Source organism: Pseudoalteromonas sp. SM9913 (genome assembly GCF_000184065.1).
In the GTDB taxonomy this organism is placed as follows: Bacteria; Pseudomonadota; Gammaproteobacteria; order Enterobacterales; family Alteromonadaceae; genus Pseudoalteromonas; species Pseudoalteromonas tetraodonis.
In genome coordinates this window covers 1326544-1384214 of the sequence record NC_014803.1, presented here as the reverse complement: position 1 = coordinate 1384214, position 57671 = coordinate 1326544, and the positions used below count along the sequence as shown (strand labels likewise).

The 57671-nt window shown below is 39.3% G+C and carries 53 protein-coding genes (2 of these 53 only partly in view); 12 read left to right on the top strand and 41 right to left on the bottom strand.

Annotation, left to right across the window (positions count from 1 at the left end):
* From PSM_RS06345 to galU, 21 genes are all read right to left on the bottom strand, one after another.
* Positions 1-159 carry the beginning of a GumC family protein gene (locus PSM_RS06345; protein WP_013464726.1) on the bottom strand. 2049 nt of this gene lie to the left of the window's left edge, so 159 of the gene's 2208 nt are visible here — the first part of the coding sequence; the start codon lies at positions 157-159; its stop codon lies off the left edge, out of view.
* A gap of 25 nt (positions 160-184) precedes the next feature.
* Positions 185-706 carry a polysaccharide biosynthesis/export family protein gene (locus PSM_RS06340; protein WP_013464725.1) on the bottom strand — a complete coding sequence of 174 codons (522 nt, stop codon included), beginning with the start codon at positions 704-706 and terminating at the stop codon, positions 185-187.
* Entirely contained in the window at positions 703-1917 is a 1215-nt protein-coding gene (locus tag PSM_RS06335; RefSeq protein WP_041695687.1) for an outer membrane beta-barrel protein, read from the bottom strand. Before PSM_RS06335 ends, PSM_RS06340 begins: the two co-directional genes overlap by 4 nt.
* A complete protein-coding gene (locus PSM_RS06330; RefSeq protein WP_013464723.1) occupies positions 1901-3304 on the bottom strand; it encodes an undecaprenyl-phosphate glucose phosphotransferase in 1404 nt (467 codons plus the stop codon). The genes PSM_RS06335 and PSM_RS06330 overlap by 17 nt, the downstream gene beginning before the upstream one ends.
* A 188-nt stretch (positions 3305-3492) precedes the next feature.
* Positions 3493-3891 (bottom strand): hypothetical protein, encoded by a 399-nt coding sequence (locus PSM_RS06325; RefSeq protein WP_041695855.1) that lies wholly within the window; start codon positions 3889-3891, stop codon positions 3493-3495.
* Positions 3892-4001: 110 nt separating this feature from the next.
* A complete protein-coding gene (locus tag PSM_RS06320) occupies positions 4002-6215 on the bottom strand; it encodes a choice-of-anchor A family protein (protein ID WP_013464721.1) in 2214 nt (737 codons plus the stop codon).
* A gap of 395 nt (positions 6216-6610) precedes the next feature.
* Entirely contained in the window at positions 6611-7342 is a 732-nt protein-coding gene (locus PSM_RS06315; RefSeq protein ID WP_013464720.1) for a WecB/TagA/CpsF family glycosyltransferase, read from the bottom strand.
* 34 nt (positions 7343-7376) lie between these two features.
* The gene (locus tag PSM_RS18735) at positions 7377-7751 is read right to left on the bottom strand and encodes a hypothetical protein (RefSeq protein WP_236613532.1); all 375 of its coding nucleotides are present in this window, start codon (positions 7749-7751) and stop codon (positions 7377-7379) included.
* A gap of 258 nt (positions 7752-8009) precedes the next feature.
* On the bottom strand, positions 8010-8546 hold the full coding sequence (locus tag PSM_RS18730) for a hypothetical protein (RefSeq protein ID WP_236613531.1): 537 nt from the start codon (positions 8544-8546) through the stop codon (positions 8010-8012).
* Between the two features lie 2 nt (positions 8547-8548).
* Positions 8549-9631: a glycosyltransferase family 4 protein gene (locus PSM_RS06305; RefSeq protein ID WP_013464719.1), complete on the bottom strand. Its 1083-nt coding sequence runs from the start codon at positions 9629-9631 to the stop codon at positions 8549-8551.
* Between the two features lies 1 nt (position 9632).
* Positions 9633-10970, bottom strand: coding sequence for a phenylacetate--CoA ligase family protein (locus PSM_RS06300; RefSeq protein WP_013464718.1), 1338 nt, complete (start codon positions 10968-10970; stop codon positions 9633-9635).
* On the bottom strand, positions 10964-12013 hold the full coding sequence (locus tag PSM_RS06295; RefSeq protein WP_013464717.1) for a hypothetical protein: 1050 nt from the start codon (positions 12011-12013) through the stop codon (positions 10964-10966). The genes PSM_RS06300 and PSM_RS06295 overlap by 7 nt, the downstream gene beginning before the upstream one ends.
* The gene (locus PSM_RS06290; RefSeq protein WP_013464716.1) at positions 12006-12602 is read right to left on the bottom strand and encodes a GNAT family N-acetyltransferase; all 597 of its coding nucleotides are present in this window, start codon (positions 12600-12602) and stop codon (positions 12006-12008) included. The genes PSM_RS06295 and PSM_RS06290 overlap by 8 nt, the downstream gene beginning before the upstream one ends.
* Positions 12599-13693, bottom strand: coding sequence for a hypothetical protein (locus tag PSM_RS06285; protein ID WP_013464715.1), 1095 nt, complete (start codon positions 13691-13693; stop codon positions 12599-12601). Before PSM_RS06285 ends, PSM_RS06290 begins: the two co-directional genes overlap by 4 nt.
* Before the next feature lie 80 nt (positions 13694-13773).
* Positions 13774-14997, bottom strand: a complete 1224-nt coding sequence (locus PSM_RS06280) for a VpsF family polysaccharide biosynthesis protein (RefSeq protein ID WP_013464714.1) — start codon at positions 14995-14997, stop codon at positions 13774-13776.
* On the bottom strand, positions 14994-16406 hold the full coding sequence (locus tag PSM_RS06275; protein ID WP_013464713.1) for a lipopolysaccharide biosynthesis protein: 1413 nt from the start codon (positions 16404-16406) through the stop codon (positions 14994-14996). Before PSM_RS06275 ends, PSM_RS06280 begins: the two co-directional genes overlap by 4 nt.
* Positions 16399-17553 carry a VpsD family glycosyltransferase gene (locus PSM_RS06270; RefSeq protein WP_013464712.1) on the bottom strand — a complete coding sequence of 385 codons (1155 nt, stop codon included), beginning with the start codon at positions 17551-17553 and terminating at the stop codon, positions 16399-16401. The genes PSM_RS06275 and PSM_RS06270 overlap by 8 nt, the downstream gene beginning before the upstream one ends.
* Positions 17546-17920, bottom strand: coding sequence for a serine O-acetyltransferase (locus PSM_RS06265; RefSeq protein ID WP_330217628.1), 375 nt, complete (start codon positions 17918-17920; stop codon positions 17546-17548). Before PSM_RS06265 ends, PSM_RS06270 begins: the two co-directional genes overlap by 8 nt.
* A 179-nt stretch (positions 17921-18099) precedes the next feature.
* Complete coding sequence (wecC, locus tag PSM_RS06260) at positions 18100-19350, bottom strand: UDP-N-acetyl-D-mannosamine dehydrogenase (RefSeq protein ID WP_013464710.1); 1251 nt, start codon at positions 19348-19350, stop codon at positions 18100-18102.
* Positions 19351-19383: 33 nt separating this feature from the next.
* Positions 19384-20517: a non-hydrolyzing UDP-N-acetylglucosamine 2-epimerase gene (gene wecB / locus PSM_RS06255; RefSeq protein WP_013464709.1), complete on the bottom strand. Its 1134-nt coding sequence runs from the start codon at positions 20515-20517 to the stop codon at positions 19384-19386.
* A 39-nt stretch (positions 20518-20556) separates the two neighbouring features.
* On the bottom strand, positions 20557-21453 hold the full coding sequence (galU, locus tag PSM_RS06250; protein ID WP_013464708.1) for a UTP--glucose-1-phosphate uridylyltransferase GalU: 897 nt from the start codon (positions 21451-21453) through the stop codon (positions 20557-20559).
* Between the two features lie 258 nt (positions 21454-21711).
* Between galU and PSM_RS06245 the strand changes: the two genes are divergently transcribed.
* The 4 genes from PSM_RS06245 (at position 21712) to PSM_RS06230 (ending at position 26354) form a co-directional block, all read left to right on the top strand.
* Positions 21712-22410, top strand: coding sequence for a transglutaminase-like cysteine peptidase (locus tag PSM_RS06245; protein ID WP_041695853.1), 699 nt, complete (start codon positions 21712-21714; stop codon positions 22408-22410).
* Complete coding sequence (locus PSM_RS06240; protein ID WP_013464706.1) at positions 22394-24400, top strand: bifunctional diguanylate cyclase/phosphodiesterase; 2007 nt, start codon at positions 22394-22396, stop codon at positions 24398-24400. The genes PSM_RS06245 and PSM_RS06240 overlap by 17 nt, the downstream gene beginning before the upstream one ends.
* A gap of 21 nt (positions 24401-24421) precedes the next feature.
* Positions 24422-24967 carry a hypothetical protein gene (locus PSM_RS06235; protein ID WP_013464705.1) on the top strand — a complete coding sequence of 182 codons (546 nt, stop codon included), beginning with the start codon at positions 24422-24424 and terminating at the stop codon, positions 24965-24967.
* A gap of 64 nt (positions 24968-25031) precedes the next feature.
* Positions 25032-26354: an O-antigen ligase family protein gene (locus PSM_RS06230; RefSeq protein ID WP_174961865.1), complete on the top strand. Its 1323-nt coding sequence runs from the start codon at positions 25032-25034 to the stop codon at positions 26352-26354.
* Positions 26355-27307: 953 nt separating this feature from the next.
* Here PSM_RS06230 and PSM_RS06225 read toward each other — a convergent pair.
* From PSM_RS06225 to yceD, 14 genes are all read right to left on the bottom strand, one after another.
* Positions 27308-29167 carry an alkaline phosphatase D family protein gene (locus PSM_RS06225; RefSeq protein ID WP_013464703.1) on the bottom strand — a complete coding sequence of 620 codons (1860 nt, stop codon included), beginning with the start codon at positions 29165-29167 and terminating at the stop codon, positions 27308-27310.
* Between the two features lie 4 nt (positions 29168-29171).
* Positions 29172-29951, bottom strand: a complete 780-nt coding sequence (locus PSM_RS06220; protein WP_013464702.1) for a TatD family hydrolase — start codon at positions 29949-29951, stop codon at positions 29172-29174.
* 17 nt (positions 29952-29968) lie between these two features.
* Positions 29969-30295: a PilZ domain-containing protein gene (locus tag PSM_RS06215; RefSeq protein ID WP_008109887.1), complete on the bottom strand. Its 327-nt coding sequence runs from the start codon at positions 30293-30295 to the stop codon at positions 29969-29971.
* A 12-nt stretch (positions 30296-30307) separates the two neighbouring features.
* On the bottom strand, positions 30308-31222 hold the full coding sequence (locus tag PSM_RS06210) for a DNA polymerase III subunit (protein WP_013464701.1): 915 nt from the start codon (positions 31220-31222) through the stop codon (positions 30308-30310).
* Position 31223: 1 nt separating this feature from the next.
* Entirely contained in the window at positions 31224-31850 is a 627-nt protein-coding gene (gene tmk, locus PSM_RS06205) for a dTMP kinase (RefSeq protein ID WP_013464700.1), read from the bottom strand.
* Positions 31851-31855: 5 nt separating this feature from the next.
* Positions 31856-32842, bottom strand: a complete 987-nt coding sequence (mltG, locus tag PSM_RS06200; RefSeq protein WP_013464699.1) for an endolytic transglycosylase MltG — start codon at positions 32840-32842, stop codon at positions 31856-31858.
* Positions 32842-33633, bottom strand: a complete 792-nt coding sequence (gene pabC / locus PSM_RS06195) for an aminodeoxychorismate lyase (protein WP_013464698.1) — start codon at positions 33631-33633, stop codon at positions 32842-32844. Before pabC ends, mltG begins: the two co-directional genes overlap by 1 nt.
* Positions 33634-33701: 68 nt before the next feature.
* Positions 33702-34940, bottom strand: a complete 1239-nt coding sequence (gene fabF, locus PSM_RS06190) for a beta-ketoacyl-ACP synthase II (RefSeq protein ID WP_008109876.1) — start codon at positions 34938-34940, stop codon at positions 33702-33704.
* 269 nt (positions 34941-35209) lie between these two features.
* Positions 35210-35446 carry an acyl carrier protein gene (acpP, locus tag PSM_RS06185; RefSeq protein ID WP_008109873.1) on the bottom strand — a complete coding sequence of 79 codons (237 nt, stop codon included), beginning with the start codon at positions 35444-35446 and terminating at the stop codon, positions 35210-35212.
* Between the two features lie 250 nt (positions 35447-35696).
* Positions 35697-36443: a 3-oxoacyl-ACP reductase FabG gene (gene fabG / locus PSM_RS06180; RefSeq protein WP_013464697.1), complete on the bottom strand. Its 747-nt coding sequence runs from the start codon at positions 36441-36443 to the stop codon at positions 35697-35699.
* An 11-nt stretch (positions 36444-36454) separates the two neighbouring features.
* On the bottom strand, positions 36455-37381 hold the full coding sequence (gene fabD / locus PSM_RS06175) for an ACP S-malonyltransferase (RefSeq protein ID WP_013464696.1): 927 nt from the start codon (positions 37379-37381) through the stop codon (positions 36455-36457).
* 53 nt (positions 37382-37434) lie between these two features.
* A complete protein-coding gene (gene plsX, locus PSM_RS06170) occupies positions 37435-38475 on the bottom strand; it encodes a phosphate acyltransferase PlsX (RefSeq protein ID WP_013464695.1) in 1041 nt (346 codons plus the stop codon).
* A 12-nt stretch (positions 38476-38487) separates the two neighbouring features.
* Entirely contained in the window at positions 38488-38658 is a 171-nt protein-coding gene (gene rpmF / locus PSM_RS06165) for a 50S ribosomal protein L32 (protein WP_008109865.1), read from the bottom strand.
* Positions 38659-38667: 9 nt separating this feature from the next.
* Positions 38668-39192: a 23S rRNA accumulation protein YceD gene (gene yceD / locus PSM_RS06160; protein ID WP_013464694.1), complete on the bottom strand. Its 525-nt coding sequence runs from the start codon at positions 39190-39192 to the stop codon at positions 38668-38670.
* Between the two features lie 131 nt (positions 39193-39323).
* Between yceD and PSM_RS06155 the strand changes: the two genes are divergently transcribed.
* On the top strand, positions 39324-39920 hold the full coding sequence (locus PSM_RS06155) for a Maf family protein (protein ID WP_013464693.1): 597 nt from the start codon (positions 39324-39326) through the stop codon (positions 39918-39920).
* Here PSM_RS06155 and PSM_RS06150 read toward each other — a convergent pair.
* Positions 39913-40557 carry an HAD-IA family hydrolase gene (locus PSM_RS06150; protein WP_013464692.1) on the bottom strand — a complete coding sequence of 215 codons (645 nt, stop codon included), beginning with the start codon at positions 40555-40557 and terminating at the stop codon, positions 39913-39915. The genes PSM_RS06155 and PSM_RS06150 overlap by 8 nt on opposite strands.
* Positions 40558-40568: 11 nt before the next feature.
* On the bottom strand, positions 40569-41528 hold the full coding sequence (rluC, locus tag PSM_RS06145) for a 23S rRNA pseudouridine(955/2504/2580) synthase RluC (protein ID WP_013464691.1): 960 nt from the start codon (positions 41526-41528) through the stop codon (positions 40569-40571).
* A 770-nt stretch (positions 41529-42298) separates the two neighbouring features.
* Here rluC and rne point away from each other — a divergent pair.
* Entirely contained in the window at positions 42299-45298 is a 3000-nt protein-coding gene (gene rne / locus PSM_RS06135) for a ribonuclease E (protein ID WP_013464690.1), read from the top strand.
* A gap of 155 nt (positions 45299-45453) precedes the next feature.
* On the opposite strand, the gene PSM_RS18590 is transcribed toward rne, so the two are convergent.
* A protein-coding gene (locus PSM_RS18590) for an IS3 family transposase (RefSeq protein ID WP_236613530.1) occupies positions 45454-46670 on the bottom strand; the annotation gives its coding sequence in 2 pieces (ribosomal slippage) (positions 45454-46400 and positions 46400-46670; 1218 coding nt in all).
* Between the two features lie 549 nt (positions 46671-47219).
* Positions 47220-48236: a nucleoid-associated protein YejK gene (gene yejK / locus PSM_RS06120; RefSeq protein WP_013464688.1), complete on the bottom strand. Its 1017-nt coding sequence runs from the start codon at positions 48234-48236 to the stop codon at positions 47220-47222.
* 63 nt (positions 48237-48299) lie between these two features.
* On the opposite strand from yejK, the gene PSM_RS06115 reads away from it, so the two are divergent.
* The 6 genes from PSM_RS06115 (at position 48300) to PSM_RS06090 (ending at position 54288) form a co-directional block, all read left to right on the top strand.
* Positions 48300-48512 (top strand): DUF1414 domain-containing protein, encoded by a 213-nt coding sequence (locus PSM_RS06115; RefSeq protein ID WP_008109847.1) that lies wholly within the window; start codon positions 48300-48302, stop codon positions 48510-48512.
* A 5-nt stretch (positions 48513-48517) separates the two neighbouring features.
* The gene (locus tag PSM_RS06110; protein ID WP_013464687.1) at positions 48518-50014 is read left to right on the top strand and encodes a DUF3413 domain-containing protein; all 1497 of its coding nucleotides are present in this window, start codon (positions 48518-48520) and stop codon (positions 50012-50014) included.
* 145 nt (positions 50015-50159) lie between these two features.
* On the top strand, positions 50160-50642 hold the full coding sequence (locus PSM_RS06105) for a DUF4124 domain-containing protein (protein WP_013464686.1): 483 nt from the start codon (positions 50160-50162) through the stop codon (positions 50640-50642).
* Positions 50643-50997: 355 nt separating this feature from the next.
* Positions 50998-52716 (top strand): bifunctional isocitrate dehydrogenase kinase/phosphatase, encoded by a 1719-nt coding sequence (gene aceK / locus PSM_RS06100; protein WP_013464685.1) that lies wholly within the window; start codon positions 50998-51000, stop codon positions 52714-52716.
* Positions 52717-52732: 16 nt separating this feature from the next.
* On the top strand, positions 52733-53671 hold the full coding sequence (locus PSM_RS06095) for a LysR family transcriptional regulator (protein WP_013464684.1): 939 nt from the start codon (positions 52733-52735) through the stop codon (positions 53669-53671).
* 173 nt (positions 53672-53844) lie between these two features.
* Positions 53845-54288 (top strand): ferritin-like domain-containing protein, encoded by a 444-nt coding sequence (locus PSM_RS06090; protein WP_013464683.1) that lies wholly within the window; start codon positions 53845-53847, stop codon positions 54286-54288.
* 331 nt (positions 54289-54619) lie between these two features.
* Here the strand turns inward: PSM_RS06090 and PSM_RS06085 are convergent, their stop codons facing one another.
* Together PSM_RS06085 and PSM_RS06080 are read right to left on the bottom strand one after the other, a co-directional pair.
* A complete protein-coding gene (locus tag PSM_RS06085; RefSeq protein ID WP_013464682.1) occupies positions 54620-57652 on the bottom strand; it encodes a TonB-dependent receptor plug domain-containing protein in 3033 nt (1010 codons plus the stop codon).
* Between the two features lie 9 nt (positions 57653-57661).
* Positions 57662-57671 carry the 3' end of a FecR family protein gene (locus PSM_RS06080; protein ID WP_013464681.1) on the bottom strand. It continues 1067 nt past the right edge of the window, so the window shows 10 of its 1077 coding nt (coding positions 1068-1077); its start codon lies beyond the right edge, outside the window; it ends in the stop codon at positions 57662-57664.

Here is a 57671-nt window from a genome sequence, read left to right as displayed (position 1 = left end):
ATATTTTGGCACTAGAGTTAACGCAACCATTATAGTGAGCAAGGTCACTACAATTGCAAAACCTAATATTTTCCATTTACTTTGCTTAATAACATTAAGGTAAGCACCTAAATCAATAACTTCCTCGTTGTTGCTAGGTTTTTCAGAGTGTGTATTCATTTTTTTAATTACTACCTTAAACTGCTTAAAACAAGCGCTGTTCTATTTTTATGGTGTCACCCGCTGCAATTTGGCTGTTTAAACTACCTTTTTGTTGCTGCTGTTTGGTTTGTTCTTTAAAAATAAATATTTTATCAACCGAGGCGCGCTCGGTTAACCCACCGGCTAACGCAATAGCCTGGTTCACCGTCATAGCGGGTTGGTAAGGGTAAGCGCCTGGTTCTTTAACTTCACCATGAATATAAAAAGGTCGGTATTCTATAACTTGCGCATATACATTAGGGTTAACTAAATAGTCCGGCTGTAAGCCTTCGCTTATTGTTTGCTCAACTTGCGAAACACTTAAACCAACTAGTTTCACCTTACCTAAAAATGGGTAGTTAATCTCACCGCTATTACCAAGCAGTGAGGTTACATCTAAATCAGGCTGGCCAAATACTTTAATTTCTATTTTGTCACCCGCACCTAAAATGTAGTTTTGCGAATCGTTCGCAAAACTACAAAAGCTCAGTAATAATATTAAGCCCGTTAAAATTTTAACCTTCATTCATTTCCCTTTAATGCAAATGTAAAGTTAAGGCCAACAATTACGCGGTCAAATTCAATATTAGTTTGGGTAGAATTGCGATCAATAAAATCAACATAGCCTGTTACCATACCAAAATTACTAGCTAAATAATTTAAACCTAGGCGGGCATTTTTTACTTTATCTTTTCGGTTAAAATTACCAGAGTATTGCTGGTCAACGTAATTAGCGCTTACTACCGAGCTTAAGTAGTCGCTCCAATCATGCTGCCATGTTGCACCATAAACACTTTCGCGAATGTAATCGCCTTCTAGTAATGGGTCTTTAGCGGCACGACTAGTAACCAACTGTAGTGATGAATAAGTAAGAGGTTTCCAAACTGCAGCAGCTTCCCAACTTAAACCACTAAAGTTATCGCGCAGGTTTGACTCAAAATCTTTATTTTGGTAACCCACTTTAAATGAGCCAGTAGTAACGGCTGTAGCTTCCCACTCCATACCCAATAATACTTTTACGTCGTCTGAATCACGGGTAATACCGTTTGAATCAATAACGTCGTATTGGTAGTTTTCTTGCTTTACTTCTAAAAAGGCACGCGTACCAGCTTGGGTATTATAATAACCTGTAATACCTAGCATAGGCTTGTCGTAATCACGAAACTGCGATATTGCCGTAAAATTTTGATAATTTTTGTTATAGTAACCTGCTGTAAAAGCAACCTGAGCTTTAGAGCTTTCTGCACCATATTCGTAACGAGCAGTTACGTTTTGTTGCTGATAATTTACAAGCTCATCTAGTGCGCTGCCCTGGCCTTCAGTTAATCCGCCACCACGTTGCTCGTACAACCAATCTGCGTCACCAGTAACATCTAAGCGGTGTTGGCTAGTAAACTCTTTATGTACGCCGGCACCCACATTAACTTGGGTAAAGTTATCGGTAGTGTCTTTATTATGAAACGACGTGCTAGATGCAATATCAAATTTATAACTGTCTGGGCCGTCTTCAATCAATGCATTTAAACTCGGCGCTATATTCCATATTAAACGTGACTGAGTGGCAGACGGCGTCATAAAAAAGTTGTCGTTGCTGCTCACACCTAGTTGCAGCGTAGGTGTAATCTCAGCGCCGTCTTTAGTCATTACACTGCCCGGCTTTAATTCTACTGCTAAAGCTGGTGCTGATAAGCCTAACGCAACGAGTAAAGTGGTAATTGTATTAGTACGCATTTTCACTTTTAAATCCCTTAAAAATTGTCATAAAAATTATTTTTACATCAAACCATAAAGACCAATGTTTAATGTAATGTAAGTCGTATTCAACTCGCTTGGCCATTTTATCTAAAGTATCGGTTTCGCCGCGCCAGCCGTTTATTTGTGCCCAACCGGTAATACCCGGTTTGGTTTTATGCCTAAACATGTAAAACTCTACTTTTTTTCGGTATTCTTCGTTGTGGGCAACCGCATGGGGCCTTGGGCCAACAATCGACATATCACCTTTTAAAACATTTATAAACTGCGGCAGTTCGTCTAGGCTAGTTCGGCGCAAAAAGCCACCTAACGGAGTTATTCGGGCATCGTTTTTAGTTGCCTGAGTCACCACATCGCTGTTTTCGGTCACCGTCATCGAGCGGAACTTCCACACTTTTATTTTGCGGCCATCTAAGCCATAGCGATCTTGCTTAAATATAATAGGCCCTTTAGATGTCAGCTTGATTGCGGCAGCAATAATCAATAATAATGGGGTGATTAAGGTAACAATAATAGCTGAAACAACAATATCTTCTGTTCGCTTTATAAATTCATGAGCACCAATACACGGTGCTTCAAACACGCTTAATGTATCAACATCACCCACGTGCTCAATGCGAGCATGTATTAAGTTTGAGAGTAAAAAATCGGGGACTATATGCACATCAACGGTGGTATCGCCCAACTGCAATAAAATATCAGCTATGCGTTTTTGCGCTTTCATAGGCAGCGCAATATAAAGTATGTCTATTTCGCCATTACGTGCTGCGTCTACCGCATTTTGAATGCGCCCCTCAACGCCCTGCTGTTCAAGTTGTTCAAACAAACGTTCAGGGCTTCTGTCGTCGTAAAAACCTTTAAAGTTAAACCCAAGCTCATCGTGTTTAACTATTTCAGCATGTAAGTATGCGGCCGACTCAGTGGCACCAATAATGGCCACATTGCGTTGCGATAGCCCTAGTTTACGGCGACTACGTTTATACCAATAAACCCCTAAGCGCCAAATGTACAAATAAGCCACACTTAGTAAAAACCAAATAACCACACCAACGCGTGAAAGCGACTCGGTAAACTTAAATACAAAAGACACAACTAATAAAAACGCAAAAGCAATAAGCACACTACCCCATGCACACATTACCATTGTTCTAAATTTCCCTGCACGCCAAGAGCGATAGGTAGAAAACAGCTCAGCGCTGTATAAAAAGCTAAGGGCAACAGTTAATGCAGAGGCAGCATAAATCGGAGTGAGTTTAAAACTGTAGAGTAAGGCTGCGCACTGAAAAGCTAAAAATAACGCAAATATATCAAATAATCGGTAAAAATTGGCATCAGAGGAACCTGAAGGTTTAAAAGTCCTTGGAGATGTCATTTTGCTTAATTCCTTATAGCTAATTCAGTGTGAGTAGCACCTCACAAAATCCACGGGGATAATATAGTATTAGCCAATTTTGTTCAATTACTGATTCCGACAAAAGTACTAAAATTCGTGTTTAAACCTTTTAGCTAACTCTTGCTTGTTATTAAGTATCAAAAAGAATACTCACATTTTATTTAAGTTTAATTAAATAACCCCTTAAACCAACCCCAAACCCCAAACGAATATCCATCAAAAATATCAATTCCCAATGCCGACTTAATCAAATATAAAACCAGCAAGGTAAATAAAATAGTAAACGTGACTACAAAACTTAAAATTATTGCTTGAGTAAACCTTGCTATTTTTTGCTCATTTAAGCTTAATTCACGCCTGTTTCGACCTGCTAAAAAAACATAGTAATAACGGTATTTAAAAAACTTAACTACGCCTCTGCAATCAACAGTATGGTTACCCCACTGCCTAGCGCCAATGGCTATTTTTAAATGCGCTAACTGTTCATCGGTAAAGGTAGATTGAATGTTTTTAGGCATTCGCTCTAATAAACTTCTAATAGCTGGATCTTGCTGTAAGTTCGACAAAAAAACCTCAAATTCAACGTGATTATTAATTGCCAATTATTTTAAACAACTATTTAATAATAAAAAGCCAATTAAAAATTAATTGGCTTTTTATTTGCTAAAAGTACTTTTTATTTAAGCGTACTAGAGCGGTAAGTATTATTATTTAACCAGCTTGGCAACTCTACCGTTGGTACAGTACCATCTTGGTTAATATTAGTTTGATGGTATGAGTGTTGGTTCCAAATGCGAGTTGCATTTTTCCAAGGTTTGCTGTTATCAGCAGCACCATACACAGTGACACCATTGTTAATGCTATATCTAGAATCAGTATTATTTGATACAACAACAAGCTCTGCATTATCGTCGCCCTCTAGGTCAACCACAATTGGGTATTCCCAAAGCGTTCCTGATGAGTTAGCAACTGTCGATAATACTTCACCATTAACACCATTTAACACTCTTACTTTGTAGTGATCTTGTACAATTACTTCATCAATACCATCACCATTAAAGTCATAGGCACTCAAACCTATCTTACCACTCCATTCATCGTCATTAGCTACTGACCATACTAAACCACCTTGATTATTGTACATATCAATTGATTTATATCCTGCATGTGCTATACCCATATCATCTTTACCTAAAAAGTTAGATATTGACTGTGCACCGCTACCGCCGTTTACTGAATTATCTAACTCCCATTTAACATTTCCATTAGCTTCAAGTGCGACTAGCTTGCTCTTGTTAGCTGTAGCTGATGTCGCTGGAATAGACAGAATAACTTCAGGCTGCTGGTCCCCATCAATATCTGCTATTGATGAAAACCAAATTTTGTCCTCACCAACATATCTCCAAAGTTCTGCTCCATACACATCATTAAGCTGACCACTAGATAAAACTTCTTGGACACCATCAGAATTAGAATCAAATATTACTGAAGAAGGAGCCCAATCGAAAGTATAAACTGACCCAGTATCATAGTTATAAACGGCATCACCTAACGAAAACTCTACAGAGCCATCATTATCTAAATCAGCAATCGAGACGTTACCAATCGTTGACCAATTAGAACCGACTTTTGATATCTGTTTTTTAATTACACCTTCATTATCAACGACAGAAATATAATCTTTAAGCCTACTCGAAACAACAATTTCAACCACCCCATCACCATCTAAGTCAGCAACAGCTGGTGAATACCGCGCATCTGCTGCAACGGTACCTGTTGAATAATTCCAAAGCTCAGTTCCATCAACACCATTTAAAGCCCTAACAATACCATTAGATAAATCTTTATCTTTGTAAGATATTATAACCACATCAGCAACGTCATTATTGTTAATAACTCCATCACCATTATCATCGTTTAATTGAGCAACAACTGGAGTAGAAATTACTTGGATGTGTTCAGGCATAAAATCACTTGAGTTCCACTGCCATTTTTGTTGCATTGAAAATGGAGCTATAGGCTCTGCAACTGTAGGCAAATCACCATTGAATTCGCCACCTAACAATGCCATAGAGCCTTTAAAACTTTGGCCAATAATTGGCATTTTAGCCGTGCCGTAAGCGCCTTTAATGTCAGCGTAAGGCGCTAATATTACACCCTGCCAGCGGTTACCTTTAATATCGAGCTTTTGAGCATTAGTAAAGTTAAATACTGTTTTACTTGCATGGTGGCGTAAACGCGCAAAACTCTTACCTTTAACAACTACGTTGTCATCACCTGTAATATTAAAAATTATAGTGGCATCAGCAGGTATACCCCATACTTTAAAAGTATGCGCTTTAGCAAAGTCACGAGCATCTAAATTAAATACTTGTCTATCAGAACTGCCATCACCTTGTAAATAAAGGCCTCCCCATTTACGGTAAACTGTACCTGTTTCATCTAGCTCACTTAATTGCGCACTTAAATCTTTGTAGTATTGTTCTTGTTCATCAAAGTTAAATGGCATTGCCGATTCATCTTGGTTAGAAAGGATTTTAGAGCCCCACTCCATCCCCCAACGAACACTCCAGTGAACATCAGTACCGCCGCCTGCGATCATGCTACCTACATATTGGCGACCATATTTAAAGTCGATGGTAGATTCACTAATTAGGTAATATTCTTCAGGGCTGTATGGGCGAGTGTAACCCACGCTGTAACCTTTAAGGTCTATTTCACCGGCGGCAATTGCGCCGTCAGCACGACCAAAGTTCGATTTAAAATCGTCAAAAACAAATGCTGAAAAATTATTGGCTACGCCTAAGTCTGCAGCCAGTGTTGTAGAGCTGGCTAAAGAAAGTGCGATCACTGCACTTATCTTTTTAAATTTAAGTAATGAGTTAGTCATTTTTTCCCTCGAAAATGAAAAGTGCATTATAGGCACCAAGTTTGAGTCATTTGTTTAATGAAAGTTAATTCATCAAGCGATTGGTGAACATTATATACACAAATAAAATCAAAAGGAACAAAAAACACTACGAAAGTACTAATTTTCAGTACCTAAAAGGACACAAAAACATAATATCAATGAGTTACAGTAATAAAAAATCAAAATTAATTTAAAAAAAACACAAAACACACCTTAAAGAATTGCAACTTGTTAATTTTTTGTGAAAGAACAGAGGTTACATAAGAGTATAAGAGTTACTCTGTTGTAACTCTTATATTATTATATTGTCAGCTTGAAATTTGATGCCTAAAAGTGATTTGCGAGGGAGGGGGGTTTTAGTCAATGTTAAAAAATTAGCTACTAAACTTATTCTTTATTAATAAGTATGCAAACTTTGAATTTGTAACTAAGTAGCGCTTCCACATTCTGCCTGGTTCTTGAATTACCCTATATAGCCACTCTAAACCGGCTTTTTGCATCCACTGTGGTGCTCGCTTTACTTTTCCTGCTACAACATCGAACGTACCGCCAACACCCATTACAAAGTCTACCCCAAGCTTGTCTTGCCATTTATTAATAAAATTTTCTTTTTTTGGGGAGGTAATCGCAACAAATAATAACTTAGCGCCCGATTCGCGTATTTTAGTGACAACGGCCTCTTCATCATCCCAAAAGTAGCCATCGTTATAACCTGCTATGTTTAAATTTGGGTTCTGCGCTTTAACTTTGCTTACTGTTTTGCTAACCACCTCTTCGGTGGCACCGAGCAAAAACACAGGGAAGTCTCGCTTGGCGCTCATTGCTAACAATTCATGAAATAAGTCAACCCCTGCTACACGCTCTGGTACTTCGTGCCCTAAAAAACGCGCACCAAAAACAACGCCCATACCATCAATATTAATTACCTCACACGCTTTAACCGACTCAGCTAAAACAGGGTCTTTTTGCATATTTACTATTTTGGCAACATTAACCACAACATGTTGTAAAAATTGCTTTTGCTCAATTCTGTTTTCAATAAAAGACACCGTCTCTTGCATGGTGGCAATATCCATAGGCGCTTTTAAAAATTCAATACGTTTCATTATTGTGTCCGTTTTAAAGTTGTTCGGTATCTGCTTACTGCGTTATGTCTACTTTTTGGCGATTAAAATAAGCAAACGAATAATATACCCACGCCTGAGTCCAACGTACGTAGTCAACCTTATTGGTAAAGTGCTTATTTTTTTGATAAATAAATCGCTGCTGTTTAGGCATATATAAGGTTTGTATTGCACGGTTTATTACTTTTTCAGCCATCGTAAAGTCATCTGGCGTTTTACCTACTTTTAATAGCGTAAACACAGCCTGCGACACGCTGTGCATATCGAGTGGGTAGCGATTATTATTGTAATATTTTGCGGTGCTATCTTGCTCAAACAAATGCGTTTTATAATAAGTAAGGCCTTTTGCAATTGCCGATTCAAACTCATCAATTTGCAACTCATCACTCAATAAGCGAAGTGCCTCTAGATTATAACCGGTATGAAAGCCATCAATAAACTGATGATGATGGCGAGCACCATATACCCATGAACCATCAAGTCCCTGTTCGCTTACCGACTGCCTTGCTGCATTTAAAGCAAGCTGTTTGTAATGTTGGTTGTTAGTAAGTACCGCAACTTTTGCAACCCATGCAGCGCCCCAAAGGCTAGCATTATGTACACTGAGTCACCCGGTATGTAACCAAAAAACTGCCTACCATCACATTCTTTATATAATGTTTTTTACAATAAAATGTGCACTATCAATTGCAGGATCTGAGTATTTTTTGTCTTTGGTGATTTCACTTAATGCATATAAAGCCTGAGCAACATAAATAGTAGTAATTACGTTTGGCTTACCTTTAGGTACAAAAAAAGCACGAGCATTCCAGTCAAAGTGATAACCCCAACAGCTATGCTGCCAAATAGATTTATCACTTTGCTGGGTCAATAACCAATCAGCTAGCTTTATCGCTTCATCTAAATAAGTTTGCTCATTAGTTGCTTTATAGTCTTCCAATAAACCTAAAATAAATAAACCAATACCCTTTGGGTTTCGCTTTTTGGGCACAGCACATAATGGTCGCAAGTTAATAGCTAAACGTTTATGCAGCTGAATCCAAGCAAGCCCTACAATGCCTTGTTTAAATCGAGGAATTAATTCAAATAGTTTACTATTGAGCCCATCAAATGGATCCTGACCAGCGTATTCATATTTTTGTGCTTGTTTGAGTATTGTATTTGCGCAATAAAAGCTGTCAGTCATAATCAAGCAGCCTCTGCTTTTCTAGTTAAGCTGTCGTATATAGACTGTAGCTGAGGAAGAATTGCTTGTTGGGAAAAATTGTTTTCAAACTTTATCTTTCCAGACTTAGCTAATTGAGCATTTAACTCTCTATCCTTTATTAGTTTAATTAATGCTTGTGCTAGGGCTTCAACATCACCTGCATTCACTAATAAACCATCTTTATCAGATTCAATTGCATCAGGGATACCTCCGGCATAAGTCGAAACGACGCAAATATTTGCAGACATAGCCTCAATAACCCCCATAGGGAAACCTTCGTTATAGCTAGGCAAACAATATATATCAGCAGATCGTAAAACAGATAATTTTTTATCTCCACTGATCCACCCTAAGAACATAACCGAGTCTGAAATATCAAGTTCAGAAGCTAACGCTGTGAATTTTTCGATATCACCATCACCAGCTAACTCTAATTTAGCATTTGGACATTTGGCTTTAACCTTATGGAAAGCTCTAATTAAATCCCCTGCTCCTTTTCTCTCACCAATACGACCAAGGAAAACGACTTTTCCTATTTGAGAATCACTACCATTATTTGCAATAGGAATGACAGAGTTGTACAAAACTTGAAAATGTTCAGTTGTTGGGAAGGTATCCGCCGCCCAGTCTAACCATTGCGTAGATAAGACAAGCACTTTATCTACCATCATGAACGTATTTCTAATATGCTGCTGTTTGTCATCTGAACATTCATTAGAATAAAAATCTCTAAACTCAGCACCATGCAAATGAAGTATTACTTTCACATTAAAAAACTTTAGTATTCTTACTATTAATGACTTACGACTATAACTTCCTCTTGATGCCATATGAACATGAGCAACTTCAATTTTATAAAGCAAAAGTAAAAAAATAATTTTAAAAATTGATAATAAGAAGAACAATTTCATCAAAAAATGACTAACGCCAGATTTGTTCACAGAAACTAACTTAATATTATTTTCGTCAACAAACCCCATTTCAAAATAACTGTTAATAACGGTTGAGATTCCTCCTTGACCTTCACGTTTTGGCCCAACCATTAAATTAATTCTTTTCTTCATTTTAATCCTTAATTTTACAAATAGCTTGTCGCATTTTACCATTTTTAGTCCGTTGAATGCTGTCCACAACTTCAACAGTTACAGCTATGCTCTGACCTAAACGCTCTTTAGTATTTTCAACTAGAATGTTGCGCTCATTTTCGTTAAAAACAGCTGTATCTACCATAACAAAGATATGAACAGCTCCTTTTTTTTGCTGATAAAACTGGCAAGCAATTAACCCTGCAACCCCTTTTGGGATATGATTTAATATGTGAATTTTCTGATTATCTTCTGCCACTAAATAGTCGCCAACTCGACCTTCAATTTTTTCTATAATAGGGAAAACTCTGCCACAAGGGCATGACTTTTCACTAGATAAATAAACGTAGTCACCTGTTTTATATCTTATCAAAGGGAAATAATGATTATTAAAATTAGTGCCAATAATTTCATGTCGCCCTGTCGCATCAACGGGCATTAGTTCTACATGGGAATAATCGGTTAGGAGGTGGTATCTTCCATGTTCACACTGGCCTATCGCAGCTACTCGCTCAAATAAACCATACCAGTCAAATACTTTACAGTTAAACCGAGTCTCAATTAAGTGACGATCTTCTTCAGATAAAGACTCAGAAGATGTGAGGATTGATTTTATTTTACTAGGGTAGTAACTATCAATAGACTCTAAGTACCTTGCTAATGCAACGATAGAAGATGGATATGCCTGTATAACTTCTACACCAAAATCGACCATAGCTTTAATATAATCAGGTATTGTAATAGCAGAAATATGAAAAGAAGATAACAAAATCATATCTTCAAAATATGAATAACGCCAAAATGGAGATTGTTTTTGAGCAAAGGGCACAACCATATCCCCACGAATCCATGCTCTTTTATCACCCTTTTTATAGCCAGCCCACTCTCGCTGTCTATCAAAAAAAGCCTGCTCTCTATTCACTGCAATGAGGTCTTGATAAATATTAAGAGGGCTCCCTGTTGTACCGCTTGTTGCACCACTGATCACTACTTTAGGCTTAACATCTGAAATAAAAGCGCTTGGATTATTGCGAACCACGCTCTTATCTATAACAGGAAAGCCATTAATAGATTTATCTGTTAATGCTTGTTCCTTATAAAAACCAACATTCTTTAGAGCATTATCAATACACGATTCGAGCATTGCGTCGGAATAAGATTGTAGATTATCCGCCGAACGCTCATTTCTATGAATATTACGAAGAGTCTCTTCTGAAAAATTATTTCTTTTTAGTTTAACTCGAATAAATCCACGTATTGTTAAAATACTGTTTTGGATAAATATTGGTGCTAGTTTATATATTTTGCTGTTTAACATTCCACTAAGTCCATTTTTTCAGTGTATTCATTAAGCGTCATAAAACTATTGAATTGCGAAAGTACTTTTGAAAATGGGCTAAATAAGCTCAAATCCTTAGGGTGTGCAATTAGCACTAGCGGGTAGTTAGGGTCTTGTATACGTCTTTGTTTAATTGCAACTTTAAAACGAGTAATTTCCATAGAACTAGATAAACACATATCAAAATTACTATTTTTAAGCATTTCAATATTTTGAGCGCTTTTATCTTCTCTATTATGAGAATATGGTACGTTTTTATATTGGCGATTTTTAATGGTAGAAAATACTCTAGCCAAGCTAAATCGTTGTAGTTTATTAACACTGATTGTCAATAATGGTAGCTCAAGCAATCTTCTAACGGATTTTTTATCACTTGGTACAATTATTGAGTCATCACAATGCCAATAAGGAAGGTTACTAGGCGCCATTGTAAAATCATAATTAGAGAGGCTGTTAGAAAAAAAACCAGGGCAAACTGAAGAGTCGCAGTAAATATTATTATCTAACAGTGCATTGACACTTTCATATGAATTACCTACGTTATAACCGCCCGCACGAAAAGCAGTACAATTATAATTTGGGTCTACGTCTCTAACACGCTTTTCAAGCATTTCTTTACCTAAAGCTAGAAGTTCATATTTCCCGGGTGACCCCTTAGTTGAACGCTCGGGAAGATCAGAAAAGCTCCACCATTGATGGTTTAATTTCCACTGCCCGTTAATATACTCGGCATTGTACCATTGCGGATGTAAGTGAAGCTGAATATCATGGCCTTGCTTTATTAGCTCAGCAATTTGATTTTCTATTGCAACTGCCCCCAGATATTCATTACTCTCTTCTGGATATAACTCTTTTAAGCCTATCAGCTTTTCAACTTCTAGTATTTCAATAAAAAAAGTAGCCTTGGTGCCAAGTTTATCAAACGCTTTCAACATTTTATAAGTAGGGTCGATTAAATGTTTAAAAACACATCCCTTACCACTTCCAAATAACTCATAGTCAATTGTTATAATATTAGTCATTAGTTTCCCTTGAAAGCTCATACCTTTTGCCAAGTATCATTAAAGTTTTAACTTCTGATACCTGTTTAAACCCAGTTTTAGTGAAAGAGGCTATTGATGATAGATTTTGAGCATTTATAGAAGTTACAATTTTAGATACTCCCTTTGCTTTACATTTCTCAATTGCAAAAAATATCATTGCTTTATTTATACCTTTACCTCTGTGCTTTTTATCAACAAAAACAGGGCCAATCCATGCAGAGTTATTAGCACTAAGTAAAACCTCTCCGAATCCAGCGATTTCCTTTTTACCAAAGGATAAAAAAGTGAAACCTGCCACTTCATCATTTACCTTTGCAACGAAGCATTCACCCCCACCTTCAAAGCTATTTGCAACATCCGCTTTTGATAAGTGCAAAATCCCTATTGGTTTATCTATATCTTTTAAATCCACTGTTTTCAGTTTTTCAAATTCAAGTTCTGAGATGTTTAATTCAAAGCCTAATGTACTTGTTTTTCTATAAAAAAAACCTGTGACTTTTTTCAAGAACATTATAAAAACATTGTAGAAGCCGTCAGTCTTACATCGTTTTAAAATCTTAATAATCATTTTTTTACCTGCATAAAAAATGGTTTTAAATCTTTTAAATCGAATATATCAGTACTATTTGATCTAAGAATTGATAAGTTATCTTTAAAGTACTTTTTAAATGATTTAGTTTTGGTAAATAAGATCATACAAGATTGAATATCTCTCAAAAACGATGACCATTTTATGGTTGTGTTTAAACGCTCTCCCTCTTCCGCCTTTCCATAGAGCAACTTAGAAGGGGTAGTATATTTGCTACCTATCGCACTCATTAAGCCGCATGGCCTTGAGTTTGCTTCAATTAAAAAATATGTCCCTGTTTGATCGCATTCTTTAAACTCTACTTCGATTAAACCGACATAATTAGAACTTTTTAAGAGTTCAACTATCGGTCTGTATATAAAATCCATAAAAGCAGTGGGAGCTTCAAACTCTTCTACATAAGAACCAAAACCGTTTTTAGATATTCGGCACTTTCTAGTCAAAAGGTATGCTACATGCTCACTTGAAATTGAAAGTTGTAGCGATATGTTAGAATCCTCTGCTCCACTTATATAATCTTGAAAGATTAGATATTGGAGTGTGTTTTTGCTCACACTTGTATAAAAGTGCTGAAAATCACTAAAGCAATTAAAAACTTTTGTTTTAAAGTTAGCGTCACTAGTACTATGTAATACGTCCTGATTCCATTTAACCAAAATTGGATTTGGTAATTCACCATTTTCATATAAGGTAGTCGGTTCGTAGCTTCTTGGATATTTAATGCCTATTTCTTTAAAAAAATTGTAAGTTGAATCTTTATGGGCAAAGAGTTTTATTAGCTCGAATGGTTTAGGATATATGTCATACAGTGAACTTAATTCTTTTCCATAGTCAACAATAGCCTGCAACTCTTTACCGCCACAGATGTGCATTTCATTGAAATCACGATTCAGCAATTTTAGTTTTTTTATAAATTCTTGAGGGTCTTTAACACATAACTTTTCACCATACTTAGAATGAAATGCAATTTTCTCATCTAAAGAAACCAACAATACTTTTTCACCTTGCCTTGCTAATAGCCGAAGAACATAAAGAGCTTGGGGCCCAGAACCTAAAATTATTGCACTCACTAATGACCTCTTACTTATTCTTAAAAAATTATTAAATCACTTATCAAAAAAACTTTAATAGCGAATTTGTAATATATAAATCACTTAACCCCAACCTTTTCATCATCAGTCGCTTTAGTGGAATAAACCAAATATAAACAAGAAATAAAAAATAGAAGTACGGGGGTTTTTGTTGCTAGTGCGTTATTGGTAACCGAAGCCCCTAATAAAACAAACAATGCTACTTTTAATTGTGTTGGACCATTGAGAGCCAATTTCCCAGCAGTGCTAAAACAAGCAATTAAAAGTAAAACCGTTGAAATTAATCCAAAACTCACAATCCAGCCAACAATATAATTTTCTATCGTATTGATACCAATATAAAATTTAATATTCTGCATGATCGAGGCTGGTGCGCCAAGAAGCCACTCACTAAAACTCAATTGTTCCAAAATAATAAACACATCAAATCTAGCCTGAGCACTAGAGTCAACATGTAATTTATTTAAGATACGCGCTCCAATTGGAGTCAAAGTTATTGTTAATACAGTGAAAATAGATGCAAAAAAAGCGAGCGCTTGTATTACTGCAAAGCGCATTTTAGATACTCTAAAACCGTTAGACACAAATGATGGAATTTTAGGCATTACAAGCAAGAACATACCTAGCAGAAATACCCCAGTAGCTCCCCTTCCACCAAAAGCAAATAGTGCTAACGTAACTACAGTAAAATAGATTAAATAAGGAATTCGCGTATAGCTCATTAGTAAAGGTGCCAATGCAGCAGTAATCAACGCGTTATTGAGTGGATGAGTCAGTAAAGCAACAGATCTGAAATAACTAAAACTAGAGAACTGAACAGATATCAGTGAACTACCAAGCATAAACTCTAAAATAGCTATAACTGAATTTATGAATAATAAGTATGCAAGCAACGTTAATAGTTTATTTTTATGAGTGGTACTCAACTGACTCAATAAATATAGAGCTAAAAGCGGGGCTACCATAGTATCGACCAAGTAAGCCATCCCCGACGTACCAAATCTAATTAAGCCGTAAAATATAACAAGTACAATACACAAAAAACTTATTAGCCAAGATGCTCTAAGCTCTCTTAGGCTGGTTAAAGGCACATTAATACCTCTTCTAAGCGTAAAAATAGCAACGGTCAGCATTAATATATACGTCGAAATATGTATTTTAACTAACGGATTTCCGCCTTCTGATACGTATTTTATACCTACGTTTTCTAGCAAATAGCCGCCAAAAATAAAGGCTGTCAAAAAAGTGAACATCATTACTTTATATATATTTTCACTTTTCATTTATTTATTACCCATGCTTTACATTTTTTATAATTCAGTAAGGCAAGCACACATGAGAAAATGCTCACGCCAATAACTACATCAATAATAATATTGACTATGGGTATGTTAATTACCACAAAGTTATAAACACGTAATTCTGGAAGGAATATAGCCATACACACAGTTGAAAGTAGAATTTTGTATACCTGCAACGGTACAGCGTATTTATACCCTTTTTTTAGTGATAACCATAGGCTCATAATCAATGCGATAATATTAGCAATTAAAAAAGCACTCGCTGCACCTATCAAACCAAAAGGAGGAATCAAAGTAACTAGTAATGATAGGTTTAATACTAATGAGAAAACACTGATTTTTGGCAGGTATTTAGTGTTTAAAGAGAACTGTAAACCATGGTCTATATAATGCGCCTTCAAATTTAAAACAAACACTCCCGCACATAAAATATAAATAACAGTAGAACCTTGTGATAAATATTCTTCACTAAGTAATAGGTGCGTTATAGGCTCGGCTAAAATACAAAACCCAACTAAAGCAGGAGCTGAAATTAAACATAATAAAGTTAAATATTCACCATGGGCTTTGTACAAAGCGGCTTTATCGTTAATTTTTTTTGTTAATTCAGGATAACTTGGTAAGGCTACTACCATAAAAATAAGTGCGCCAATTCCTAATAAAATATTTGATATAGCAGCATAAATACCTGTTTGTGCTAAATCTAATGAGTCGGCAATAAAGTAGCGGTCTAACCGACTTGATATTGCTGCAACTAAGCCACTGGCCATAAGTGGTAAGCCATAAGAGAAAATAGCCTGAGCATCTGCAGTCTTAAGTTTATTAATACTGATTTTAAGCGGTTTAAAAACAACTAAACCTGCAGCTATGTAGCTCAAAGCAAGGGCTGATAACGCAGAAAGTATATTAGGAGAATAAACTAGCAAGCTGCCTGTAATTACTATAGCCATAATAGATTGAGTAAGTACGGCAATTCTATATTGGTTTAAACGCTCCATTATACGGGCTAATTCAAGATAGAACTGATAGAGAGCTTTAGTTAAAAAAACTAAAAAGGTAGCTAAAAACGTATATAAGGTTAATAAATCTGTTAAATATAACCCCAAGCTAACCAATGCCAGAGCAGGTACTGTGCAACATAAAATAATCGAGCTAGCAACTGCTGCAAAATGTTCATACTCTTCTGTTTTTTTACTAGGGAGTAAGCGCAACATGCTAGCGTTAACCCACTGGGCAGCTACCGCTCTTACAATTTCAACTGTTAGTAGCATTAATGCCAACATACCATATTCAGTAGTAGTTAATAACTTGGTATGAATACTAATTAATACGAAAACACTAATTGCAGCAAAAATTTGCACTGGAGCATATTTAAGTAACGAGCTAATCATTATTTTTTTCACTACACTTTTTATATAAATCAATATATTGCGCGAAAACAGATGCAATATTAAATTTTACTTCAAGCTCGCTTTTAGACTCATTAACATTATGATTAGCAATTAAATTTTTGATATGGTTAGGGGTTATCGTGTCAGAAAAATATAAAACGCCCATTTTCTCAAAGAAAGTTTTCTCATCTTCAAGTATCCCAACTTCAGTTGTTAATAGAGGCAATCCAACTGCTAACATTTCTAGAGGTACTAAGCCGAAGGTCTCTTCACTAGAAGTAAATACACCTAAGTCAGCATTAAGATACTGTTTAACAATTTGGGTTTTATTTAGTTTACCTAAAAAGGCTACATTGTTTTCTAACCCTAAGGAAGATACCTGTTTTTTTAGCTGCTCTGTATATACTTTATCGGCAGCTGGCCCTATTATAGCTAAGGTAGAATCAATGCCATTACTCACTAACTCCGCCAATAAATCAATAGAGTCTTCAACCTTCTTTCTTGGTGTTAGTAACGCACACGTAACAAGTTTAATTTCACTTCGCTCATGTTTAACATAACTAGTATCAAAATATACGTGATCTATTGGATTGTGGACAAGCTGCGATTTTACGCCATCATTAGACAATGCTGTTTGTAATTGTTTTCCTACAACCACCACTTTATCACTTCGCCTTGTTGTAATTAAGGGAATTATCTTTTCATATAGGAAATTATTAAGTACTCCAACGTTACGTCGTGCTATTTTTTTATAGCTATGAACTGTAACGAGTGACTTACCTTTAAAACCACTGCCTATTAATAAACTCCAAAAGTGGGTATGTACTAAATCAGGGTTTAAAGTTTTTAACAACTTACGAACATGCCAATTTTGCCAAATAATGCCAGGGATTTTAAATTTTAATTGCTTGCTTGATGCAGGCAGCCAAATAAAATCAACATTACCTGATAGACGAATAACATCACCAGTGAAAGGAGTTTTACTTTGCGGGTCGAGACCGATAATGGTAAACCTATGGTTAGCGTCATCTTGGTTAACCATATATTCTGCAAGCATCTGGCATACACTATCTACGCCGCCACAATTGTTACTGCCCCAGTCGTAAGTTGAAAGAGGCATAATTAAAGCGATATGTTTTTTAGGCATTATATTTATTCATAATGTATCGGCCAGGATTATTTTGGTTGACTACTCGAGAAGGATTACCAACAGCCGTTGAATTTTCAGGTATATCCTTAATAACCACAGAGCCAGCACCAATAGTGACGTTATTTCCTATGACAACATTTTCGACTATGCAAACCATAGGACCTATATACACGTTATCTGCAATAGAGGCAGCTTTCCCATGGTTACTTCCAATGTTTACAAATTGGCTAATATTGCAGTTAGCTCCAATTTCTACTGTTGGACTTAAAACTATTCCAGTAGCATGACCTAAATTGAGCCCAGGGCCAATTTTTGCTTCTTTAGTTATTTGTATTTGATACCTAATAGATAAGGTTAAATGCATAAGCCTTGCTAATGTCCTAATCAATAGGTTATTCGACTGAGTTAGCCTCCACCAAAAAGTGTACTTAAAAGAACGGTTATTATTGATTAAGTTTTTTATTAATAATTTATGGGAGTACCTTGCGGTACTCCGATACAAATCACATTTTATAAGCTCAAAAGGAGTCATAAATGTTAGCCTTACAAAATACCGCGAGTATCAATAACAACTTTTGATGCAAACTCTGTTTTATCTGCAGCTTTAAATTGTTTATGATCAACCAATACTACAACGACATTTGCTTGCTCTAGTGCGCTTTCTAACGACACTAAGCTGACATTTTTATCTGCTAGGTTAGCTGGTAGCTCTGAAATGTTTGGCTCTACCGCAAGTATTTCACCAATATTTTTTGCTGCTAATTCTTCAACAATATTTAATGCCGGGCTCTCACGAAGATCGTCAATATCGGCTTTAAATGAAAGGCCTAAACACGCAATAACTGGACGTTTAAATTCATCAGCGGCTTTTGCTACTTTTTCAATTACGTAGAATGGTTTTGCGTCGTTAGTTAAGCGTGCTTGTTTAATTATGTTTGCTTCATCTGGGCAACTTGCAACAATAAACCAAGGATCAACCGCAATACAGTGGCCGCCAACACCTGGGCCTGGGTTTAAAATATTTACACGCGGGTGACGATTAGCAAGCTTAATAAGCTCCCACACATTAATTTTTAATTTGTCACAAATTACCGATAATTCATTAGCAAAGGCAATGTTTACATCGCGAAATGAGTTTTCGGTTAACTTAGCCATTTCAGCTGTACGGGCATTGGTAATAATACACTCGCCGCGCACGAAAGTTTCGTATAACTTAACGGCTTTTTCGCTACATGCTTTACTCATACCGCCTATTACACGGTCGTTTGACACTAGCTCTTGTAATACATAACCAGGTAATACACGCTCAGGGCAATGAGCAACATTAATGTCGGCGGCATCGCCTTTATCTTGTGGGAACGTTAAATCAGGGCGCGCTTCACTTAACCAAGCGGCTAGTTGCTCTGTTGCACCTACAGGTGAGGTGCTTTCTAAAATAACTAAGTTACCTTTTTCAAGCACTGGGGCAATCATTTTTGCAGCCGATTTAATATAGCTTAAGTCTGCACTGTGGTTACCACTTTCGCTATGAATAAATGGTGTAGGTACAGCTACCATAAACGCATCGGCTTTTTCTGGCGTTGTAGTCGCTCTTAAATTGCCGGTAGACACTACGCCGCGCACTATTATGTCGAGATCGGGCTCTACTATGTGTATTTCACCGGCATTAATGGTATTAACTGCTTTTTCGCTTACGTCTAAACCAATTACTTTCATACCACGCGATGCAATAACCGCTGCAGTTGGTAAACCTATGTAGCCTAAACCAACAACTGAAACTGTTTTAATTGTCATTACTAAATCCTTGAAAAAGTTTTAAACTTTATTTTAATCTTTAAAGTGTTGCTTAATTTTAGCCACAATGCGGTCACACGCTTTACCATCACCATAAGGGTTATGTGCACGGCTCATTGATTGATATTCTTGAGCGTTAGTGAGTAAGTTATTTACTTCACTCACAATGCGAGCTTTATCTGTACCTACTAACTTAACTGTACCTGCTTCTACCGCTTCTGGGCGTTCTGTGGTGTCACGCATAACAAGTACAGGTTTACCTAGGCTTGGCGCTTCTTCTTGAACACCACCTGAGTCGGTTACGATTATGTGAGCTTGATTCATTAAGTACACAAAGGGTAGGTAGTCTTGCGGCTCGATTAAATGCACATTATCAACATTTTTTAATATGCGATTTACTGGTTCGCGTACATTAGGATTTAAATGCATTGGGTATAAAATTTGTGTATCTGGGTGGGCAGTTGCAATTTCTACCAATGCCTCACAAATTCGCTCAAAACCGCCACCAAAGCTCTCACGGCGGTGCCCTGTAACTAAAATAAGCTTTTTAGTTTCATCGAGTTCTGGAAATTTAGCTTTTAGAGTTGAAATTAAAGCGGTGTCGGTTTTTACTTTATCAACCACTTGTAATAATGCATCAATTACCGTGTTACCAGTAATTACGATATCGTCAGCACTTACTGCTTCATTGAGTAAGTTTTGCTGCGATGTTTGCGTTGGTGCAAAATGCAGCTTTGTAATAGCACCAGTAAGCTTGCGGTTACCCTCTTCTGGCCATGGTGAACTTAAGTTACCTGTGCGTAAACCCGCTTCTACGTGCCCTACTGGAATTTGCTGATAAAACGCCGCTAAACTTGCAGATAAAGTCGTACTTGTATCGCCATGAACAAGCACTAAATCTGGTTTAAACTCTTCAAGAATAGGTTTTAGACCTAACAAAATATTTGTTGTTACATCGTATAAGCTTTGACCCGGTTTCATAATGTTCAAATCGTACTCTGGTACAATTTCAAAAAGGTCTAAAACTTGGTCAAGCATTTCACGATGCTGAGCAGTAACACATACTTTTGCATCAATACCGTCTGCTTCATTTAGCGCTTTAACTAGCGGCGCCATTTTTATTGCTTCAGGTCGCGTACCAAAAATACTTAATACTTTAATAGCCATGATTTCCCTTAATTTTTTACTAACCGATTTTGCATAACTTTATGCATTTGCCATTAATTGCTTAACGCGCTTGGTAAATTCTTCACCCATTATGTTTGATTGCATTGCATACTCTACGTTTGCGAGCATATAGCCTAGTTTTGAGCCGCAGTCGTGTGACCTACCCTTTAGATGATACGCTTCAATTGTTTCAAGATGACGTAACTGTAGTAATGCATCTGTTAATTGTATTTCGCCGCCAGCACCGGGAGGGGTATATTCGAGTAAGTCCCAAATAGCAGGCGAAACAACATAACGCCCTGTTATGGCTAAATTACTGGGTGCTTCGTCATTGTTTGGCTTTTCAACCATGTTGGTAATGGCTGCATTTTCACCAGGATGGATTTTTTTACCTGCTAAATCAACCACACCATAGTTGTGCACTTCGTCCTGTGGGACGGGCTCAACCATAATTTGATTATGCTGGGTGCGCTCAAATCGGTCGATCATTTGCGCTAGGTTATCAACCTTAAGATTTGACTTATATTGATCGATAATTACATCGGGCAATAAAATAGCAAAAGGGTTATTGCCAATGATTGGGCGAGTTTCAAGTATTGCGTGGCCTAAGCCTAACGGCGCCGATTGACGAACCGATATAATGCTTACATCTCGCGGGATTATTGAACGAACTTCTTCTAGCAGACTACGTTTTACGCGCGCTTCTAGAGTGGCTTCTAGCTCAAAGCTAGTATCAAAATGATTTTCTATTGCGTTTTTAGAAGCATGAGTAACCAGTACAATTTCTTTAATACCGGCTTTTACTGCTTCGTTTACAACGTATTGAATGAGAGGTTTATCGACTAACGGAAGCATTTCCTTTGGCGTTGCTTTTGTAGCTGGCAACATGCGTGTACCCAAACCTGCAACAGGCAAGACTGCTTTTAATACTTTCACTTCAATTCCTTTTATAGTTACTTTTCGTTATAGCGTAGCTGTTTATAAATGTCGCTGCGAATAGCGAGTTTTAAGCACTACTAACCATATGGGCGGCTATTATACACAACACATATAATCGCTCAATATAAAAAGCAGCCTTTTTGGTTGTTTTAGGTTAATTTTTTGTTAACTGGTTATTTTTGCTTTTTTTGTAATCTATCAATTTACTTTCAATGGGAATATAATAGTGCTGTTAACTTTTAAGGGATGGGATTTGTGCGCGTAGGAATTTGCATAATTATATTAGTGTCTTTTTTTGCTTGTGCACAAGACATGCTTTTACATTTGCGTAATAGCGATATAATTACCCGTGCCAAACAGTTTTACGGCGATGCAGGCCACCAACGAATAAAAACATGGCTGAGTTTTATAGATGACTCTGCCGACAAAAGCGAATGGCAAAAAATTCATTTAGTTAATGATTTTTTTAATAAGCATATAAAGTACAAAACCGATGACGAACTTTGGCAAAAAAAAGATTACTGGGCCACCCCACTAGAAAGCTTAGGTGTGGGCATGGGTGACTGTGAAGATTATGTTATTGCTAAATATTTTACTTTAATCGCTTTAGGTATCCCAGAAGATAAAATACGCTTTATGTATGTACGCCAGCGTACGGTTAATCAACCTCACATGGTGCTTATATACTTTGAACAACCTAACCAAATACCGCTGGTGCTCGACAATTTTAATACAAAATTAGTGCCTGCTAGTAATCGGGGTGATCTAAAACCTATCTATAGCTTTAATGGCCAAGGTTTATGGTTAGCCAAATCGAAAGGGTTAGGTAATAAGGTTAAAAATAGTCGTGGCGTTTCTGCTTGGAACACCATGCTTGAACGAATTGAACAAGGCGAGCTTGCGCCTGCCAACGGTAACAATAAAGGAACTAGTAGTTATGTCTCGACTCTTTAAACATGGATTGAGTTTAAAAACCCAAGTATATGGCTTGATCATATTAATTTCGGTTATTTCATTTTGCGTACGTGTTATCACCGATGTGGATACAACCCGTAATTATTTACAAACGCAAATGGCCAGCCATGCGCAAGACACGGCTACCAGTTTAGGGCTTTCGATATCACCTTATTTAGAAGACGACAGCCTAATGATTGCACAAACGATGGCAACCGCTATTTTTGACTCTGGTTATTACAGCCAAATTAAATTTACCGACGTGCAAAACAACATCGTTTTTGAATTACAAAACCCTAAGCGCGTTGAATCAGTTCCTGTTTGGTTTATAGGTGCTGTTGAGCTAAGTGCACCAACTATGCATTCTGAAATAAACAATGGTTGGATGATGGCAGGCACACTTGATGTAACCAGCCATACTGGGCAATCTTACCTTACCTTATGGCAACACACACTCCGCAGCTTATATAGCTCATTTTTGCTATTAGCAGCATCGCTGGCTATTGCATTTTTAATTTTACGCGCAGTATTTAAGCCGTTAAAAGCAGTAGAAGACCAAGCCACTTTAGTGACTCGAAAACGCTTTACCTTAAATAAAGAAATACCAGTAGCACGGGAGCTTCGCACAGTAACCCAAGCCATAAATAACATGGTTATAAACTTACAAAGTACGTTTGATTCGCTGACCAAACAAACACAAGCGCTTACTGAAGAAGTATACATAGATTCGTTAACGGGGTTGGGTAACCGTAAGTCGTTTGAAAACCACTTTAATTCTGTTGTAAATAATATTACTGACGATGCGCCAATTACTGCGTTGATGCTTACCCTGCCCTCGTTAAATAATATTAACCAAGTGGTAAGCTACCAAGATGGTGATCAGCATGTACTTGATGCAGCAAAAATACTTAAACAGCTTGCTGATGAGTTACCAAATTCAACTATATTTAGGCTTAATGGGGGTACGTTTGTATTACTGGCCCCATATGACGTTTTATTTTTAAATAAAGCCCGCCTAGACCTCATTGATAATTTAAGTCAAAAAGAAAACAGCTTACATATAAACGGTTACGCTAATTTAGCCATTGTTGGCGTTGAGCAAGGAGCGAGTTTAGGTGAAGTGTTATCGCTACTTGATACTGGTTGCACTATAGGTGAAGACACTACGTTTGATAAAAACGATAAAGAGTCATTATTTAGTGTTAACCAATGGCGTACCTTAATTAAGTCGATTATAAATGCTGGCGAAGTGAGTTTTTCGGTGCAACCTGTTAAACAAGCTAATAAAACTGATTCTCAGTGTTACTTTGAGGTATTTGCACACTTTATTCATGAAGGTGAAAAGGTAAATAATGGTCACTTATTTGCGATGGCTGAAAAATTAAATTTAACCGAAGAACTCGATAAAAAAATTATACGTAGCTTTGTAGATGTAAAAGAGCACTACCCTAATGATGTGTTTGCGTTGAATATTAGTAAAGCATCCTTGTATTCAGCCGACTTTATACAATGGCTTACCCTTTACTCGCACACTAAACCGGTAATTAAAACAAACTTAGTGTTTGAACTACATGAAATTGGTTTGCTTTATAACGTGCATGTTGCGTCTTTACATATAGATGCAATTAAAGAGCTGGGTATTAATGTGTGTATTGAACACTTTGGTACTAGCTTAACGTCGTTTAGGTATTTACAAGGTCTTGATATTGAGTACGTTAAAATTGATGGTAGTTACATTCAAGATTTGGTAACTAACCCGCAAAGTCAATTTTATATTCAAACAGTTAATAATATTTGTCATGGCTTTGGTATTAAAGTTTTAGCCTGTTTAATTGAAAAAACCGAGACTTTAGAAATACTTGAATACCTAGGATGTGATGGGGTACAAGGTAATTTAATATTACCACCATCAAAAATTATTAAATCTAATGAAAATGGCGTAAATAAAGAGTTTACTTTTTGCACCGATGCGCTAAAATTTTGCAATTAGTACTCAACCAAGGGACGAGAAATGAAAAAATTAATTTTAGCTGGCTTAGTAGCTAGTGCCTCTGCTCTAACTGCTTTGCCAACCTATGCACAAACGGATAATAATGCTGTGGTTCAAGAAGTGAGCATAAATAGCATTATTGATATTCTTAATAACGTAACAGCAGATACTACGCCAGAGCAATTACGCGAAGATTTAGTAGAAGCGATTAAACGTATTTGTAAAAATAAAGAAAAAATCAAGCTAGACGAAAAACTGCTTAATGGCGCTTGTGGCGCTGCTGATATAGATGCAATGGTTGCTGCTGTTGTGGCACGTTTTGGTGCAGACAATCCATTAATTTCTGACTTTTTAGCTGCTCTTTCGGATGCTGGTTTAGATACTGATGCAATTACCCTAGCAGCAATTACCGCAGGTGTTGATGCAACAACCGCTTCTGAAGCAACTGCTGCAGGTCCTGGGGCAGGTCAGCCTGCTCCGCCAGTAGGCAGCTTACCAACATTACCAACACCTCCAGGTTCTGGTGGTACAGGCGGTGATAACGGTATATCTGAAGTCGGTAACTAGTTTTTACTATTAGTATATTTAAACGCAGCCAATTGGCTGCGTTTTTACTTTGTTTGAGTTTATTTTGAATCGTTTTATATTTTTTCTTATTTGCCTGATCTTATTTTTGCTTCCCCTTCCTTTAGGTAGTTACAGGCCTTGGGCGATTTTAGCTATTGGTATTTTAACTAGCTTTACCTTTATTACTCACTTGGCAAACAGTGTTTTAAATAACCACCAAGCACTTTTCCCTCCTCGATATACTTGGCCATTATTTACTGCCTTAGGCATTGTTGCTTTGGTGTGCGGGGTCCAGTTATTTGGCGTAAGTGTTGATGCTTTTCAAACCAAACAAATGTTATTAAAAACCAGTTTTTTAATAATGTTGAGCTGGTTAATATTTAATTACTGTAATAATGTAAATCGTATTAAAAAATTAATTTACGCCGTCATTTGCGCCGGTGTTTTTCAGGCTTTGTATGCTAGTTACTTAAACTTATCGCCCGATATTGTTAGCCCTTTATTTGGCTACAAACACACCGACAGAGCAATTGGTACTTTTACCTATTCTAACTTTTTAGCTAACTATTTAGCGCTGTGCTTATGCTTAGGCATTGGTGTTTTAATTAGCGAACTAAAACGCACTAACAACGGCTACAAGCCTACTTTAAAACAAACCTTACGTGCTTGGGCTGAGATTATATTAAGCTCTAAAATAATTTTGCGTATATCGCTAATTATTATAATTGTGGCGCTTATTTTAACCCGTAGTCGCATGGGTAATTCGGCTTTTTTTATCGCCTTAATTATAGTGAGCTTACTGGCGCTGTTTATTTATAAGCAAAAGCCTAAAGCATTTAAATTGCTGATTGTGAGCTTTTTCATTATCGATTTAATCATCATTGGTGCCATTTTCGATGTAGAAAAGGTAAAACAACGTATTAGCGAAACCAGTTTACAATCGGAAACTCGCGATGAAGTTGTACGCGACTCAATCCCACTAATTTTAGATAACCCGTTATTAGGCTCGGGCGGCGGTACTTTTTACACTGCGTTTCCTGCATATCAGTCTGAGCCCTACTCTGGTTATTACGACAATGCGCACAACGATTTTGTGCAATTTGCAGTTGAGCTGGGTATTCCTACTACGGCGCTATTGGGCCTGTTAGTGGTTTATTGTTTATGGTTATGTATTAATACTATGCGAACGCGCAAAACGGCGCTTTATCAGGGGGTGGCGTTTGGTTGCGCTACAGCTATTGTAGCAATGATGCTACATTCGTCGGTTGATTATTCGCTTCAGGCGGGGGCTAATTCGATGTTGTTTATAGTAGTGTTATGTTTAGCTTTATTAACCAACAAGTTACCGGCACCAAAACGGATTAAAAAACGGCGCAGCGAAAGTTAACGGGCTGCGGGAAGCGGGAAGCGGGTTACGAGCCTAATCCCGAAACCCGTAGTTCGCAACCCGCCGTGAGCAAGCTCTAACACCTAACACTTCATCCAGTTATATCATTACAATAAGATCTTAAGAAAATTATGCACAAAGAGGGCTATGAGACGCTGCGCTTTTAGAGGTTAAAGTCGAAAGTTACCTGGCTGCGGGGAGCGAGTCACGAGCTGTATCCTAACATCTTTTTGGCCTTCTCATTTGTTCCTCATTCACTTCTCTTAGTTCAATAAGATCTTTAAGAAAAGTATGCACAAAGAGGGCTAAGAGACGCTGCGCTTCTAGAGGTTAAAGGTTCAAATTATCGGGCTGCGGGGGTCGGGTTACGGGCCTAATCCCTAACACTTGTTTTATCTTCTCATTTACTCCTCATTCTCTTCTCTCAGTGCAATAAGATCTTTAAGAAAATTATTCACAAAGAGGGTTAAGAGACGCTTCGCTTTTAGAGGCAGTAACAAAACAATTAATCACTTGGGTTAGTGGCTTTATTTTCTCATTTACTTCTTATTCTCTTCTCTCAGTTCAATTAGGCCTAAGTGAATGATGCGCAAAGAGGGCTAAGAGATGCTGCGCTTTTAGTTATTTAGCCCGCAACTCGAAGCTCGTCGCTAACGACATTAAAAAATGCCGCGACATGAAGTCGCTGCTACAAGTCGGCAATAATATCAACCTAGAACCGGCTTGACCCTCTCATTTGTTTCTCATTTTCTTCTCTTTGTTCAAAAAATATTTTAGTGATTTTTTACCACAGAGGGTTAAGAGACGCTGCGTTTTGGATATTGAGCCCGCAACTCGAAGCCCGTCGCCCGCCGCTCACGACATTAAAAATGACGCGACATGAAGTCGCTGCTACAAGTCGGAAATAATAGCGGCCTGATACCTAGCACCTAAAACCTATCGCCTGTTCAAATTTACTGCTCTTCTAAATCAAATTCGGTGGTGTGGCCGTCGCCGTGTATGAGCTGGTAGCGGACTAAATTGCCGCCTTTAAGGGTAACCAAACTAATAGCCGAATCACTTACTAGGTACTTTTGCCCTTTGCCTTTAGTTTGGTGTTTGTCGACTTCCATGTGCCAGCGTTTAGTAAAAAAGTTAAGCGGACTTTTAGGGCCATATAAAATGGAGTCGAGCTTATCAAGCACATTTATTAGCTTACGCGGGAACTCGTTTTTAATGCCACTAGCTGTGAGCTGCCAAATTCTGTTGGGGTGATCGCCAAAACGCTTTTGCACTGAAAAACAAAACGAATAATGCACGTCGCCTGATAAAATCAGCGTTTCATTTGGGGTGTCGGTACGTCTAAATGTGTCGAGCAATTTTTTAGCTGAGCCTTCGTGCGCCATCCAGTTTTCTACATCAACCATAAGCGGTTGCCCACACATGTTAAACACCGCTTGAATCGCCTCTATTGATTTAACCCCAAACACCGGAGCGGGCGATACAATAATGACTTGGTCATGGCTTAATAGGCTTTCTTCAAGCTCAGTAAGACGCTCCCAATCTAACAAGCCTGAGGGTTCATTAAAGTTCTGCTCGTTACGCCAGCGGTGTGTTCGGGTATCAAGCACCACCACTTTAGGAATAGTTGTTAGCTCATAATGCCAATGGTTAAAATCATTTAGATGTTTATCAAATGCTTTGAATTGCCATTGCTTATCCCCAGCTAGACTTGTTGTAAATGGAGTAAGTAGCGCACCGGTTTTTTGTAGTGCGTCGTTACCCATTCCCTGAAACAGCCAATAGCTTGCTAAGCCATTATTTACAATACGTTTGCTACTGGGGTTTTGATTAATGGCTTGCTCCCACCCGGCGGTGAGGTTCCAATCATCAGTGACATCGTGATCGTCAAACATCATTAAGGTAGACACATTGGCACATAATCGCTCTACCTCAGCTAAGCCTTTAGCGTAATCAATGAGTGCGGCTTTTTCTGTGCTAAACAATGCTTGGCTTTTTTCGTTACCGCCTGAGTAATTTAGCTTTGATAAGTCAACATATTGCCACGCGGTACTACTAAAATTAAGTAAATACAGCGCTACAAACTCTTCAAAATGAATAAGGTGGTTATACGCTTTTACGCTAGAAAAATGTGGCTCGTCTTTTTTTAACCAATAACCTATGCCTAATTTAGAGCGCTTTTTCCACGAGGTGGTGGGTAATAAATGATGGCGGCCATAAAGCTGTTGGCTAATATCGTCGGGTAAATCCAGTGCAAGCGGTTGCTCTTTGTAAATACCTAATTGCTTAATGAGTTGATGGATAGCTAATAACATAGGCCCTGCTACATCGTCAGCATATACCTGATCGCCCGAGAGCAATAGCAACTGCGCCCCTTGTTGATTATTACTGCGTTGAGTAGCTTGCCACTGACTTGAACTAACTAGGCTGTCTTTTGCGGGATGATGTGCATTACGACACGAGCCATGTAATATTTGCGTCAGTCTTTTGGGGATCACAAACGCAGGTAACGCACCATCATTAAAACTAAACGCTGATAAATCAACGGGGCTGTCATCAAAAAACAACTGATATTGTAGTAATATATCGCGCGGGAACTGACTGTTTATGGGTTTAATAACTATAAACTGTAAAAATAAATGTTCACCCAGTCTAACGCTATTTTGTTCGCTATAGCATTCGTAACCCATTAGCTCTATACGGCCGTTTACCTGCTTTGAGGTAGCAAACTGAATACAAACTGTGGTTTTTTCTGCTCGGCGCACCATAGGCCCCATAAGTAACAGCGGGTGTTGCACCGAGAGAGTCGTCATGAGGTTAGCCTTTAGCTGCTAATTTAAATAAAGAATAAAAATTATCGGTGGTGGCCTTTGCCAATTCGTTAAAGCTAATACCTTTTAGTTCACTAATATAGTAAGCAACGTCTTCCACATACGCTGGCTGATTAGTTTTACCACGATATGGTACTGGCGCTAAGTAAGGCGAGTCGGTTTCAATAAGCAGTCGATCGAGTGGAATTTGTTTTACTACTTCTTTAAGCTCTACCGCATTTTTAAAAGTCACAATTCCTGAAATAGAAATATAAAAGCCCATATCAATGGCTTTTTTGGCCATATCCCAATCTTCAGTGAAACAGTGCAATACTCCACCGCAATTTTCTGCTTTGTGCTCACGCATTAAATTAATGGTATCGGCACGTGCGTCGCGGGTATGAATAATAAGTGGCTTTTGTAATTCGTTGGCTACTTCAATATGGCCAACAAAGCTTGCTTGCTGCACTGCGTGAGTGTCTTTTGCGTAATAGTAGTCAAGCCCGGTTTCGCCAATAGCCACTACTTTGTGGTGCGAGGCTAAATCAATTAGTTGCTGTTTGTTGAGCGCGTCTTTTTGATCAAGCGGATGTACACCACATGACGCTGATACGTCGTCGTAATGCTTAATTTGCTCTAGCATGTTAGGGAACTGATCAAGTGTGACGCTCACACATAAAAAGTGTTCTACTTTTTTGGCACGGGCGTTATCAAGTACTTGGTCTAGGTTTAAATCGAGTTTATCAAAATCAAGACGGTCTAAATGGCAATGAGAATCTACAATCAAAATAAGGCCTGTTTTTACTACATGGTATAAGTTGGATTGCCGGAGTTTAACATAGTCCCCAGCAGTTTTTCGATCTTCGCGTTTAGGTTTGTTTTATCATCTAAAAAGCTAATGCCGATCCCCGGAGGGTTTGAGCTTTGTGCACCTTGTGGAGTGATCCACGTGACTTTGCCGGTGACCACATCGTCTTCTAAGGCATCAGGTAAGGTTACTCGTAAAGCGAGTGAATACCCAGGCTCATAACGCATATTGGTGCGTACAAATAGCCCCCCTTTTTTTAAAAAAGGCATGTAGCAGCGATATAGTTCGTCAAGGTCATCTATATCAACTAATAGCTCTTGCATATCTAATCCTTTTTATTGGTTGCGTAATGTATACGCTAGTCGTGATACCGCAAGCGGTAAGTTTAGCCCAAGAATTTGTATATTATTTTGTAAAAAATCATTCAAGGCTTGCTGTGCAACTTGGTAGGCTTCAAAACTCATGCCGTTTAAAAGCTGCTGTTTTAGCTGCTCACTTAAAAATAAGGTAAAAATACGAACAAGCTCAGGCTGTTTATTTATTATATCGACTAACGCATTGAAATTATGGCTTTGTTTAAACTCAGTTGCAAATTTATAGAGTGTATCAATGCTTTCTAGCTGATTTTGCTGTTGCCACTGCTTTACTTGCAGGGGTTGACTGTAAAACAATGATAACCATGGGTAGTTAGGCACATCTAAAGAACTTAGCCACTGCTGTGCCAGCTGGCTATTGGTTACTTTGACCTCAGTTTTAGCACAGCGGCTTAAAATAGTCGCTGGTAATTGTGCCACTTGGCTGGTTGTGAGAATTAAAAACCGGCTGTTACTTGGCTCTTCTAAGGTTTTTAATAATGCATTTGCTGCCGCCGTTGTCATTTTTTCGCAGTTTTCAATAATCGCCACTTTGTTGCCATTTTGCGCTGCCGACTGGTGCATAAAATCGCTTATGCCGCGTATGTCATCTACACCTATGCTTTGCCCTTCTACTTGAGTAACGCGTTTATCTGGGTGCGTCCCAGCTAGGTTTAACGAGCAGCTTTTACACTGCCCACACGGCGTTAACACGCTATTAGGTGCGCTTAACTGCGATTGTGTATTATGACATAACAAACTGTTAGCTAATTGATCGCTTAGCTCAAACTTGCCTACCCCAATAGGCCCGCAAAATAGCTGCGCGTGATGAAAGCGCTGCGCTTTATAGCTTTGAGCTAAGCGTTGCTCTACATCGTTAAGCCATGGCAATGCCATATTATTTTAATCCTGAAAAAAATGTGCGCAGTACATTGGTAATATCACGGTGTACTTTATCAATACTTTGGTTAGCATCAACGGTTTTAATGCTGTCGTCATCATTTGCAAGCTCAATGTAACGCATACGGGTGCGCTGAAAAAACTCAATGGCTTCTTGTTCAATTCTATCGAGTTCACCCCGCCCTTTTGCACGTTCAAGACCAATAACAGGGTCAATATCAAGGTAAATGGTTAAATCGGGTTTTAATCCTTTTAACACCATAGAAGATAACGACGCTAACGTGTTTGCACTAATTCCGCGTCCACCGCCTTGATACGCCTGTGACGATAAATCGTGACGATCAGCCAATACCCATTGCCCTTGCTCAAGTGCTGGGTTTATTACATTGTGCATTAGCTGTGAACGAGCTGCGTACATAATAAGCAGCTCAGTTTCAAAGGCGATTTCTTCTTGATGCTCTGCTTTTACTAAAGTACGTAAGGATTCAGCCAGTGGTGTACCACCGGGTTCACGAACATTAATAAAATCAATATGATGATGGTTTAAAAAGTCTTGGCACAAGGCAATAGCGGTTGATTTACCTGCGCCCTCTAGGCCTTCTATCACTATAAATTTTGGTTTCATAAACACTAATTCTTTTTATTTAAAATATACCGGTTAACCGCCGCATTATGTTGCTTTAATGTGGTTGAAAACTGATGGCTGCCATCGCCTTTTGCTACAAAGTAAACATACTCGCTTTTAGGCGGGTTTACCGCGGCTAAAATCGCTTCTTTGGATGGCATGGCAATTGGCGTGGGCGGTAATCCGTTAATACGATAGGTATTATACGGTGTGTAATTTATCAAGTCTTTACGTTTAATATCACCGTCAAAATCTTCGCCTAGCCCATATATTACGGTTGGATCGGTTTGTAAGCGCATATTGGTGTTTAATCTATTTATAAACGCCGATGCAATTAACGGACGCTCACTGGCAAGCGCGGTTTCTTTTTCGATAATAGAGGCCATGATCAGTGCTTCATAGGCGGTATCGTAAGGTAAATCGTTTGCCCGTTGCTGCCAAGCATCAGCCAACGTTTGCTGCATTTTTTGCGCAGCACGTTTTAGTAAACTGCTGGCAGTATCATTGCTATGGTAATGATAGGTATCGGGGAATAACCAACCTTCTAGATGGGTTTGCCTACCTATTATTTGCTCGCCAAGTTGTTCGAGTTTTAAATCGTTTTGTAAGTGTGGTGCCGTACTTAGTGCATTTAATATATCTCTAAGTGCTTGGCCTTCAATAATGGTAAAACTAAAACTAACTTGCTCGCCTTGGTTTATTTTTTTTATATTGTTGATCACGCTATCTGCGCTTAACTCGTACAAACCTGCTTTTAAATCGGTCAAGGTTGGGTCGAGTTTAGCTAATATTTGAAACCGCCAACAGTCTTCTACCCACTGTTGCTGCTGCCATTGACGGCACAACTTATTAAAGCCGGTGCCTTTTTTAACTTCAAATTGGGTGTTATCGGCTATCTGTAATGGCGTTTGAATTGTTGCCCGTAATTGCTGATAGCCAATCACTGAGCTAAAAAAAGCCAGTAATAATACTGATACAATAACTTTTAACACTAAGCCTCCTTGGCTACTGTTAGTAATGACTGACTGTGAGCAATATCAAAACAGTGCTCGCCTATGCTTTTTACCGGCACAATTTTCATTAAACTATTACATACAAATACCGCGTCTGCTTGGGTAAGCTCATCAACGCTGATAGTTTTAAATTCAATTGCTAATTTATCACATAAAGATTGCAGAAAAACACCTTTAATGCCGCACTCATCAAGTCTGGGGCTAATTACTTTATTATTTTTTATTGCAAAAATATTAGCCGCTGAGGTTTCAATTACATTGTTGTTGTAGTCAAGTACAAGTGCATCATCACTTTGCTCGGCTTGTAGGGCATTTTTAATCAATACTTGCTCAAGCCTATTTAAGGTTTTAAGCCCTGCTAAGTGCGGTTGTAAAGCCAGTTTAATTGGGCTAATAGCTAAACTAATTCCTGTTTCGCGTAAGCTGTGATAATGCGCTGGATAAGGTAAAACACTCACAATAATGTTTAAATTACATTCGCTTGGTGGCGCATAGCCTCGCCCGCCCTCACCTCGTGTTACCACTATTTTAAGAACCGATTGAACCTGTGATGCTATTTGCTGAGTAATGTGCGACTCAAGTGCTTTAAACTCAAGCGCTGGAAACCCTAAACGCTGCGCACATTCAATTAAACGCGCTTTATGATAAACCCAATGCTCAACCTGTCCATCAGTAATAATCGCGGTTGTAAAAAAACCATCGCCATAGTTTAAGCCCCTATCGCGGGTACTTATGCTACTGGTTTCACTTGCTGTTATTATTGTTTGCATATTTTTTTACACATAAAAAAACCCAGTTAAACAACTGGGTTCTTATTGTCGTTCGTTGTTAAAAAAGATTATACCTTTTTAAACAGTAACGAGCCATTAGTACCACCAAAACCAAATGAGTTACATAAAGCGTAATCAAGTTTGGCGTCTCGCGCTGTGTGCGGTACGTAATCTAAATCACACCCTTCATCTGGGTTGTCTAGGTTAATCGTGGGTGTTACTTTTTGCTCGGTCAACGATAAGATAGACACTATCGACTCAACAGAGCCCGCAGCACCTAGTAAGTGACCCATCATCGATTTAGATGAGCTTACCATTACATCTTTCGCTGAATCACCAAAAATGGTTTTAACCGCTGAGGTTTCGGCTTTGTCACCCGCGTGAGTAGACGTACCGTGTGCGTTAATGTAGCCAACTTGCTCTGCATTTACTTGCGCATCGTTTAATGCGTTTTCCATAGCCAGTGCTGCACCTGCGCCGTCTTCTGGTGGCGAGGTCATGTGGTAGGCATCGCCACTCATGCCAAAGCCAACAAGCTCTGCATAAATTTTAGCACCACGAGCTTTAGCGTGTTCGTATTCTTCAACAACTACTACACCAGCGCCATCAGAAAGCACAAAGCCATCACGGTCTTTATCCCACGGACGAGACGCTGCTTGTGGGTCGTCGTTACGCGTTGAAAGCGCACGTGCGGCATTAAAGCCACCCATACCAATTGGCGTACACGCTTTTTCTGCGCCACCGGCAACCATTGCATCAGCATCGCCGTAGGCAATCATACGTGCTGCATGGCCAATGTTGTGCAGGCCTGTGGTACATGCCGTCACAATTGAAATATTAGGACCACGCAAACCGTGCATTATTGATAAGTGACCCGAGATCATATTAATAATGGTAGACGGTACATAAAACGGCGATAACTTTCGTGGACCGCTGTTTAGTAATTTAATGTGGTTTTCTTCGATTAGGGTTAAGCCACCAATGCCTGAACCTACCGCTACACCAATACGGGTTGCGTTTTGCTCTGTTACTTCGAGGCCTGAATCTTGAAAAGCTTGAACACCCGCTGCAATGCCATACTGGATAAATAAATCCATTTTTTTAGCATCTTTTGGCGACATATAAGCCGATGCATCAAAATCATTGATTAAACCAGCGAAGTGAGTACCAAATTTTGATGTATCAAAGTGGGTAATATTTTGAATACCACTTTTACCATCTAATAAGCCTTGCCAGGTTGATTGCACATCATTGCCTAGCGGCGTCAACATTCCTAAGCCAGTTACGACGACACGACGTTTAGCCACGGTTTGCCTCCAATAAGGAATTATTATTATACCAATTAACTTAGCTCAGTTTATTTCAGCGTTAACGCTGTTGCTAGTTATGTTATTAGTATTGGGGATGATCATACCCAAGCTACCTCAAAGTGCGAGTCTCAAACCAATAACCAACGCTGAGCAATAACAACTTAATTGCTGATGATAGGTGAGGGTTTGGAATTGAATCATGTACTTTGAGGTGGTTTGGATATAAAGATTAAAGGCAGCGGATGCTGCCCTTAATTTGCGATTAATTACTCAGCGTGAGCTGTAACGTAATCGATTGCAGATTGTACTGTAGTGATCTTTTCAGCTTCTTCATCTGGGATCTCAGTGTCAAACTCTTCTTCAAGAGCCATTACTAATTCAACAGTATCAAGAGAGTCTGCACCTAGGTCATCAACGAATGAAGCTTCGTTTTTAACTTCTTCTTCTTTAACACCTAGCTGTTCGATGATAATTTTCTTTACGCGTTCTTGGATATCGCTCATTCTTCTTTCCTTTATTAAAAACGCCAATGCGTTATTTTCAGATTGCGGCGTAGTTTACGTCCGATAATTCTCTGATTCAATCTTTTGACCATAAATAATTTGCTGGTCAAACCTCTTGAGTGTTTATTTTATCTTTTATCGCTTATTTTCACAGCGATTTCAAGTATGTTTAAAGCAAGTTTGCGAAAAATTCAATATTTTTTAGCAAACTCATTGGTAATTTGTGGTTTAACTATTTCGCATTGCGAAGCTAAACCATGTACATCGCACCATTTACATGCAAAGTTTCACCAGATACGTACGCAGCGGCGTCAGATGCTAAATAACACACAGCTGCTGCAATCTCATCTGGCTGGCCTAAACGACCCGCAGGTACGTTTGCAAGCGTTGCTGCTTTTTGCTCATCTGTCAAATCATCCGTCATGTCTGTTTGGATGAATCCTGGAGCAACCACGTTAACAGTAATACCACGAGAAGCAACTTCACGCGCTAATGATTTAGAAAAACCGATAACACCCGCTTTAGCTGCCGCGTAGTTCGCTTGGCCAGCGTTACCCATAGTGCCCACTACTGAGCCAATATTGATAATACGGCCGTTCTTTTTCTTCATCATTGGGCGAAGTACCGCTTTAGATAAACGGAAAATAGAGCTTAAGTTGGTGTCGATAATATCGTCCCACTCACTCTCTTTCATGCGCATTAATAAATTATCGCGCGTAATACCGGCATTATTTACTAAAACATCAATATCACCTAAATCGGCTTTAATTGCTGCTAATGTTGCCTCAATTGACGCAGGATCGGTGACGTTAAGCGCATAACCCTTACCGTTATCACCTAAGTATTCGCTAATTTTAGCCGCACCCGACTCGCTTGTCGCTGTGCCCGCTACCTTTGCGCCTTGTGCCACTAAGGTGTTTGCAATCGCTTTACCAATACCACGGCTAGCGCCGGTGATCAGGACAACTTTGCCCTCTAAAGAAAATAAATTACTCATATTATATACTCTTATTTAGCTGTATCGATTGATGCAAGGTCGTTAACTGAGCCACACACCATCGCTTTATCAATGCGTTTTGCAAGTCCTGTTAATACTTTACCAGGGCCAAATTCATAACTTTGCGTTACACCTTGTGCAACTAATGCTTGCACTGTTTCAGTCCAACGAACTGGGCTGTATAACTGACGTACTAATGCCTCTTTAATTGCATCGGCTGAACATTCAGCTTTTACATCAACATTATTAATTACATCACACTTAGGTGAATTAAATGTTAAAGCCGCTAAGTCAGCGGCTAATTTTTCAGCCGCAGGTTTCATAAGTTCACAATGCGACGGTACGCTAACCGATAATGGCAGTGCACGTTTTGCGCCGGCTTCTTTACAGGCGACTGATGCTCTATCTACTGCATCTTTATGACCGGCAATAACCACTTGGCCTGGCGAGTTGTAATTAACCGGTGAAACAACCTCACCTTGTGCAGACGCTTCACATGCTGCTTTAATTTCGTCATCACCTAAACCAATAATAGCGGCCATAGAACCCACACCCGCAGGGACGGCTTCTTGCATGTATAAACCACGGTTTTCAACCAGTTTTACGGCTTCACTTAGGCTGATCACATCGCTACATACTAGTGCTGAGTATTCGCCTAAGCTATGCCCTGCCATGACAACGTCTGCACCTGGATTTGCTGCTAACCAATGACGGTAAATAGCAACGCTTGCTGTTAATAAAGCAGGTTGAGTACGGTGAGTTTGATTTAGTTTTTCTTCTGGACCGTTAAGAACGAGATCTGCTAGGTCGTATCCTAGTGCGGTTGATGCTTCTGCAAATGTGGCTTTTACTATGTCTGAGCTTTCAAGTAGCTCGTTTAACATACCCACAGTTTGCGAGCCTTGACCTGGAAAAAGAAGTGCAATTTTTTGTGCCATAGTTTGCTCTTTTAATTAAACAAAATAAATAATGTATAACACGGCACATCAATTTACTGATTGGCCACCGTGTCTTTAGAATGTGTTTTTTCGAAGATAGCAGCAATTTTATCCGGAAGTTGACGTTCTACTTCTTTCACTGCTTCGTCGATTGCGGCATGAAATGCTTTAGCTGAGGCATTTCCATGGCTTTTAACAACAATACCGCGCAATCCTACCAGAGAAGCGCCGTTATACTGGTCGGGGTTCACTCTTTTATAGAGTTTTTTTATGATTGGCGCCAACATAAACGCCATGCACTTATAAACAACGTGTTTTTCGAGAGCGCGAGTGAATTTTTTCATGATAAGTTTGGCGATGCCTTCGCAGGTTTTAAGTGCTACGTTACCGACAAACCCTTCACAGACGATAACATCGGCTTTGCCAGAAAAAATATCGCTACCTTCGCTATACCCAATATAATTAATCAGCTCGCTTTGCTGCATTAACTGCGCGGCTTGCTTAATTTCGTCGTGACCTTTAATGTCTTCGGCGCCAATATTTAATAAACTGACTTTTGGGTTATCACACCCGAGTGCTTGTCCTGCCACTACCGAACCCATAATGCCAAATTGATACAGCATTTGCGCATCACAGTGCACATTGGCACCTAAATCGAGTAAGTAAACAGGATTTTTTCGTTCAGTCGGTACAGCCGATATGAGTGCGGGACGTTTCACTCCTGGAAGCATTTTTAATACGTAATGCGCCATAAAAAATAGCGCCCCTGTATTGCCAGAGCTAACACAGGCTTGCGCTTCACCCGATTTAACTAAATCAAGGGCAACACGCATTGAGGAATCTTTTTTTGAGCGTATAGCAACAGCGGGTTCGCAGGCATTGGTGACAACGTCATTACAATGGCGAATTATTAATCTGGGATGAGAAAGTGAATCGAGTGATTCTAATTGTTTAGCTATTACTTGCTCGTTGCCACATAAAATGAGTTTTAAGTTGGCATTAGCATTTACCGCGGAAACGGCTGCGGGGATAGATGAACGGGGGCCATAATCGCCCCCCATCATATCTAACGCTATGGTTAGATTGGTCAGCATATAAGCAATCTCTTAGTTAGAAATTACTTGAACGCCTTTGTAGTAACCATCTGCAGTCACATGGTGACGACGATGAGTCTCACCAGATGTTTGGTCTACAGTTAAAGTTGGACCACTGATCGCATCGTGTGAACGGCGCATGCCGCGTCTTGCACGAGACTTTTTGCTTTTTTGTACAGCCATAGTCTTCTCCTAAGAATCTTTCTTAAGTTGTTTCAAAATATCAAATGGATTTGGTTTATCATCTTCCGCCTTTAAAACACCAAAGCTGGCAGGCTCTGCTGTATAACTGCATGAAGCTTCGTTGTGGGTAGGCACTAATGGCACTGCTAAAATAAGCTCGTCTTCGATTAACTCAAACACGTCTATTTCACCATTTTCATCAAGTGCTACTTCGTCGTAGCTTTCTGGAAGATCATCTGACTCTGCATCCAAACCGACTGGCGAATACACAAAGTCTTGATCCAAATCCAACCCTAAATCACCATTACAACGTTGACAAGTGACAGTTACGTGTGTGGACAAATTGCCACTAATCACAACTAAACCTTGCTCATCGTTTTTGCAATGAATTTTTACCGCTATTTCACCTACTTCTTCCTGGATAACCCCTCGTAAACGAGGAAGTTTCTCAAGCGGTACAATGCCGTCATACTTTAAACGGTGTTGCGCTGCTTTGCCCGGATGAAGGGTGATGGGAATTTTCACCTTTTGCATAGGGGCTGCATCATATAGATAGTTAGTGGGTTAGTCAAAGTAAAAAACCAATTTTACGTTGTTTTTCACGTGTTTTACTCACGGATCTGATTTATCCTAACTCAATCTGATTTATGCTAGGAAAACATGCCATGAAGCACTCTCTTATATTAGCCTCAAGCTCGCCTTTTAGGCAGTCTTTATTACAAAAATTTAATCTGCCTTTTGAAACGTTTTCGCCCGATGTTGACGAAACGCCTCACCGCAACGAAACACCTAACGATCTTGTTAAACGTTTAAGCGAACTAAAAGCCGCAGCTGCGGTCGAGCATTTTGGCCAAGGCTTAGCGATTGGCTCCGATCAGGTTGCTGTATTTAATGACCAAATATTAGGTAAACCACACAATAAAGAAAACGCCATGAAACAACTCAGCTTATTTAGTGGGCAAACGGTCACTTTTTTAACTGGCTTGTGTGTGTACGATATAGACACTAAGCAAAGCAAAACCCTTGTTGAGCCCTTTAATGTCACTTTTAAAACGTTAACAACGGCGCAAATAAGTGCTTATTGCGATGCAGAGCAACCTTATAATTGTGCAGGAAGTTTTAAAAGTGAAGGCTTAGGTATTTGTTTATTTGAAAAGCTCAGTGGTGATGACCCAAATAGTTTAATTGGTTTACCACTCATTAAACTCAGCCAATTATTGGCTGAGTTTGGCTTAGATGTATTAAGCGCACAAACTAACTAAGTAAAAGTTGTTGCAACTGCTGATAGTTGTCAGCGGTTGCAATAGGCGTAAACTCGTTTAATTGCGCAGCGTTGTGCACGCCCATGGTTACTCCTAGTCTATCCATACCTGCAGCTTTTGCCATTGCCATGTCGATTTGCGTGTCGCCTATCATCAATGCTTCGTCGGCGCTTATAGCCAGCTCTTCAAGTAGTTGATAGAGCATATCAGGAGCTGGCTTTGATTTGGCGTCGTCGCTGGTACGCGTAGCACTAAAAAAATGACGCAGCTGGCTCTCATCCAATAGACGCTCCAACCCTACCCGACTTTTACCTGTGGCAACCGCCAATATTACGCCTTGATTTTTTAACCCAGTGAGCACCTGTTCAACGTGCTCAAATACCGGTGTTGGGGTGGTATCAAGCGCATACTGCTGTTTATAACCTGCAATAAGCGCTTCGTGATGCTCACTGTAATCAGGAAACAAGCTCGCTATTGCGTTTTCAAGCGACAAGCCAATAATATTTTTACTGGCGATATCGCTCGGCGGTTCAATATTGAGTAACTGCGCACTTTTGCGGATACAATTAACTATTTTGCTAATTGAATCCATAATGGTGCCGTCCCAATCAAAAATCACCAGCTTGTAGTTTTTCATGGTGGGTGAGATCACGCTTTTGCTGCTCTAAGTTTCACTAAACAACTTGATAGTGCTTTATCAAGCGGTGCTTCTACTCGCATAGTGGTTTCGTTTTTAGGGTGGTAAAAACTTAAATCATGGGCGTGTAAAAATAAGCGGTTTAAACCACGTTTACGCATTGACTCGTCAAACCCTTGATCGCCATATTTGTCATCACAGGCAATAGCATGACCTTGACACTGAGTATGCACACGAATTTGGTGAGTACGACCGGTTACAGGGGATGCTTGTACTAATGAGCAATCGTTAAAACGCTCAAGCACTTTAAAGCGGGTATGCGACGGTTTGCCCTCGGTATTATCAACACGTACTACGCGTTCACCCGATTTTAGGGTGTTTTTGCGCAAGCCCTCAGTCACATTTTTTGTTTTAGAGTCCCATTGACCCTCAACAAGTGCCCAATAATTTTTTTCCATGGTTTTTTCGCGTAATTGCTCATGCAAGGCAGTCAGCACAGAGCGGCGCTTAGCAATGAGTAAACAACCTGATGTATCACGGTCTAAACGATGCACAAGCTCAAGGCTGCGCTCTTCTGGGCGTAAAACACGTAATGCTTCAATAAGGCCATAGCTTAGGCCACTGCCGCCATGCACAGCCATACCCGATGGCTTGTTAATAACCATCAGGTATTTGTCTTCAAATAGAATATAGTCTTCAAGGCGCGTTACTTTATCGAGTTTTGAAGGGACAAACTCTTCACGCTCTGACACTCTGATTGGTGGTATACGAATAACGTCGTCTAGCTGCAATTTATACACAGGCTTAATGCGTTTTTTGTTTACACGCACCTCACCTTTACGAAGAATTTTGTAAACTGCGCTTTTAGGCACCCCTTTTAAATGGGTAATAAGAAAGTTATCAATACGCTGACCTAGGTGGTCTTCGTTGATAGTGACAAAAGTTACTTGTAAGCCGGTTTTTTCTGACATTGCCTAATCACTGATTTAAGTAAAATAATTTAGTTGCTAACACAGTTATAATAGTGGGATAATCAGCAGCGCAAATATTTAGTATTTGCAAATAACAACGGTGCTTTTTAACACATTAAAACATTCGTGATGCACATTCTGGGTAACCGATCATACAGATCCGAGTTAAGTTTTCCAAAGCTTTTATACATACCCAGTTAACACGTGCGCACAACTAACGGCAATGCGCGTAATATATTGCTGCTTAAGTTTGAACATGAATTGATTTTTAAAGTGATAGTAAAAGCAATGAACAGATAATTTGTCTGATAGTGGCGGCGTAAAAAAACGCCGTTCAGAATTCGCTCAAATATTGTAGTACCGTACAGCAGCTTATTTAGAACTAAAAAAATCTAATAAATAAGCGTTCATTAACATCGGTAGCGATTTTTGCTCATAAAAACGATAACGGTAGTTTTAAAAACGAAACTATGGTTTGAAGCTAAAGAGCCCTACGCACCTAATATGAATGCATTTAATAAGATTGTTATGACAGGCCAACTTCTGGATAAAACGAGTATTGAGCTAAACAGCCGACACGTTTGTATCCCCTTAGAATTTAATAGCGTGATTACACCCTATTGTTTGCCGGCATTTAAAATACTGCTTACTAAATACAGAGCCGTTCCGTTAAAGACCCAGTCGTGAGGCTGCACATTCTAAAAATAGGAACACCTGAACAGGCGAGAAAACATCGTCATGTCAGCGACACAAACTAGTAGAGTAACATTATGAAACGTATGCTAATCAATGCAACGCAGCAAGAAGAAATGCGCGTAGCACTGGTTGACGGCCAGCGCCTATATGATTTAGATATAGAAAGCCCAGGTCACGAACAGAAAAAAGCCAATATTTACAAAGGTAAAATCACACGTATTGAACCATCTTTAGAAGCAGCATTTGTTGATTACGGTGCTGATCGTCATGGTTTCCTTCCTTTAAAAGAAATTGCCCGTACTTACTTCCCGCAAGGTTACACCTTTCATGGTCGTCCGAATATTCGCGACGTGATCAAAGAAGGTCAAGAAGTTATTGTACAAGTTGATAAAGAAGAGCGCGGCCAAAAAGGGGCAGCACTGACTACCTTTATCAGCGTGGCAGGTAGTTATTTAGTGCTTATGCCTAACAACCCTCGCGCTGGCGGTATTTCTCGCCGTATCGAAGGTGATGAGCGAACTGAACTTAAAGAGTCGCTAAGCCGCTTAGAACTTCCAAAAGGTATGGGCTTAATTGTACGTACCGCAGGTGTTGGTAAGTCGTTTGAAGAACTAAACTACGATTTAAAAGCATTATTAGTCCACTGGGAAGCCATTCAACAAGCGGCAGACAGTGCAAAAGCACCATTTTTAATTCACCAAGAAAGCAACGTAATTTTCCGTGCAATTCGCGATTATTTACGTCGTGACATTGGCGAAATTTTAATTGATAAGCCTCGTGTTTTTGAAGAAGCTAAAGCGCACATAGAGCGTTTTCGTCCTGATTTCATGAGTCGCGTTAAGCTTTATCAAGGTGATACACCGTTATTTACACATTACCAAATTGAAAGCCAAATTGAGTCTGCGTTCCAACGTGAAGTGCGCTTACCTTCAGGTGGTTCTATTGTAATTGACCCTACTGAAGCACTTACCTCTATCGATATCAACTCGTCTAAAGCAACAAAAGGCGGCGATATTGAAGAAACAGCGCTTAACACCAACCTAGAAGCGGCAGATGAAATTGCACGTCAACTTCGTTTACGTGATTTAGGTGGCTTAATTGTTATCGACTTTATTGATATGACACCTCCACGTCATCAACGTGAAGTAGAAAACCGCTTAAAAGATGCTGCTCGCCCAGATCGTGCGCGCGTACAAATTGGTAAAATTTCTCGCTTTGGCTTACTTGAAATGTCGCGCCAACGCCTACGCCCTTCACTAGGCGAAGCAAGCCAAGGTGTTTGTCCACGTTGTAGTGGTCAAGGTACAATTCGTTCTAACGAATCAATCGCATTGTCTATTCTTCGTTTAATTGAAGAAGAAGCGATTAAAGACAACACCGCTCAAGTTAATGCTCAAGTGCCTGTTGCTGTTGCCGCTTATTTATTGAATGAGCAACGTCGTAGCGTTCACCGTATTGAAAAGCATCATAAATGTGATGTAGTGATTATTCCTAATCAACACATGGAAACACCTCACTACGAAGTAATGCGTTTACGTAAAGATGAAACGCTTGAAACTGTAAGCTACGAGCAAGTTGTTGCGCCTGAGCCTGAAGCATTTGAAATGTCTAAATCGCCAGCGGCACCTGTTCGTGAAGAGCCGAAGCTTAAAGGCGTCGTTATGCCTTCAACGCCTGCTCCACAAGCGGCAGCAAAAGCTGCGCCGGTAGTAGAAGCAAAAGCTGAAATTGGTTTATTTGCCGCATTAGGTAAATGGATTAAGTCGTTATTTGGGTCTGATACTGAGCAAAAATCAGAAAAACAGACTGAAAAGCAATCGCAAGATCGCCCTAGTAATAACCGTGGTAATGATAATCGTCGTCGTAATAACAACCAACGTCGTCGTAATAATAACCCTCGTAATAAACCGCGTAACGAACGTACTGCAGACGCTGAAGCTAAAAATGAGTCGGCGCCTGTAAATGATACGCAAGAAAAGAATGAGAATCGCAATAAGCGCCGTCGTAATTCAAATACGCGTAAACGTCCTGAGCATAAAACTGAAGATAAAACGCAAGTAAAAGCAGAGGCAACTCAAAATGCGGATACTGTAGTTAAATCTGATAAGAATGCTGAGCCAAAAGAGCAAAAGCCTAAGGTACGTCGTCAACGTCGTAATTTACGTAAAAAAGTTCGCGTACAAGACGAAAGCACAGAGCAAGTTCAAACAACTGAGCAAGCTGTTGAGCAACCAGTGGTTAAAGAAGACAAGTCACAAGTGAAAGAGCAAGCTCCTGTTGTTGAAAAGCAAGCGCCGGTATCTGATGAAAAAGCACCTGTACCTGCTAAAGAACAAGCTGAGGCTGTTGTTGATGCAAACGATAACGTGGCAACACAAGATGAAGAGCAAGAGCAAACACGTACTCGCTCACGTCGTTCACCGCGTCATCTTCGTGCATCTGGCCAACGTCGTCGTCGTCCTGAAGGTGAAGGCACGCAAGAGAAGTCTGATGAAGCGCCTGCTTTCATTCCAGTTGCGGATCAAGCCGCTGCTGAATACGAAGCAGAGCTAAAAGCAAAAGCACATAAAACGGCCGTTGATGCCTCTGATGCAGTTGAACAAAACATTGTTGAAGAAGAATTAGCGAAAGTTGAAGAGCCTGTAAAAGCTGAAGAACCAGTAAAAACTGAAGAACCAGTAAAAGCTGAAGAACCAGTAAAAGCTGAAGAACCAGTAAAAGCTGAAGAACCAGTACCAGCTGAAGAAGTTGCTGTTGAAGCTGAAACAGCACCGGTTAGCGCTACTGAAACACCTGTAGAAGCGAAAGAAGCACCTGTGGTTGAAAATAAACCTAAGGCAGTTTCGCAAGCGAGTTCAGCTAATGTAAACGCTAAAACAGTGATTACAGCAGGACATGCAAGTGCGCCAATGGCACAGCCTGCGCCTGTAGCCGATAGCGAAACCAAGCATACATCGGTTGCAATGGCACATGACAAACGTGAGTTAATCCCTGACAGCGGCCTTCGCCCTGGCTCGGTAAAACCTGCCGGTCGTGCAAGCTCAGCAATGACTAAAACGCTGAGTGCTGAATAAGCACTGAGTTTAGCTCAAAGCATTAAAAAAGCCGCGTTAATTGATTTTAACGCGGTTTTTTAATGCCTGGCATTTATGTAACTGGCAAACGGGATTCGGGCTGCGAGGATCGGGTAAGGAGTAAAGACTTAAGGTTAAAGGTTAAAGGTTAAAGGTTAAAGGTTAAAACATGATACGACCCCCATAAAGTAGACACGGGTTTTTAATTCATTAACTCGTATTGCATGGGACTCACATTTTCCTAGCGTGCCATGCATTCTTACTGAGTTGTAGTAGTTTTCGATATAAAAGCGACTTTGTACTGTCATTTCACTACGACTCAGTTCATTTAAATTGTTCATCCATTCTTTTTTATACTGGGCAAAAAAGCTTTCTGAGCAGGCATTATCCCAGCAATTCCCTTTTCTCGACATGCTAATTGTTACCTGTCGGTTGTTCAACCACGATATTGTTTCTTTTGCACGATACTGGCTGCCTTGGTCTGAGTGAAATAATAAGCGACTTCCATCAGGTTTACGTGCATCCCATGTTTTTTTTAACGCTCTAATCACCAAGTCTGCGCTGTTAACTCGACTTGTTGCCCAACCAACGACTTTGCGTGAGTATAAATCTAAAATTACACATAAATACTGCCAACCCTCTCTGCAACGAACTTGCGTTATGTCTGACACCCATACCGTATTGGGTTCATCAACACTAAACTCACGACCCAATAAGTTTTCTGCAGTGATATGCCCCTGCTTTTTTCCGCTACCGGTATATCGGCGTTTACCCGCGGCTGAGCGGTAACCCATACTCTGCAGTAATCGCTGCACACGGCCTTTACTACACTCATACCCATTATCTATAGCGGCTTTCCACAACTTTCTGTAGCCCGGAATACAGTGCTCATCACTACTTACTTTTTTCAAAAACTCAAGCAATGAGTCGTTTTCTGACGCACGTTGACTTAATGATTGCTTTAGCCATTTATAATATCCAGCTTTTGATACTGACAACCATGTGCATAATTTTTTTATCGTTTTCTTAGCTGTCGCAGCTTGGTGAATATACTCAAATCTTATTCTTTTCGGCTGTCCAAGTAGGCCTTCGCCTTTTTTAACACATCGTTCTCCAACTGCGCATCTTCCAATTGCTTTTCAAGCTTACGCACTTGGCGCTCCAAATCTTTATATGACTTATCAGGGCCTTGGTTTTTAATTGGGTTAGATGTACTTTTTGACGTCATTTTTCGTCTCCATTTAGATAATAAGACAGGGTTAATGCCCAGCCGATGAGCTATTACATTAACAGTATCTGGAGAGTCTAACGATTGTTCAACTGCTTTTGTTTTAAATTCAATTGAATGACTACGCCTAGTTTTGATTTTCATAACACTTATTCCTTAAATAAGTGTCCACTTTTATAGAGTCGTATCAACATTCGAAGCTTCGCTTCACACGAGATCAAGCTCTATGTCTACCAGTTATCTGCAATACCTGTTTTATCTTCTCATTTACTCCTCATTCTTTTCTCTCAGTGCAATTAGATATTTAAGAAAATTATTCACAAAGAGGGCTAAGAGACGCTGCGCTTTTAGAGGGTAAAGTTACAATCGAAAGTTAACGGGTTGCGGGGAGCGGGCTTCGAGCCTGATCCCTAACCCCTTAGCTCGCAACTTGCCGTAAGCATGACAATAAGATTTTAGTGATTTATTTACCACAGAGGGTAGAAGAAAAAAGAGGAAATGATTAAATACAAATGTTATGAAATTAAAAAGTACAGGGTATTGGTTTTGTTTTGTATTCTCGGTGCAGCGCGCAGCGCCTCGGTGTTCTCTGTGATTAAAAAACCAAAGATTAGAGTCAAAAAAGTTAGCGGGCTAAAAGGTGCGGATTACGAGCCTGATCCCGAAACCCGTAGCTCGCAGCCCGTTGTGAGTTTAATCTTGCTGTTGTTCCATAAATCGCTGTAGCTGATCTTTTAGGTTTGGTGGAATGCCCTTGATCACTAACGTATCAGTGGATTCATTATAAGTTACACGCTCGCCTAAATGCTTACGCTCAAAACTGATACTGACTCCCCCGCCTAAGCCTGAAAATTTAACCATGCTGGTTACCGTTTTTTTATCAACCGGGAATGACTCTTCTAAGTCATAGCTTTGCTCTTTACAAAAACTTTCAAACGGGTTGTCGTCGCCTTTGGTAAGCGTTGCTGAAAGTTCACTCACATTAGCTTCTTCACCCGTGGTAACACAGTCGTTACAGTAATCGAATACTTGCTTACGTAACTCGTCTTTTTCTGACTTATCAAACTCTTGCTCTGATAAGTAGTCTTCTACCGCATTGAGCATCACTTGACTTTGCTGCTTAGGATCAATGCCCTCTTCACAACCTAAAAAGTCTAAGAAAAAGTCAGCGACTTTACGCCCTGCACGACCTTTAATAAATGAAATATAACGATTGTCTTCTGCCTGGGTATCCCATGCGGTTAAGTCAATACGAGCAGCCAATTGCATACGCGAAATATCTAAATGACGCGATGCGGCTAAATCAAGCTCAGAGGTCATTGAGTAATGCTCTTTAATATTGATCATGGCAATCAACATATAATCAGTCGCCACGTACTGATAATGACAAAATACTAAATAGCCGGTTTCGTTAAAGGCGTATTTATCTAACTCTTCTTTTAATACCGTTGATGCTTGCTCGGTCATATGCCAAAAGCCAAGCTCATTATTGCGATAGCTTTGCATAGTAGAGGCAACAATACTGTTTTTTTCGCCACTAAAAGCACAAAACCCTTTGCCTGGCTTGCCATTGTAGGCATGGTGTAATTGCTCAATGAATACAGCCACTTTATCGTTGATAGTCATTTCGTCGTTACGAAGGTGAATTTGAGTGTCGTCGTCTTTTTTGTCTACATAGTGAACGACTAATTTTTTAACATCTATTGCCATCTTTGTTTTTCACGCCTCTGGTGTTAAAATACGGGAATATAACTCTTTTTATTGAACCAACTGATGCCAATCTTATCAAAATACTCTAATGAAGAAGTAGAACAAATCGTCGATCAGCTTATTGATGTTTTATCAAAACATAATGCGCCGGTTGATTTAAGTCTTATGTGTTTAGGAAATTCTATCACGCATATCTTAAAAGAGCATGTACCAACAGGGAAAAGACAAGCCGTTACCGAGAACTTTGCAAAAGCACTCGCGCAGTCGGTTAAGTAAACTCTATGAATTTATCGCAGCACAACCAGTTTTCATCGAAAGCGAGTCAATTATTAAGTTGGGGTCATTGGTTTACATTTGCCAATATTGGCTTAGCGCTTTTAATTAGCTTAAGCTATTTATTTGCCGATTCGCCACCGACCACTTATATGGGTATAACCTATATGATGGTTACTTGGCTAAGCCACACTAGCTTTATTGCATTTTTAGCGTTTGTGCTGACGGTTTTCCCTTTGAGTTTAGTATTCCCCTACCCACGGCATATACGTGGTATGGCAGCAGTGATTGCAACTGTCGGGGCCTCAATACTGACTTTAGACGCTTACGTCTACTTTAACTTAGGTTATCATTTAAATGCCTCTGCACTGCCTGAAATTATTTCACTGTTGTGGCATCGTGTAACAAACTCACCCGCACTTACTACCTTGCTAGCAGGCAGCATAGTGTTAGCAATATTAGCGTTTCAATTGACTGTTAGTAATTTTACTTGGCATCATTTAGGGCGTTTGAAACAGTTTAAATTTGCCCGTTATGCTGGTTCATTTTTAGTGATTTGTTTTGCGCTAAGCCACAGCATTCATATTTGGGCTGATGCCAATTTAAAATTTGATATCACTAAACAAGATAATGTACTACCGCTTTCGTACCCGACTACGGCAAAAAGCTTACTCGCTAAAAACGATTTGCTGGATGTTGAAAGCTACGAGCAAGCGCACAACGTTAAAATTAATAACCAAGGTATTAATTATCAAGCACCTGCTCCATTAGAAAAATGTGAAGATTACAGCGCAGCAAAAGTTGATATCTTGGTGTTTGATAATGACGAGCAGCTAGCAAAATTTGTTGCCAGCCAACAAAGTATTTATAAAAACACGCAATTTTTACAACCCACCGATCATAGTGATATGTTATTTGGGCTTGTGTACGGCTTGCCAGCATTTTACAAAACGAACATTATTGAGCAGCAAACTTTACCCGTTTGGCAAAGCCAACGTCGTAGTGTGGAAGTGGCCGGTATTGATGAGCTGAGCTTTATTAACGAGCAAGCACACAAAGACAGTGCAATAAGAATTGTCAAAGGGGCTGAAAACGCCACTGTACGTGATGACGCTACTGAATTTTTTGCTTTTAGTATCTCGCAAAATAGCAATGAAATTGTAACCACGTCAACATTGTACAGCTCCGATAAATTTATTTCTAAGGTGAACGGTTTAATTCAGCCCAGCGATATTATCGCTACGAGCCTTGGCCAATACTTAAACTGTAATGCGCTTGCGCAGCAAACTATGCTGGGTGAAAACTTGTACAGTAAAAGTAATAATATTGGGGTTAATTACTCGCAAGGCGTGGTGATTGCTTATAAAAAAGATAGAATCACGCTTATTGATCGTGATGGAAATTTTAGAAATATCTCTGCCGCTGAAGGGTTTTCAATTGAACAAGGGCTTGATATTCCATTCTTAGTGCATGGTATTAAAAAGCTTAAAACATTTTCTCAATAGCACCTCATAATACGAGCGAGTCATTAAAACTGACTCGCTTAGTTTCTGTTATTACTCCTTTGCACTTGCTATCCCCCCAAGCTAGGTTATAGTTTTTATTATTAAAAATTATTAACTCGATCAGAATATACAAAGGATAATCATTATGTTCAGCGTTATTAATCTGATCATTACTGTCTGTATTTTATGTTTTAGCTCTCTTGCATTAGCTCAAACCACCTATTTCAAGTGCGTCACTCCCAAAGGCACCACTTTCTCTCAGTTTCCCTGTAGTGATAATGCTACCTCACACACAATAACCGCCACTGAGCCTAAGCAAACCGGTAAAGAAATAAACTATACCAAACAGTTAAACGAGCTGGAACGAGATACGATTATTTCCAATCTAGAAGCAGAGCTGCGCAGTAATCAGCATAAGTTAGCAATACTTTTACGAGAAAAAGACAGGGCTGATTTTAAACAACAGCAGCGTTTAAATCATATATTGAGCGCAGATGATAAAAAGCGTATTAGCAAAGATATTAGAAACACACAGAAAAAATTAGATAAGCAATATAAAAAAGATAAAGCATTGATTGAAAAGCGTATTAAAAAGTTACAAAAAAAGATTGATGCCTATCAACCTTAATCAGACTAACTTCAATAAATATCATCTTAATTAGCTTGGTTTTAAATATAAAATAACATACCCTTAACATCTATAGAGCATAAACTCTATTGTGTGTTTAGTGGTGTAATTTCCTTTGACCACCTTTTTCGGATTTAATACTAATACCAATTGCATTAAATTAGTGATCTATTATAGCGACAAAGAAATAAGTCGATAACAAGGCGAAAATTATGATACATAGTTGTTCTATATAAATAATTTTTAACGCAGCTAGCGGATTATTTAAAACGCTAGAATGATCATGTTTTTAATAAAATTGGTATAACCACCGGCATTATCCTAAACACCTAAAGGCGTCTATTAAGGAGTACTGATGCAACCACGCCAAATTGCTGAATTAATTTTAACCGGTTTTAAAAAGCATTATTTGCTGTTTCAAAGAACAACAGCCAAGGCTCCCTACGCTTTTGCTAAAAGAGACTGGCAAGCTATTAATGATATAAGTCGCCTGCGTATAAGCTATTACGATGATCGGGTAAACGAAACAACAAAAACACTAAGGGAACGCCAGCAAACAGACGCGCTAAACGAGAGCTTATGGCTTGAAGTGAAAAAGCTTTACCAACACTTTTTATGTTTTCATCCGCAAGCAGAACTTGCTGAAACATTTTATAATTCAGTATTCTGCCGCCTGTACCACCGCCGCTATTTTCACAATGACTTTATTTTTGTAGAAGCCACGCTCAAAGATGCGCCTTCTGTGCCCGTTGAAGCTGAATACCGTAGTTATTTTCCTGTTGTAGATGGTTTAAAGCCCACCATTAAGCGTATTATTAATCACTTTGATTTTAAGGCCGACTTTGTCAACCTAGAACGCGATATTCGTTTATTAGTTAAAGCCTTTTATAAACAAGCACCCGATACACACCACCAGCATTGGCAAATGCGTTTTGATATATTACATACCCCATTTTATCGTAATAAAGCCGCTTACATTGTGGGGCGCGTTGTATCACAAAGTGGCGTTCAGCCTTTTATTATTGCCGTGTTACACCATGAAGATAAAGGCCTCTATTTAGATGCCTTACTTACAAAGTCGTCGCAAATGCGCGTTATTTTTGGCTTTGCGCGTGCCTATTTTATGGTAGAAACTCATGCTCCTTCAGCGTTAGTGCGGTTTTTAAATCAACTTATGCCTAATAAAACCCTCGCCGAGCTTTACAACGCCATAGGCTTTCATAAACAAGGTAAAACCGAGTTTTATCGCGAGTTTTTGAATCATTTAACCCATTCTAATGATGAATTTACCATTGCTCCCGGTACACCGGGTATGGTGATGATGGTATTTACCCTACCCTCGTTTGGTTATGTATTTAAAGTTATTAAAGATAAATTTGGTGAAAGTAAGCCGTTTGGTCGCGATACGGTATTAAAACGCTATCAACTGGTTAAAAGTCATGACCGTGTTGGCCGAATGGCTGACACCATAGAGTATTCAAACGTCGTATTTCCTTTGGCACGATTTGATAGTAACTTGTTAGCACAGTTGCACAAAACCATTGGCTCATCGATGGTGATTGAGGGTGACTGGTTAATCATAAAACATTTATACATTGAACGGCGAATGACACCGCTTAATTTGTTTTTAGAAAATGCAGACGAAAAAAGTGCCGCCGATGCCATTGAAGAGTATGGCCAGGCGCTTAAAGAAATGATTGCCGTGAATATTTTCCCTGGCGATATGCTGTTAAAGAACTTTGGTGTAAGTAAGCACAAACGTATTATTTTTTATGATTACGATGAAGTGCAATATTTAACAGACATGAACTTTAGAGCACTACCCAAAGCAAAAAGTTATGATGATTATTTGATGGATGAACAAAGTTACTCGGTTGCTCCGCAAGATGTATTTCCAGAGCAATTATGTACCTTTGTAATGCCTAACCCAACATATAAACAATTTTTAACCAGTACGCACCCAGAACTACTTGATGTGAGCTTTTGGAAACAAGCACAACAAAATATAAAAAATGGAAAGGTGAGTCATATTTATCCCTATCCTACAGCACAGCGTTTTATCCATTACTGGTAAACGTTAAGGACACACAATGAATATAAGTAAAATAGATTTAAATTTACTGGTTTACCTCGATACATTACTGCGCGAATGTAACGTTACTCGTGCTGCTAACCAGCTTAGTATTACTCAACCGGCAATGAGTAATGGACTTAAACGCCTACGTAACCTTTTTAACGATCCTATTTTAGTGCGTACCAGCGATGGTATGGTGCCGACCGAGCGCGCTATTGAGTTACAGCCTGTTATTCGCGGTATTTTGATGACGCTTGAAGAAACGCTAGCACCTAATCGCGAATTTGAAGCTAAACAAAGTAAACGCGTGTTTAGAATTATGGCCAGTGACTATGCAGCCAGTACCATGGCACCGCGTTTATTAGGGAAATTACATGAAGAAGCCCCAGACACCACATTAGATATTTTAACGCCCAGCGATGTAACTTTTCATGATGTAGAAAACGGTAAAGTAGACATGGCAATTAACCGCTTTGAGAACTTACCGCAATCGTTTCATCATAAGCGAATTTGGAAAGATAGCTTTTGCTGTTTAGTAAAATCCGACAACCCTATTATTGAAAACTTTAGCCTAGATAGCTATTTAAAAGCCCGTCATATTTGGGTAAGTAAAACAGGCTTTGGTGTTGGGGTTGGCATGGATCCTAAAGATGTGCAAAAGCTGGGTTGGGTTGACGAAGCGCTCGCACATTTTGGGAAGCATCGAAATATTGCCACCTTTACTCGTAACTACCATGTTGCGATTCATTTAGCGAAAGAAAAAAACCTCGTGGCGACTTTACCTTCAAAAGCGGCCAATATTTATGTAGACGATCCGGGGCTTAAAATACTTGAACCACCCTTTCCAATTCCACCATTTGAACTTGATATGATATGGAGCCCTTTGTTACACAGAGATGCTAGCCATATTTGGTTACGTCAAAAAGTGGCCGAAGTAGCTGAAGAGCTTAAATAACCTTCTTACATGCTTTTATGTAAATTTTGCTTGCTAGCAGCATGTTAGCAAGCTTGCCTAGACCTCTTCACAATAATAAAACCATGAAAAACAATTAGTTAAAAAAATAAAACCGCATTGGAATGCCGCTTGCTTAGTTATCTATGTATTTTAAATTAACAGAGGTCATTATTATGAGCACCCATCATGGACAAGAGATAAATCATATCACCGACATTATCCAAGTAATGAATAGCGGTATCGACTTTTACGAAAAAGCACAAGATAAAGTACAAGATCCTAGCGTAAGTGCATTATTTCAGCGCATGATCGACGCCCGCAAAGTAAGTGTTGAAAGCTTACAACCCTATGCAATTAATCAACAAGGTGCACGTGAAGATGGCTCTTCGTTCGCGGTAGAAGCACGCAGAGCATTTACCGCTTTGCTCAGTACATTTACTAGCGATAACGACCAAACCTACATTAAAGAGCTTGAAGAAGTAGAAGATAAAACCTTAGAAGAAATCAAAACAGCGTTAAAAAAGCCTCAATCACATGATTGTGAAGCAGCGTTATCAAAAGTATTACTTACTATGCAGAGCTGCCATGCTGAAATGAGTAAAATGCAAAAACATTAAGTTTAAAAACTATAAAAGGGCCTTACGGCCCTTTGGTTGTTAAATAACAATAGGAGAGTTATTAGGGTCTGTTGACCTTTTAAGGTTGAATTTGCAGCAGTCTGTTTGGTATTTAGGCAAGGCAGAGCCTATGTGGTGTGGTTATTCCCCATAAATAGGCGATAACGCTGCATCAATACCAAACAGGCGCTGCCCGAAGGGTTCTGCCTAGGGGCGATTTACTCTTTGTTGCTCGGTTTTTACTTAGCCCACTAGGTTACAAACCTCGCGCCGCGATTAAACCGCTCCTAGTTTGAACAAATTTTAATCCAAAAAGGTCAACAGACCCTTATTAAAAGCGGTACTCTGCACCTAAGTAGTAGTAAGCACCGTTGAAGCCAAATGGCGCTGAACGACGTGAGTACTTAAATACACCATCGCTGCTGACAATGGTGTTACCTTGAGCATCTACAATTGTGCCTGAACGTGAATTACCTATGGTGTTTTCATCTGGGTAAACATCAAATAAGTTATTTGCGCCAATATTTACCGATAAGTCATCAGTCACAAAGTAATTTACTTTGATGTCAGTTAAAATTTCAGCACCATAAGTCTGGCGACCGCCATCTTCCACTGTGTATTCACCAAAGCGATTAAGCGATAGGTTTACGGTCCAGTCGTCGCGACGATAAAGTGCACTTAAGTTAATTCGATCTTCTGGTTGCCATTCTTCAATAATAGAAATTTCTTGATCAGAAAACACATCATCAACTGGCACGGTCTCAAGCCCAGAACCTGCAGGTGTAAATAACGACACCACATCGGTTTCTGTAAAGTTAGCCGCTAAAGTAAAATCAAGTGTGCCGCCTAGACCTTCTGTATTCCATGTAGCTACAAAGTCGATACCTTGCGTTTCTGTGTCAGCCCCATTTAAGAAAAACTGTCCTGCACCAGCACCCGAGCTCAGTAACGCGGCATCAAGGCTGTTTGATAAACCTTTGCCTAAGCGATTACTAATTACGATACGGTCGTCAATATCGATTGAGTAGTAATCAAGCGTTACATTAATATTATCGCTTACATTATAAACAATACCTAAACTGCGGTTTTGAGATTTCTCTTCTGTTAATTTAGGAATACCTAAACTTTGCGCCAGGGTTGAATCGTTTCTAAACGTGCCCACTTCTTCAGCCACTAAATTGCCATTAGGACCAACAACAAACTGCGTGCTGATGTTGTTAAAGTACAACTGCTGCATTGAAGGCGCTCTAAAGCCTGAACTTAATGCACCACGAAGTGAAATATCTTCGGTTAATGACCAGTTACCCGCGAGTTTAAAGTTAACTGTATCGCCAAATCCTTTGTAATTATCGTAACGTAACGCCCCTGAGATAATCACATCCTCAATAACGTAAGCTTCAGCGTCTAAATAAAACGAGATCACATCGCGCGACTCATCAACCGACGATGCTGGCGATGAACCACCAAAGCCTTGTGTGCCACCTGATGCATTTTCGCTACCAATACCACCGCTCAGTCCATCATAAATATTAACACCATTGTTGGTATCGTAATCACGGTATGCGTATTCGCTGCCCTCTAAAATACGGTACTCATCGGTGCGTATTTCTGCGCCCATTGCTAATGAGTAATCATCAAAATTTTGAGTAAAATCAAGATTAATTGTTTGCAGTGATAACTCCATACCATACGCGTAACCTTCACGTGGAATAGTGGCGCGAATATCTGCAGCGCTTAAGCCTTGGTCGTAACGTAAGAAGTTGGCATAAGAGGCATTAATCGTATCGCTAGTGGTGTAATCAATGCTGTTTTCACCATAGGTGTACGATAAGTCTAAGCTTGAGTCGTTATCAAACTGCGTTTTATAACCAAAGTTATATGAAATATCGTCAATCGTAGTGTTTATTTTTGGTAAAAAGCCAGCCGGAACTGTCGCATCACCATCTTGTAATACTGGGTTACCACCGGCATTGGCATTATGACGGAAAAATGCTGCTGATTCGTTATCACGCGTTGAGTAGGTAATAAAACCGTATAGTTCACCCGCTCCTAATTCGTAGCCGGTGTTAACCGTTAAACCAAATTGTTGAGAGTCGGCATCGCCAATTCTAAATGTATCGCGTGGCGCGGTTAGTTCACGCGGGTCGCCTGCCAGTAACGTGCCGTCACTGAGCTCAGTACAACCATAAAATTGACATGAACCATGAAGCCCTGCACGGTTAGTTGGTGCGCGGTCACGGTAGTTTATAGTTGTATTTAAATAACCATTGTCACCTAAAGCAAAGCCTTTATTAAAGTCGATGTTAACAGTTTCGCCATCACCTTCTGAATACTCACCGTAGTTAATAGCGGCTTTACCACCTTCGCTGCCATCTTTGAGCACAATATTTATAACACCGGCAATTGCATCAGAACCATATTGAGCCGCAGCGCCATCACGCAGTACTTCAATACGTTTAATTGCTGAGGCTGGAATAGCGTTCATATCGGTACCCGCCGTACCACGCCCCACCGAAGTATTAATATGAATAATACTGGCTTGGTGACGACGCTTACCATTGATCAATACCAACGTTTGATCTGGCCCTAGGCCACGTAGCGTTGCTGGTCTTAATGCGTCAGTACCATCACTGATAGATGAACTTGAAAAGTTAAAAGAAGGTGCAATAGCTTGAAGCATGCGGCCAACTTCTGTTTGGCCGGTATTTTCGAGTGCTTCTGCACTTAAAATATCAACGGGGACAGGTAAGTCTTCAACTGAGCGCCCTGCCACACGACTACCTACAATAGCAATTTTTTCGATGTTTTGTTCTGCGCTTTGTTCAGCGGCATTGATTCCTTGTGAATTAACTGCAAGTAAAGCAGGTAATACAGCTGCACTAACTCCTGAAAGCTTCATCATGTTGTTATCTTTCCTATTGATTTGTTTGAGTTTAATACTCAGTAAACCATTTTGATCAACAACCGCATCGAGCTGTGTCTCAGCCAGTAATGCTTTTAGTGCATCAAGTTGAGAATAAAATCCATACAACGAATTTGCTTCGTATTGCTTGGCAAGTTCATACGAAAAAACCACAGTTTGTTCTGTTTGCTTAGCAAATTCTATTAAGGCTTTGTCTGCTCGTTGCGCTTTTATATCAAATTGCATCATTTTCCCCTCGGTTTGACTTGCATACACACTGATACTTAAAAACAGCGGTGCAACAAGGCCAAATTGAGTTAAATGGCACGTATGGTTACTGCGCAACTTATATAAACAGTTAGCAAACAAAAATCCTCTATAGTTTTTTATCATTTTTTTAATCTTTAAATTACTTTTTACACCCTTACGAGCAACATTGATTAACAATGGTGTGATTTTCATTACGATTACCTATGATTTT

Bases quoted from the DNA above. Each gene is read 5' to 3' on its own strand.
- PSM_RS06095 (WP_013464684.1), top strand. From the start codon at position 52,733: ATGAATATAAGTAAAATAGATTTAAATTTACTGGTTTACCTCGATACA.
- PSM_RS06150 (WP_013464692.1), bottom strand. From the start codon at position 40,557: ATGAAAAACTACAAGCTGGTGATTTTTGATTGGGACGGCACCATTATG.
- acpP (WP_008109873.1), bottom strand. From the start codon at position 35,446: ATGAGCGATATCCAAGAACGCGTAAAGAAAATTATCATCGAACAGCTA.
- rne (WP_013464690.1), top strand. From the start codon at position 42,299: ATGAAACGTATGCTAATCAATGCAACGCAGCAAGAAGAAATGCGCGTA.
- PSM_RS06295 (WP_013464717.1), bottom strand. From the start codon at position 12,013: ATGACTAATATTATAACAATTGACTATGAGTTATTTGGAAGTGGTAAG.
- PSM_RS06270 (WP_013464712.1), bottom strand. From the start codon at position 17,553: ATGCCTAAAAAACATATCGCTTTAATTATGCCTCTTTCAACTTACGAC.
- PSM_RS06155 (WP_013464693.1), top strand. From the start codon at position 39,324: ATGAAGCACTCTCTTATATTAGCCTCAAGCTCGCCTTTTAGGCAGTCT.
- tmk (WP_013464700.1), bottom strand. From the start codon at position 31,850: ATGAAACCAAAATTTATAGTGATAGAAGGCCTAGAGGGCGCAGGTAAA.
- aceK (WP_013464685.1), top strand. From the start codon at position 50,998: ATGCAACCACGCCAAATTGCTGAATTAATTTTAACCGGTTTTAAAAAG.
- pabC (WP_013464698.1), bottom strand. From the start codon at position 33,633: ATGCAAACAATAATAACAGCAAGTGAAACCAGTAGCATAAGTACCCGC.
- PSM_RS06275 (WP_013464713.1), bottom strand. From the start codon at position 16,406: ATGATTAGCTCGTTACTTAAATATGCTCCAGTGCAAATTTTTGCTGCA.
- PSM_RS06240 (WP_013464706.1), top strand. From the start codon at position 22,394: ATGTCTCGACTCTTTAAACATGGATTGAGTTTAAAAACCCAAGTATAT.
- rluC (WP_013464691.1), bottom strand. From the start codon at position 41,528: ATGTCAGAAAAAACCGGCTTACAAGTAACTTTTGTCACTATCAACGAA.
- wecC (WP_013464710.1), bottom strand. From the start codon at position 19,350: ATGACAATTAAAACAGTTTCAGTTGTTGGTTTAGGCTACATAGGTTTA.
- PSM_RS06105 (WP_013464686.1), top strand. From the start codon at position 50,160: ATGTTCAGCGTTATTAATCTGATCATTACTGTCTGTATTTTATGTTTT.
- fabD (WP_013464696.1), bottom strand. From the start codon at position 37,381: ATGGCACAAAAAATTGCACTTCTTTTTCCAGGTCAAGGCTCGCAAACT.
- PSM_RS06290 (WP_013464716.1), bottom strand. From the start codon at position 12,602: ATGATTATTAAGATTTTAAAACGATGTAAGACTGACGGCTTCTACAAT.
- PSM_RS06085 (WP_013464682.1), bottom strand. From the start codon at position 57,652: ATGAAAATCACACCATTGTTAATCAATGTTGCTCGTAAGGGTGTAAAA.
- PSM_RS06300 (WP_013464718.1), bottom strand. From the start codon at position 10,970: ATGTTAAACAGCAAAATATATAAACTAGCACCAATATTTATCCAAAAC.
- PSM_RS06340 (WP_013464725.1), bottom strand. From the start codon at position 706: ATGAAGGTTAAAATTTTAACGGGCTTAATATTATTACTGAGCTTTTGT.
- PSM_RS06315 (WP_013464720.1), bottom strand. From the start codon at position 7,342: ATGAAACGTATTGAATTTTTAAAAGCGCCTATGGATATTGCCACCATG.
- rpmF (WP_008109865.1), bottom strand. From the start codon at position 38,658: ATGGCTGTACAAAAAAGCAAAAAGTCTCGTGCAAGACGCGGCATGCGC.
- yceD (WP_013464694.1), bottom strand. From the start codon at position 39,192: ATGCAAAAGGTGAAAATTCCCATCACCCTTCATCCGGGCAAAGCAGCG.
- PSM_RS06090 (WP_013464683.1), top strand. From the start codon at position 53,845: ATGAGCACCCATCATGGACAAGAGATAAATCATATCACCGACATTATC.
- PSM_RS06210 (WP_013464701.1), bottom strand. From the start codon at position 31,222: ATGGCATTGCCATGGCTTAACGATGTAGAGCAACGCTTAGCTCAAAGC.
- PSM_RS06225 (WP_013464703.1), bottom strand. From the start codon at position 29,167: ATGACGACTCTCTCGGTGCAACACCCGCTGTTACTTATGGGGCCTATG.
- plsX (WP_013464695.1), bottom strand. From the start codon at position 38,475: ATGCTGACCAATCTAACCATAGCGTTAGATATGATGGGGGGCGATTAT.
- PSM_RS18730 (WP_236613531.1), bottom strand. From the start codon at position 8,546: ATGACTGACAGCTTTTATTGCGCAAATACAATACTCAAACAAGCACAA.
- PSM_RS06235 (WP_013464705.1), top strand. From the start codon at position 24,422: ATGAAAAAATTAATTTTAGCTGGCTTAGTAGCTAGTGCCTCTGCTCTA.
- PSM_RS06110 (WP_013464687.1), top strand. From the start codon at position 48,518: ATGAATTTATCGCAGCACAACCAGTTTTCATCGAAAGCGAGTCAATTA.
- PSM_RS06115 (WP_008109847.1), top strand. From the start codon at position 48,300: ATGCCAATCTTATCAAAATACTCTAATGAAGAAGTAGAACAAATCGTC.
- PSM_RS06330 (WP_013464723.1), bottom strand. From the start codon at position 3,304: ATGACATCTCCAAGGACTTTTAAACCTTCAGGTTCCTCTGATGCCAAT.
- PSM_RS06280 (WP_013464714.1), bottom strand. From the start codon at position 14,997: ATGAAAAGTGAAAATATATATAAAGTAATGATGTTCACTTTTTTGACA.
- PSM_RS06320 (WP_013464721.1), bottom strand. From the start codon at position 6,215: ATGACTAACTCATTACTTAAATTTAAAAAGATAAGTGCAGTGATCGCA.
- wecB (WP_013464709.1), bottom strand. From the start codon at position 20,517: ATGGCTATTAAAGTATTAAGTATTTTTGGTACGCGACCTGAAGCAATA.
- yejK (WP_013464688.1), bottom strand. From the start codon at position 48,236: ATGGCAATAGATGTTAAAAAATTAGTCGTTCACTATGTAGACAAAAAA.
- PSM_RS06265 (WP_330217628.1), bottom strand. From the start codon at position 17,920: ATGCATTTAACCTTATCTATTAGGTATCAAATACAAATAACTAAAGAA.
- PSM_RS06305 (WP_013464719.1), bottom strand. From the start codon at position 9,631: ATGAAGAAAAGAATTAATTTAATGGTTGGGCCAAAACGTGAAGGTCAA.
- PSM_RS06215 (WP_008109887.1), bottom strand. From the start codon at position 30,295: ATGCAAGAGCTATTAGTTGATATAGATGACCTTGACGAACTATATCGC.
- fabG (WP_013464697.1), bottom strand. From the start codon at position 36,443: ATGAGTAATTTATTTTCTTTAGAGGGCAAAGTTGTCCTGATCACCGGC.